The organism is Alteromonas antoniana, assembly GCF_019249295.1.
Lineage (GTDB): Bacteria > Pseudomonadota > Gammaproteobacteria > Enterobacterales > Alteromonadaceae > Alteromonas > Alteromonas antoniana.
This window is the reverse complement of record NZ_JAESDH010000003.1, coordinates 226,239-282,005: the sequence shown is the minus strand read 5'-3', so window position 1 is coordinate 282,005 and position 55,767 is coordinate 226,239. Positions and strand designations below refer to the sequence as shown.

The following is a 55,767-nucleotide window of genomic DNA, read 5'->3' as shown; positions in this document are numbered from 1 at the left end:
CCAAATCCTGTTTGTGGTTAACATGCTGCTTTTGTATTAAGGAATAAATAAGCTTTTCTGCTGCCGCACGCCCAAGATTAACAACCGGTTGACGAATAGTACTCAATGGTGGCCATATATTTCGCGAATTAGGGGTTCTAGGGATTTTCCCCTCTAAAGTAACATAGAACGCTACAGGTATTATATTATATGGTCTGTGGCGGTGGGTTACCTTCCAATATTCTGCCATCTTATATAAACACCATCAATCATATTGGCGTTTATTCATCATGGCAATTAGTAATGAACTCTCGATTCTGACTCAGGCAGAACAACGAGACTTGTATTCAGCACCTCAGTTTTCTATTGAGGAACAACGTTTGTATTTTTCGCTAAACGATGTAGAACAGGCCGAATGCCGTACTATCAGGCTTACTAAACATCGTTGTTATTTCGTGGCGCTTCTGGGCTATTTTAAATCTAAGCCAGTGATCATTGCTCCGAGTTTCCGTGATATCAGTATCGACATGCAGTTTATTGCCTCCCAAATTCAAAGAGGTAAAGGGATCAGGCCTTTCAGTGTCAGTAAAATGCAGCGTGACCGTATTTACTCAAGGATACTGCGTCTACTTAATTACAATAAGTGGAATGAAAAACAGCACCTCAATGCTCTGTGCCACCACCTGGTTTACATTGGTCATGCCTGGCTGGAGCCTCGACACCTCTTTGATGCGGCCATTGAATACCTTGCCAGCCATAACATTGCCATTCCTAAGTACTCCGTGCTTCAAAGACTGATAAGCCGCACAATGCAACAGGTCAGAAAAGACCTGACGCTCCAACTGAATCAACTTACCAGTAATGAACTTAACGTCTTTCTGGACAACATAATCACTACTAAAGACGACGGGCTGAGTCTGAGCCATCTCAGGGGTGGTGCCAAAAGTCTGACCGTGCCTGAGCTTAAAAAAGAGCTCGCCATTTACCACCGGTTAGCACCATGGCACACGCAAATAAATGACGTTGTGGACAGGCTCAATCTGTCGCTAAAAAATCGACAACACTTCAGCGGCCTTATTGATTACTACGGCAGTAAAGTGCGGCGCTTCAAACGCTCACAGCAGCACCTGTGGTTACTGTGTCATCTGACAGAGCGCATGCAACTTGCACTGGAGCGCCTGACGGATGGGTTTGTTTACCATATCCGAAAACAACAGGAAGCCGCCAACGCCTTTGCACAACAAGCAGTGTTCCTGTCCTGGCAGTCAGCTGCGGACAATGTCACGAAAGCGGCAGAGCTACTTCACCTGTTTGTTGACGAGAATATTGATGACAATCAGCCCTTCTCAGTAGTCAGACAACAGGCATTGAAGGTCATGAATGACAGGGATATCCAGACCCTCTGCCTTTACCTGAAAAAACAGAAACGGACCGTGGAAGAGTACCAGTGGCAATATTATGACGAACAACGAAACCTTCTGGAACAGTTGTTAAGACCAGTGTTCCTGTGCCTTGAATGTGAGGCCGGTAAAGGCTCAGAAGCCGTCGTCGCCCAACTTCAAAAGATGCAAACGGAAATTGTATCCGGTGAATCACTGATGACAATGGATACGTCGCTTATCCCCAAAAAGCACCTCCCATGGCTGGTGAAACAGGATAACGTTAATCCGCAACGTTATGAATGGCTGCTCTACCGGCAGTTAACTTCACGACTGAACGGACGTATTTATCTGTCAAATGTCACCAAATACCGGGCACTGGAAGACGACCTGATCCCCCAAACATCGCAGGATGCACTGCTGGAGTCATCAACGCTGGACAGACTAAAACAACCTGTTGACGCATTGTTACAGGAGAAACAACATCGACTGGAAAGCGCGCTCAAAGACGTGGCGTGCCATATTGATGAGGGAGATAATCGCAATGTAATCATGAAAAATCGCTCGGGCACCCGCTGGCACCTGCCAACAAAAGGCGCTACATCTCTGGTCAACAATCCCTTCTTTAAGCGAATGCAGCCAGTCGGTATCGCGGATGTCCTGCGGTATGTTGAGCGCGAAACCGGGTTTATGCGATGCCTGACACATGTGCTGCCAATACAAAAACAGGGAACTACTCATCAGGATGATTTACTGGCCATTCTGATTGCTAACGCCACTCACCGTGGTGTGTATGGTATGGCGCAGATCTCCGACCGCAGTTATGAACACCTGAGTACAGTACAGGCTAACTATATCCGACCTGAAACGCTGCATGATGCCAGCGACGTGATCAATAATGCGGTGGCTTCATTACCCATCTTCCGCCACTACCATATTCAGGAGGACCAGTTGCACGCCAGTGCGGATGGTCAGAAATTCGAAACGCATCTGGAAACGTTTAAAACCCGGTATTCCTCGAAGTACTTCGGTACCAATAAAGGGATCACGGCCATGACCCTGGTCGCCAATCACAGCGCGCTGAATGCACGGATAATCGGCTCCAACGAGCATGAATCACACTATATCTATGATCTGTTGCAATCCAACAGCAGCGATATCAAACCTGACGTACTCTCGACAGATACACACGGTGTCAATCACGTCAACTTCGCTTTATTGGATCTATGCGGCTACAGCTTTGCACCGCGATACGCGCAATTTAACAGCGTCATCAACGATCTGTTTGAGGTGACTGAAAATGAACAATGTAACACCATACTGGCGCTAAAGAAGCCTATCAGAACGAATGTTATTACAACGGGATGGCAAGATATCAGGCGTATTGTTCTGTCACTTCAGACAAAGCGGACGACACAAGCAATGCTGGTAAGAAAGTTGTCTGGTTACCCTTCTGGACACCCAATATTACAGGCTCTGACGGAGTATAATCGACTGGTTAAAGCGCAATATTTACTTGACTACATCGACGATGCCAGTTTGCGGCAGTATGTGCAACGTGCCCTGAACCGGGGAGAAGCATGGCACTTCCTTAGACGAGCCATTGCGTCGGTGAATGGTGATCAGTTCCGTGGCAAAAACGAGTCTGAAATCGCTATCTGGAATGAATGCGCAAGATTGCTTGCCAACGCGATCATCTACTTCAACTCCGCGATACTGAGTCATCTTCTGGGACACTTTGAAGCGACAGGTGATGAAGAAAAAGCGGCTATCACTCGTGCTGTTTCGCCCGTTGCATGGCAAAATATCAACTTAAGCGGGACGTATAACTTCACCAATACCGGAAAATTGCCTGATATTAGTGAAATTACGAAGCCAATCGTGGATGATTAAGCTTGGAAACGAAAGTAACCCACAGCTGGAGGCTATATAATACAAAGCCTGTAGCGTTCTATGTTACTTTAGAGGGGAAAATCCCTAGTACCCCAAAGCGGTGGCGATTACCTTCTGGCCCTAAAAGGCAATCAAAAGGAACTTCATGATGCCGTGCGCAATGAACTTTCGGGTGCCATAAACAAGGAAGTGATTTGCCTAGAAAAACATCATGGACGAGGCGAAGCGAGAGCGTACCATGTTATGGATGCGGCATCGTTAGTGAATAGGTTCCCTGAATGGAAAGGGCTGAAAACTATCTGGGCTGGTCTTTAGTTCTGCTTCCTCTAGTGCTGATACAAAGGTTCTGCCTAATTCGTTGGTACTAGAACCGTCAGCTAGTACAAATATCTTGTCAGACGGCCGACGATTAGGAAAACGCTCCATTAAGTTCATTAGGGGGAACACGAACTCATCTTTACACACGATGGTTCTCGTTCCCGTGTGTTTTGTAGTCTTACCCTTCCTTACTTTAATTTTGAAAATGACTTGATGCTCTTGCCTTGTCATTAGGATGTCAGACCAAGTCAGCTCTTCCATTTCAGTGCCAGGACGAATACCTGTATTGATGACTACGTCAGCATAATCAAGCAACAACTCTCTTATTTGTCTAGTCTTTTTCTTGCGGCTGTTGTCCCTCATGTTTTCTAAAGTTTCAACAACCTTCTCATATTCAACTTCACTGAAAGCAGCACGTCTAGCCCCCTGCTCTCCTTTGTTGCTTAATACTGGCACTTGAACTGATAACATCCATTGGTTTTCGACCGCAGCTTTAAACACCATTTGTAGCGCCGCGTTATGATTTACTAGAGTAGACTTTTTGAGAACCTTACCAGCCTTTTGTATTCGCCAAATGTCGAACTCTTTAAGCTTGTCTTGGTCATTAGAAGTGATATAAGTGCGGTCAAAAAAATGGAATGTGATATTTTTTCAAAGCTCCCATGTAGTCTTTGTAGCTAACTTTACCGCCGCCGTGCGCAAGCTCATGTTCCATAGCTAGAATACTCTTCGCAGCTACATCGCGAAAACGCTTGCTCGTTGTAAGAGTTCCTATTTCCGCTTTTATTTTCCACTCCATGCGTAGCAATCTAGCCGCTGCTACAGCTTCTTCTTTATCAACTTGTTTAGTTGATTTGCAGTGCCATTTCCCGAAAAGTTGAAAACGGGCGTACCACTTTTTGCTGTTATCTTGCTGGAAAAGGTAGAGCGTTTCGTCGATGTCGTGTCTTGCTAACTGCTTAGCCATAAATACTCATTTGCAAAGAAAAAATAATGCGCTTACTACGAGTATATATGGCTTATTGCCAATAGCTAACTTTTTTATATAGATATTTTTCGGTTATGTTAATACACATTAACAGTAATTAAATCTGCATAAGACGAATGGCGCATTGAATCAACGTAGTACAGGCATTTACATATACCACCTCTACAAAGTCACACTTGCATAACTTCATTTTAAAAAAAGCCAAGTTGGGGGTAAAGCCGGCTTCTTTATCATTTAAGACTCAACTTAAAAAGAGTCTTTTTCTGAGGTTGCTCTAAGCTGTCCAGATATCTTACAGGTAGCCTCATTACTAGCCTTTTTCACGGCTTGTACGTATATGCTTTTTGCATTTACCGGTGTTTCTTTGCTGTTGCCCAACAAGCTAATAACGGTGCTTACCGAACCGTCTAAACTAAAGATAGGCGCACTTACTACATTAATGTCGGGCAGAAAATCTTCTTTAAAACAGCACAAGTTGCTTTGTTTTATGTCTTCTAACAATTCGTAGAACACCGCTTTTTTTATAGGCTTGCCCATGTAGCGTGGCATAGGTGCGGGGGAATCGTAGTAGTGTTCAACTAACGCCTTACAGCGCAGTTTAGGTAGATGGGATAAGAAAATACGCCCAGCAGCAGAGGTAAATGGCGACAACTCTGAGCCCAAACGAATATTCACCGCCAAAAAGTGACTAGAGTCTAACCACTTTATCACTAACGGTACATCTCCATTCCAAATGGTTACAGTAATCGTTTTATCTAATTCTTGGTGTAGCTTGTCTGCATATTCAAAGGCCACTTGGACGGGGTTTGAATGTTTTAGTGCCGACATGCCCAAGCGAATACTGCTGTTTGAAAGCATGTATTTGGCATTGTCTAATTGCGACACATAGCCAAGCTTAGTCAAGCTAACCAAGTATTTGTGAAGCCGACTGGGGCTCATTTCTGCCAGCTCAGATAACTTGGTTAGCGAGATAGGGCCGCTGTGCTCAGAGATTAACTCTAATACCTCAAGCCCTAGTTCAAGAGAGCCAATGCCTTTTCGGGTTGCAATTGCTTTGTCGTCATCCATTTTGTTGCTGCCTCTTCATCCAAGTGGGCGTCATGCTACCCCAGCTTCTCACCGTATTACAGCGCAATTAAACCGCAAGGCTGGTTTCAATAAATGCGCGATTTTCCTCAAGGGCTTGCGAGTCACCGTTAAATTGCACTTTCCCTTTCACAATAAGAATGTGCTGGTCGCACAGCGTCTGCAATACCTTAATGTTTTTATCCACAATAATGGTCGACACACCGGTTTCTTTAATTTTGCGAATAACATCCCAAATCTCTTTGCGAATGAGCGGTGCTAAGCCTTCTGTGGCTTCATCGAGTATCAGCAAATCAGGGTTGGTCAAAAGGGCTCTACCTATAGCTAGCATCTGCTGTTCACCGCCAGAGAGTTGAGTACCTTTATTGGTTAAGCGTTCTTTTAAACGAGGGAATACCTCAAGCACCTTGGCATAAGTCCAGTGCGCTTCACCTCGCGAATTTTTGCGCGCAGCCATTTGTAAGTGCTCTTTCACTGTTAAGTTGTGAAACATGCCCCGCCCTTCTGGCACATAAGCAATGTCGTTACGCATGCGTTTCCACGTGGGCAGAGCATCAATTTCTTTGCCCTTGTACAACACAGCGCCACTACGCGGCTTTACAATACCCAAAATAGATTTCAACGTTGTGGACTTGCCCATGCCGTTGCGGCCCATAATACTTACGGTCTGCCCTTTTTTAATGGCAAAAGATACCCCGTGCAGAATATGGCTTTCCCCGTATAAGGTATGAATGCCTTTTACCTCTAGAATGTTGTCTGTCACGTTAAAATACCTCGTCATCGTTGCCCAGATAGGCTTCTTGAACTAAAGGGTTTGCTCGAATGTTATCTACCACATCGGTGATCAAATGCTGCCCGTCCACCATCACGGTCATTAGGTCAGATAGCTCAAAAACGGCATCCATGTCGTGCTCTACCAGCACAATGCAGTAGCGCTTTTTCAGCGACTTAAGTAGGTCAATAATGATCAGCGACTCTTCATGGCCCATGCCCGCCATTGGCTCATCAAGCAAAAGCACTTGGGGGTCGGTCGCCAATACCATGGCAATTTCTAGTTGACGCTGCTCACCATAACTAATGGCGCTGGCTTTGGTATTGGCTTGCTTCAATAACCCAACCTGTTCAAGGGCATCTTCGGCAATCGCAGTTACATGCTTACTTGAATGCTTCGACTTAAACATATTGAAGCTGCTACCCACCCGTTGTTGGGCGGCAATGCAGCAGTTTTCCAGGCATGTGGCATCTTTGAAAATATTGGTTTTCTGAAAGCTTCGCCCTATGCCTTTGCGGCAGAACTGATGACTTTTAAGCCCCGTAATATTTTCACCGCGATACAAAATTACCCCCTTAGTTGCCGGATATGTACCGCACAATATATTCAGCATGGTGCTTTTGCCCGCGCCATTAGGGCCCACAATGCTATGTAGTGACTTGTCGTAGAACTTAATATTAAATTCGTTGAGCGCCTTTAACCCGCCCCAGTGTTTTGAAAGGTTTTCAGCTTGTAAGATACATTCACTCATTTGCGTTTCCCTCCAACCAACTGCTCAATTAGCCCAGCAATACCACTTTTTAGTAGCAGCACCATTAAGATGATGAGCGAGCCCATCCAGAACATCCAATACTGTGTCATGTGTTCAATGCCGTAGTGCAAGCTCTCGTAAACGAATACACCTAGAATTGCCCCAAAAATAGTGCCCAGGCCACCTAAAATAGCCATGACTAATGCAGAAGCAGAGACTTCCCAACTCATCATGGTTGGATTAACAAAACCGTATTGAAGCGAGAACAAGTAGCCTGCGTAAGCAGCAAGTGACGAAGACAATACATACGACACTAAACGGAAGTGGAAGATGTTGTAGCCAAGTGCAGTGGCACGCTCAGGGTTTTCTTTTATTGCGTCAATCACCCGCCCAAACCGAGAATGCAAACTAACTTTACAAAACACGTAGCAGTTAAATAGCGATAGCAAGCACAGGTAATAGAAGTGGTTCTCGTTATCTAAATCTAAGAAATTCAAACCAAAAATGCTGGTCTCGGGTTTTAGATAAATAAATAGCCCGTCTAAGCCGCCGTATTCCGTTGAGTCGGCAAAGAAATAAAAGGTCATTTGCGCCAATGCCAGCGTGATCATGATCATATAAATACCGCTGGTTCTTAGCACAATAAAGCCAACAATAAGTGCGATAACACCGCTAGCGGCCATGACATAAAAGGTATACAACCAAAAGTTAACCACTTCGTATTCGGGGATCATAATGGCAAATAAGTATCCGCCTAATCCGTAGAACATGGCGTGACCAAGGGTGATAAGGCCAGTTCTTCCCACCAAGTAGTCCAAAGACATAACAAAAATAGACAAAATCAGCATGGTGGAGATTTTGTTTACGTAAAACGTGTTCTCATTGAAAAATAAGGGAATACCCAAGGCAATAAAGAAAAACGCAAAAATAAATACTTTTTCAGCTTTGCTAGAAAATACAGACATCGTACAACCTTAACTTTTGAAAAGCCCTTGTGGTTTAAAAATAAGGATAAGTGCCATTAGCAAGTAAATTGTCATACTCGACATGCCGGGCAACAGCACAGATGCGAACGTGTCAACAATGCCTACTAGCAAGGCCGCCACAAAAGCCCCTTTTATTGAGCCCATTCCCCCAATAACCACTACAACAAAGCATGAAATGAGTACGCGCTCTCCCATACCAGGTACTAAACTCACCACAGGCGCAGAAACAATACCGGCCAAGGCAGATAAGGTAACGCCAACGGCGAAAACGACAGTAAATAATGTGCCGATATTCACGCCCAAGTTCTCAACCATTTCACGGTTAGACTCACCGGCGCGGATCATCATGCCAAGCTTGGTATTGTTGATGACGTAATACATGCCTATGGCAATACCCACACACAATACCGACAGGAACAAGCGATAAACCGGATATTCAACAATATCGGTAATTTGAATTGACGATGACAGCAGCTCAGGTACATCAACCCCCAGAGGGTCGTTACCCCAAATGAAGCTTTGTGCCGCGTTAAAAATAAAGATTAAACCAACCGTTAGCAGCACCTGATCAAGGTGGTCGCGCTTGTATAAATGCACTATAAGAAAGCGCTCAATAATTACGCCTATGACCATAGCAATACTGCAAGCAATGACCACAGCTAACCAAAAGCTGTCTGTCATGGCGGCAAAGTAATACACCAAATAGGCGCCAATCATATACATAGAGCCATGAGCAAGGTTCAAGATACCCATAACGCCAAAAACTAATGTGAGACCTGATGCAACCAAAAACAGTAACAGCCCATACTGAATACCGTTTAGTAATTGCACGAGGAAAAGCGACATTTCCATTTTTATACCTCTATGGGGAAGCCCATGGGCTTCCCTACTTGCAATAACTTATAAACGACAACCACGTGCTGGGTCATTCAGGTTCGCTGCAGCGGTTTTAACCACCACGTTTTCTCCGTTCTCAACCTTTCTTAAATAGATGTTTTGAATTGGATTGTGCGCCTTAGAGAAATGGAAGCTGCCGCGCGGGCTATCAATTTCAACACCTTCCATTGCCTTTATCAGAGCTTTTTTGTCAGCGGTATTACCCTTGGTTGCTTCCACGGCTTGAATGATCAGTTGGCCTGCGTCATACCCTTGCACGGCGTATAGGTCAGCAGGCTTGTTGTACAATGACAAATACTCGGCTCTGAACGCTTTGTTCTTAGGGTTATCCAAAGTATCGGCGTAGTGTAGTGTGGTGAATAGGCCGTCAGCGGCTTCACCTTGCGCTTCAATGGTGCCTTCTGTTAAGAAACCAGAACCAATAAGTGGAATTTTGCCTTTAAGCCCCATGGCGTCGTAGTCTTTAACAAACTTAACCGAGCCACCACCGGCAAAGAACACAAATACAGCATCTGGCTTTATTGAGGCAATTTCAGTTAGGTAAGACTGAAACTCTGTTTTTGGAAACGGTACGAAAATTTCCTTAACCACTTCGCCACCAGCAGCTTCAAATGATTCTGAAAACGCGGCAAGCGACTCTTTTCCAAACCCGTAGTTCCAACTTAGTGTCACCACCTTTTTATAGCCCATTTCAATGGCTTGATTACCCATTGGGTAAGCAGTTTGCCAAGACGAAAAAGATGTGCGGAACACATTCGGCTGACAGAATGCACCTGTTGCAGCGTTAGCACCTGCATTGGGAATGATCATGATAGAGTCTTTGTTTCTAACCGATTTAATCATGCCCATTGCTACCCCTGAGTGAACCGGGCCAATAATGAAATCGGCATTGTCTTTATCGGTCATTGCAGAGGTTAACTCTGGAGCGCGAGCAGGCTTTGCTTCAGTGTCGCTAATGATGAATTCAACAGGGCGACCGGCAATAGTATTGCCCTTTTCTTTTAGGGCTTGCTTCAGGCCGTTAGTAGCAGCCTCACCCAACCCAGCGTAAACACCACTGTATGGCAGCATTACGCCAATTTTTATGGGAGATTCGTCGGCATGTGCAGACATACCTGACAATACACTTGTCGCCATCACACTACTGGCCAAGACGACTTTTCTGAGCGTTTTATTTTTAAATATCATGGTAAGTTACTCGTATTGTGGTAGGTGAATGTTAAAAAGCGTATTTCGCCATTGCTTGAACGCGGCTCATATCGCCGTCGAAACCGTCAACAGTTTCACGCTTTGCGTAGGTATATTCCAAGCCAACCGATAGCGGCTTAGTAATGTTGTAGATGTAGTTAATACGCGTGCTGTAAACGTCATGTGTGCGCGAGCCCACCATGCCCTCGACGGTGTCTACATCTAATGAAGAGAAAATAAGATTGGTACGAGCGCTTTCGCTCCATAAGTGGCGGTAAGCTACAGTAACCGCGGTTGCATCAATGGCATCAAAGTTACCTTCATCGTCTAGGAAGGCACCATTGGCAGCATTTACGCCAACATAACGACCTAAGCCCGAACCACTAGCTACTTGAATGCGAATATCATCGCCATTGCTCAAGTTAATGCGCGATGAAAGCGATAGTGCAATACCCGTGTCTGAGTAATCTTCGCCTTGTGTTTCATAAGCAAGCTGACGCAAGATACCGCCCACTTTCACATGACCCCAGCTGGCTTTCATCGTATAAGTACCAATGAGATCAGGTACAGAATTGTCATCTGTCGTAATTTGCGCGGTAGTGGTAGTACCAACGGTTGTCTCAGGGTTTTCCAACGCCACTTCAAAACCGTTATTTGAATAACGAATTTGTGGTTGACGAGTAAAAGCCACACCGTCTGTCGTACCAATAAAATCTACTGATTCAACCAAAGCGCCTAGGTCCATGATAGTTGACCAAGTTTGACCAATAAGCCAGTTGTTGTATTTCAAGTAAGCATGTCGCATACGTGGCGTATAGGAGTTGCTCACTCGCTCATCACCACCAGATGTCAATAGAAAGTCAAATTCAAACACACCGGTAATGACGTCTTCACCGTCTACTGGCGTATTGGTAGTAAATCTGAAACGAGACTGTTTTGCGTGCGCATCAAATCGGCCACCTAGCCCATCGTCGGTGGCGCCCGTTTGTACCAAAGACGGTACGTAAATATCACGTCCAGGGCCAACACCTTCACCGTTTGAGTAGTCGCTATACATTGCGTCAACTTTGATATAACCAGAGAATTTCACCTCGGTGTCAGCTAGGTTCGCTGCCTCTGCGCCAGTAGCAAGCGCTAAACCAACCGATAGTGACGAGGCAAGTAGGGGCTTGATGAGTGTTTTTTGTTTTAAAGTATTCATTCAGTTCTCCGTTGTAAATGTGCCAAGCATGTGTGTGATAAACAGAAACAACTGACGTTAAGGCAACCCGCCTTTGTAAATTTTGTGTTATTCAATTGTTTCTAAGCAAGGAACTTACTGTGAAGATAAATCACAAACCAATACCAAATGAGTGACTCGCAATACTTAACGGGTATGGCTTTGCGGTATACAGGTTGAACAACAATGCATTGAAAAACATATAAACCATTGTTATTAATTGATAATTACAAACAGATTTGGAAGAACATTGAGAGCTCTTGTAGACAAAAATCACCCGCCACAATTTGTTCATTATTTGTAAATTAATTCACCAATAATTAAAAACAAACAAACCTAAAGGAAAAATACACGAATAAAAAACCCGCCATTTGGCGGGTCAAAATTGCTTGGGAGCGGTGTTGCTTTTGTTGCTGGTGTTACTTTTTAAGATAGCGCTGAACAACAATGATAGTGCCGCCAATGACTAGCCCCCAAAACGCGGAGGAAAGCCCTAATAACGACAAATCCGATGCGGTAATAAGAAAGGTACACAACGCCGCTTCTCGGTCTGCAGGTTGGCTTAATGCTGTAGAAAGTGACCCTTCCAGCGCCCCCAAAAGTGCAATGCCGGCCACCATTGCGATAAACGCTGCGGGAAACGCTTGGATCACACTCACTAACGCGGCGCTAAATAGCCCAAACATGATGTACCACAGCATGGCGACAGCTGGGCCAAAATAGCGTTTTTTAGGGTCGGGGTTGGCATCTGGGCCGGTGCAAATGGCAGCGGTTATTGCAGATAAATTCACCCCATGGCACGCCGTTGGAGCAAACAGAATACTCATAAGCCCACTACCTGCAACAATCTGATTTGACGGTGGTGAATACTTGTCTTGCCTTAGTATGGCGATACCAGTAATAAATTGGCCACTCACAGCAACTAACATAAGCGGTATTGAAATACTAAATAATGCAGTGAGTGAGAAACTAGGCATGTACCAATGCGGTGTTGATATTTGCCAGTCAACTTGTTGAAATGACAAATCATAGTTTAAGGCCAGTACCCCTACCCCAATAGCAACGGTAAGCATGATTGCGTAACGCGGTAGCAAGTGACGCAATAAAATATAGCCTGCGAACATCACCAGCCCCAGTAAAGGCGCTTGTGTCATCTTAGAAAAGAGATCGAGGGAAAAGTTAACCAATATTCCTGCCAACAGTGCCGCGGCTAAGGCCAAAGGCAATCGGTTCACTAGTCGCTCAAATGCCCCTGTTACTCCCAATAACAACAAAATGCCACCAGACATAATGTACGCGCCTATCACATCGCCCCACGGCATACCCGGCACTAAGGTGACGAGCAAGGCAGAACCCGGTGCATTCCATGCAAAAAGCAAGGGCATGCGATAGCGCAAGCTAAACCAACCACATAGTAAACCGCTAGCAATAGACATCCCCCAAATCCAAGAAGTCAGTACCTCACTGCTCAAATTCGCCGATTCGGCAACTTGAAACAAGATAACCAGTGGACCTGCATAGCCCATTGTTGATGCGAGGATCCCCGCTACTGCAGCAGACAACGACCAGTCTTTTAACGGTGGAAAAGAAATGAAAGTAGGCTGATTTTGCATAAGTCACTCCATTGGTTGCCGTGCTACCCGCAAGAAATCACCTGCGAATAGCACAGCTTGGGAACGCGGTATTCTATTTTTGTTACTTAACCACAATCTCCACCTGCAACAGGCAAAATAGTTCCTGTAATATAGCTGGCTTCATCTGAAGCTAAATACAAAATGGCAGATGCTTGTTCATCTAGGGTGCCGTAACGAGACATAAAACTGGTATCAATGGTCTGATCGACAATTTGCTGATACCAAATTTTTTCCTGCTCACTTTGTGTAGACTCGTTGCGCGGAATAATACGCTGAGGCGCGTCGGTTCCGCCTGGTGCCGTGGCATTCACACGAATATTGTGCTGCGCATACTCAAAGGCAAGTGACACTGTCAGTGCATTCACGCCCCCTTTTGCCGCGGCGTAAGGCGCGCGGTTTACACCACGAGTAGCAACAGAAGACACATTCACTATGGCGCCTTTTCCATTGTCTAACATGGCAGGTAATACTGCGCGACAACACCACAACGTGGGGAACAACGAACGACGAACTTCTTTTTCAATTTCGTCAGCTTGATAATGCTCGTAGGGTTTGGCCCAAATGGTCCCCCCCACATTATTGATAAGCTTATCGATTCGCCCAAAATGCGCCGATGCCGTATTCATAGCATTAAGCGCACCTTCGTAGGTTTCTAAGTCAGCCTCTACAGCAATAGCATCCGCGCCGTTTTCATTGAGTGACTGGGCAATCTGTTGAACATGCGCTGAGCGGTCCACCAATACCAACTTTGCTCCCTCAGTAGCAGCTCGTTGTGCAACGCGAAGGCCAATGCCTTGCGCTGCGCCGGTAACTACAATGACCTGCCCGTCGAAGCGCAAGCTCATGCGGCTTCCTCTTTAGGCTGGCTGGGGTTGAATTTTTCGTAGTGGAACGAATATGGGTTTGTGCCCGCATCTTTAAAGTATTGACGCACGGCATCAACCATTGGCGGAGGTCCACATAAATATGCATCGGCGTCAGCCAGTGCAAATGGAACACTTTCCATATGATCAGTAACAAAACCCAACTTCTCATGTGCGCTATCTGGGTTAACGACGACTGTAGCGTAGCTAAAGTTGTCCAATGCATCGGCATATTCTTGTAAGGCTTCAAGCTTCACCAAGTCATCCACATTGGTCACACCGTAGAGTAAATACACAGGTTGACTGGTTGGGTTCTGCACAAGCGACGCCAGCATAGAAAGAATAGGTGCAAGCCCTGTTCCGCCTGCTAGCATAAGTACTGGGCGCTCTACTGCGCGCAAGTAAAAACTACCGAGTGGACCGGTTACCGGAAGCACGTCGCCAGCATTGGCGTTTTTGCTTAAGTAAATACTCATCAAGCCATTAGGCACATTGCGAATAAGGAAGCTTGCGTCTTTGCTTCCCGGACAAGAGCTAAATGAATACGCACGGGTCTCATCAGAGTTTGGCAGCCCCAAATTAATGTACTGACCGGGCAAGAAATCAAGTGGCTCAGACAAAGCGACATTTAATTCAATGGTGGTGTCCGACAACGCATTTACACTGGTAATAGTGCTTGTAATGCTTTGCGGGCCTGATGCACACAGCGAAGAGGCCGCTGGAATAGAAACCACCACGTCTGATTGAGGCAACATCTGACAGGTAAGAATTAACCCATCAGCAGCTTCATCGTCGGTTAACGCTTCATCGATGTATTCATCACCTAAGTCGTAAGTACCTTGCTTGCAGCTACCTTTGCAGGTTCCACAAACACCATCAGAGCAGTCCATTGGCAGTTTCACTTGATGGCGATAGGCAGCGTCGAGCACTGTTTCACCATCATTACATTCGATAACGCGCGTTACGCCGTCTTCGAAATTAAGAGCTACTTTGAAAGACATAATAATTCTCCGTCTTTACAGGTGATATACATCAATAACTTGGTTGATATAATCGTTGTTCAACACCACTTTTTTACGCGTAATCACTGGTGTTTCACCACTGATATCCAATGAACAAAACACGGTTCCGAAGAAGTGTGATGTCTCGCGATAGCGATGGCTAAGCGTGTTGAAGTTGTAGCGGATTTCCGCTGTTGTCTCGTCTTGGCTCAGCACTTCTAAATTACTGCACTGATGCGTGGTTCTCGGCTCTGGCATACTCGCCCCCGAACGCTCAGTCTTTATGCGGTAAACCCTGTCTTCCAAACCATTGCGATTGGGGTAATAAATGAGCGAGATTTCTTTTTGAGGATCGTTAGTTAACTGATCATCATCATCCCATGCTGGCATCCAGTATTCACATTTTGGGTGATAGCACGTTAGCCACTCATCCCATTGACGGTCGTCAAGTAAACGCGCTTCGCGAAATACAAACGCCTGAATTTCCTGATAAGTCATCACGGCCACCTCTTAATCTTTTTGCACAACAGGAATATGACTGGCTCTTTCTAGCTCAATCGCATTTAGCATTTCTTCTACCCAATGCTTGTGGTGATGAACGTATAGGCCTTCATCTTCTGGTTTGATACCTGACGCAACTGTGTCCATACCTACACCTTTGGCATAATCGTCTGGGCCTTCCATCCAGTGCGCTGCACCTCGGCTCATATCGTTCCAACGCATATCACGCGCTTCGTAGCCTTGCTGACAACCTCTGAATTCTTCTAGGTCGTCCGGTGTTCCCATGCCAGATACGTTAAAGAAATCTTCGTACTGACGAAGGCGCTTTTGACGATTTTCAGCAGACTCGCTCTTAGGTGCAAAGCAGTAAATAGACACTTCCGTCTTATTCACAGAAATAGGGCGAAGTACGCGAATTTGTGTTGAGAATTGGTCCATCACGTATACGTTAGGGTACAAACACAAGTTACGCGTTTGATTTACAATGGTGTCAGCGCGCGCTTCACCCACTTCCTGTTGAAGGCGTTCTAGTTGACTATAAATAGGGCGTGCAGTTGGATTTGTTAAACGCGTCCACAACATCATGTGACCATTTTCAAACGAATAGAAACCACCCTCACCCGACCAGCTTTTCGCATCAACTGCTTCTGTACCGCCTTCTTCATAATTGCGGTGACTCATCGTTGATAAGTAGTTCCAGTGAACAGTTCCAACGTGATAGCCATCAGCACCGTTTTCAGCAGTAAGCTTCCAGTTACCTTCGTAGGTGTACGTTGAAGTACCACGAATAACTTCGATACCTTCTGGATCTTGATCCACAATATTGTCGATAACCTTCGTGGTTTCACCTAGATATTGCTCTAGCGGTAATACATCGGCATTCAAACTACCGAACAAAAAGCCGCGATACGATTCAAAACGTGCAATATGCTTAAGGTCATGAGAGCCATCAACATTGAACGACTCAGGGTAACCACCTTTCTTCTGATCACGCGCTTTTAAAAGTTTGCCTGAGTTGTTAAACGTCCAACCGTGGAAGGGGCAAGTAAAAGACGTTTTGTTACCGCGCTTACGACGACACAATGTTGCACCGCGGTGCGAGCACGTATTTAAAATGGCATTTAGGTCGCCGCCTTTGTTACGTGTAATAACAACCGGCTGGCGACCAATTGTAGTAGTGTAATAGTCACCGATTTCGGGAATTTGGCTTTCATGTGCCAAAAATACCCAGTTGCCTTCAAAGATGTGTTTAATTTCTAAATCAAATAAGTCTTTGTCGGTAAAGATCCCACGGTCACAGCGATAATGCCCCGTCTCTTCGTCGGCCTCAACGGCACCACGGATCTTCTGTTCTAGTTGATTCAATGTTGCTGACATAATTTATCTCCCGAAGGTAGCAGGCTTACGCCTGCTCCACAGTTGCACGGGCACGAGCATGCTTGTCTTGCTTCTCGTCGTTCTTCGTTGCCATTAATGTGATGTTGAATTCCACATCAAGGTAGTTGTCTTTAAAGCCCATGGCTTTAATTTGCTCTGGCTCAGATACACTTTTTGCTTCAACAACCAATTCGTCACGCGTTGCGAAAGCGAAATCGTCATAGGTGTATTCATCACCGGCTAAGTTAATTTGCGTAGTAAGGTGCTTAAAGCCGTCTTTCGCTACAAAGTAGTGAATGTGCGCAGGGCGATTACCATGACGGCCAAGGCTTTCTAGCACTTTCATCGTTGAACCACCTGGAGGGCAACCGTAGCCGCTAGGTACAATACTGCGTGCGCGATAGCAGCCTTGCTCATCAGCAATGATGCGGCGACGTAAATTAAACGGAGTTTGAGATGGGTCAAAATGCGAGTAAGCACCTTTCACGTCGGCATGCCAGATATCAACAACTGCGCCTGCAATTGGGTTGCCTTCTTCATCAACAACCTGACCATGTAGCCACATTTCTTGGCCAGGTGACTGACCATCATCCATTCTTGCTTCGCCTTCACTTGTCGGCGCGCCTTCAACATACAACGGACCTTCAATAGTACGTGGTGTACCGCCTAGCTCACCAATGGCAGCGTCTTTAGCGTCTTCACGAACATCAAGAAAATGATCAAAACCTAAACCTGGAGCAAGCAGCACGGCTTCGCCATTCGCACCTAATTCATTTAGGTAGTTAACGCCTTGCCAAAACTCTTCTTGTGTAATGTCGAGGTCTTCAATCATCTTGAACACGTCAGTTAGCAAGCGGTGCATAATTTCTTTAGTGCGAGGATTGCCTTTGTCGTTGTCTAGGCCAGCGGCACGCTTAAGTAACGTTTGAACATGTTCAGTTTGTAAAGTATTGATAGTAGTCATAGTCTTAGTCTCCGCGCTGCAATGCAGCGAGTTTTTGCCTGTTAGTTTTTTATTTGATTGATGAAGGGTGCTGACACAAAGGCGTCACACTCATCGTCATAAAGGGGTACAGCGGTAAGCCCATTAGTACGTCGTGTAAATGCTGGTTATCCTTCACCTCGAATATGCTCACATTGGCGTATTGACCAGCCACTCGCCAAAGGTGTACCCAAATGCCTTCTTCCTGCAGTCCTTCGGCATAGTTTTTTTCTTTCAACTTAATTGCATTAAATTCTTCTTCGCTCAGATGTGCTGGCGGTATCACAGTCATTTCAACTTTGAATAACATATTTGCTCCTTACTTCGCCTTGCGGGTGTATTGACGTAATTTGTCCTCATCGATTTCGAGCCCTAGCCCAGCTGTCGTAGGAACTTCAACGCCAAAGTTGTGATAATTTAGAGGGGATTTAACGATGTCATCGCACTGCAGCAGTGGGCCGAACATCTCTGTGCCAAATTCAATAACAGGTAGGGTCGACCATGCATGTAACGCGGCTGTGGTACCCACAGTGCCTTCAAGCAGCGTACCGCCATATAGTCCAATACCTGCCGCGTTACACACAGCAGCCACATCAAGTGCACCAAACAGTCCACCTGCTTTGCCTATCTTAAGTGCCACTGAGCCGGTGAAACCTTGCTGAGCCAACAAAAGGGTATCTGTACTATCAGCAATAGATTCATCAGCCAAAATGCAGATGTTAAATTTCTTAGAAAGACGCACTAGGCTGGCAAAATCTTTTGCAGGGGTCGGTTGCTCGACTAAATCAATACCGGCTTCTTGTAGTGCAGCCATACCATAAGTAGATTGAGACTCGCTCCACGCTTGATTAACATCAACGCGAATACTTACGTCATCGCCTAACGCTGCTTTGATCTTGCCCACATGCGCTACATCGTCACGTACCGAACGAGAGCCAATTTTTAGTTTGAAAATGTTATGGCGCTTTTCGGCTACTAGGCCTTTCGCTTCTTCAATGTCTTTTTCAGTATTGCCTGAAGCCAATACCCAAAGACAAGACAAATGATTATTGCAAGCACCACCGAGTAAGGTTGAAACTGGCACACCAAGTTGTTTACCAAGTAAATCAAGCAGGGCCGTTTGCACCGCAGACTTGGCAATAGGGTTGCCTTTAAAAGCAAGGTGTAACTTGTTAATTAATGCTTTAGGGCTGGCAACTGACTGTCCAATCAAATAAGGTGCTAAATACGTATCAATGTTGGTTTTGATACTTTCTGGGCTCTCAGCGCCGTACGCGAGACCACCAATTGTTGTACCTTCGCCAATACCTTCAAGGCCGTTGTCGTCGGTAATTCTTACGATAACCATCGACTGAACCGCCATAGATGTCATGGACAATTTGTGTGGTCGTATCGTAGGAATATCGACAATGTAAGTTTGAATTTGTGATATCATGTAAATGTTAATTTTGTGTTGCCAGTAAATGTCTGCGTGTAACCTACAAATATTTTTTGTTAACAACCAATATTGATTTAGTTAGTATCGATACCTAGGAGGTATGGTGGAGTTAAGGCATTTACGCTACTTTTGTGCGGTAGCGGAAGAAAAGAACATGACCAGAGCGGCCGAAAAGATATTCATGGCCCAGCCACCTTTAACAAGACAAATCAAACAGTTAGAGGAAGAGGTTGGTGTTCAACTCATTCAGCGAGAAGCCCGTGGCATTACCCTAACCCCCGCTGGCGAATACTTTTGGAAACAGGCCCAACTCATACTTGAAAAGTTAGCTTCATGTGTTGAAGAAAGTCGGCGAATTGATGCAAGAAAAAAGCGAATTTTCAGAATTGGCTTTGTTCCATCCATTTTTTACGGGCAACTTCCTCAGCTTGTTAGGCGCTTAAGACAGCAGCACAAAGTGGATGTTGAACTGCTCGAAATGAAAACCGGTGAACAAATTGAAGCCCTCAAGTCAGGTAAAATTGATATGGGTTTTGGTCGGGTTGTGATGCCATCACTAGAAGCCGATGTGACTCAGAAGTTGTTGTTCAGCGAGCCTATCCTTGCCGCTCTACCTATCCATCATCCACTTGCTAATGACGATGTTGATATGGCAGAGCTCGCTACACTGCCGTTAATTACTTACCCAGGTGGTAAGCCTCCAACCTTTGCTAACATCTGCTTGGATCTGTTTGCCAGTCGCGGGTTGAGAGTAAGAGTGGCCCAGCAAGTTAATGACATAGGCACTGCACTGGGTCTCGTTGCCTCAGATATGGGCTTCACCCTTGTGCCTGAACAAGTGATGCGCATGAACAGAGATGGTGTGGCGTTTGTTCGGCTTAAAGACGACGGCATAAACAGCTCGGTGTTTCTCAGTAAACGCGAGGAAGCCGAAGATGACATTATGGCTGCGGCCATGGTGATATTAGATGAGCTGGTGCAAAACCGAATAGAAGGTCGCTACCCCTAAAAGGGGTTAGCGCAGATCTTGTCTTATTTGCTCAGCAGCATGTTTAAGTACAGGAATACAATGCTCGGTGATGGTTTCTAAGCTCACCCTTAATGCATTGGTACTTAAGTTCATCGCCCCCAGCAATTCGCCTTTGCCACTAAATACAGGTAAAGCAACCGAGCGTAACCCCGCTTCAAGCTCTTGATCAACAATACTAAAACCTTGTTGCTTAACCTTAATTAGTTCCTGTTCTAACGCCTGTGCAGTGGTAATACTCTTCTCAGTATGTGGGTGTAACTGTGCTTCATTCACCCATGCTGTTAATTCTGAAGCGTCAAGATGTGCTGCAAGTACTCGTCCCATTGACGTATACGGTGCAGGCAGTCGAGTGCCCGTTGTTATGTTAATCGACATAAGACGATGTGATGCCGGAGAACGCGCCACGTACACCACCGACTGTCCATCTAACTTCCCAAGAGAAGCCGACTCCCCTAATTCTGCGGTAATCGATTTAAGGTAATGCTCGACCACTGCTATATAACCATTGCTGCTGGTATAAGCTTGCCCTAACGACAGCACTTTAGGTGCCAAGGCGAAGAGTCGCCCCTCACGACGGATATAGCCAAGAGAATGCAATGTAAGCAAAAACCGACGGGCTTTGGCCCTATCAATTCCCATTTTTTCAGCTACTTGCGATAAGGTCATTTCTTTGTTTTGACCATCAAACGCCCCTAACACCTCTAGTCCGGTAGCAAGCGCGCTTATGTAATCGCGATGGGTTGACGGTATTTTTTCTTCACTCATGCACTGTGTCTCTTGTTGGATCTTGCGAATTATTTCTTATTGTTTAACGAAGTGCCAGTTCTCTTATGAATTCAGCAACATAAATTGCTTTGACTGATCGTCCTAGCAATTTTTTAACATTTATTACTTGACCTAAACAATCAAAATTATTAATTTGTTCGCATTATGAATCAACATTCGTATTGCGAACTTTTATTATGACACTATTTACAACACTTTCAAAAGCTATTGAAGATGGCGTTAAGGACGGCGACACAGTTGCATTAGAGGGATTTACTCACCTTATTCCTTTCGCCGCAGGGCATGAAATTATTCGCCAAGGACGTCGCAACCTCACATTGGTAAGAATGACCCCTGATCTTATTTACGATCAGCTAGTCGGTGCCGGGTGTGTGAGCAAACTTGTGTTTTCATGGGGAGGAAACCCAGGTGTAGGTTCTTTACACCGCGTACGTGACGCCATTGAGCACGGCTACCCCGCTCCGCTCGAAATTGAAGAGCACAGTCACGCGGCAATGGCAAATGCTTATGAAGCGGGTGCATCAGGCTTACCCATGGCGGTATTCAGGGGTTATGTAGGTAGTGATCTACAGCACGTGAACCCCAACATCAAAACCGTTACTTGCCCGTTTACGGGTGAAGCGCTTGCCGCAGTGCCATCGATTAAACCCGATGTGGGCATAGTTCATGCGCAAAAAGCAGACCGCGCAGGAAACGTACTCATTGAAGGTATTTTAGGGGTTCAAAAGGAAGTTGTGCTTTCTTCTCGCTATAGCATCGTCACCGTCGAAGAAATTGTGGACGACTTAGAAGCAGGTCCAAATAGTTGTGTACTTCCCGCTTGGACAATCAACGCCATTGCCACCGTACCGTTTGGCGCTAAACCGTCTTATACACATGGTTACTACCCGCGCGACAACAGTTACTACAAGAAGTGGGACAGCATAAGCCGAGAGCGCGAGCCATTTTTAAAGTGGTTAGATGAAGAAGTATTTCAAGCAGGAGAATAATCATGACCGAACAATATACTTCAGACGAAATGATGACGATTACCGCTGCCCGTGCTCTGAATAACAATTCGACTTGTTTTGTGGGCATTGGCTTACCAAGTGCTGCAGCGAACTTAGCACGCCTTACTCATGCCCCTGACATAACACTTATTTACGAGTCAGGTACCATAGAAACCAAGCCGCAGGTTTTGCCTTTATCTATTGGGGATGGTGAACTTTGTGAGTCGGCGCTTACCACCGTTTCGGTTCCCGAAATGTTCCGTTACTGGCTGCAAGGCGGTCATATTGATGTGGGTTTCCTTGGCACCGCACAAGTAGACCGATACGGCAACATTAACACCACAGTTATCGCTGCATCGCACAAAGACAGTGGCCCTGATGGCGCTCACAGTTATGCCAACCCTAAAGTTCGCCTTCCTGGCGGTGGCGGTGCACCAGAAATTTCAACCAATGCCAAAGAAGTGATCATCACCGTAAGGCATTCAAAGCGCACTTTTGTTAAAGATGTCGACTTCATTACCACATTGGGTTTTGGTCGAGACGGCCAAGGCCGCAAAGGCAAATCTACGCTGGGTAAAGGCCCCACTTTGGTGATTTCTGACCTTTGTATATTAAAGCCAGAAGATGAAACCAATGAACTTATTGTGGTGAGTTTGCACCCAGGCGTTACAAAGCAACAGGTAATCGATGCCACTGGCTGGGACATTCGCTTTGCTGACACACTTCAAACCACTGATGAACCCACCAGCAGCGAAATCGAAGTATTAAGAGAACTAAAGCGCGTTACTGAAGCGGCGCACAGCCAAACGGAGACTGCGTAATGAACGTTTATTTATGTAACCCCAACCGCTCTTCCATTGGTCGTTATGCAGGTGGGCTAGCCAACATTCGCCCAGATGATTTGCTTGCACAAGTTATTCGCGCAGTTCTGGCGCAGTGCCCTCAACTACCAGCAGAAAGCATTGATGATGCGTTTTTCGGCTGTGCCAACCAAGCCGGTGAAGACAACCGCAACGTGGCTAGAATGGCCACTTTGCTTGCAGGCGTGCCATTTTCGGTACCAGCCACCACAATTAATCGTTTGTGTGGTTCAGGTATGGATGCCATTGGCCTTGCTTACCGTTCAATTGCATCAGGTGAAGCAGACCTTATTCTTGCTGGCGGCGTTGAGTCTATGTCGCGAGCTCCATTTGTGATGGGCAAAGCACAAAACGGATTTGACCGCTCACAGATACTTGAAGATACCACCATGGGGTGGCGCTTTATTAACCCTGCGTTAAAGCAGCAATATGGCACAGAAACCATGCCTGAGACTGCAGAAAATGTAGCAGCGAAATTCTCTATTAGCCGAGAAGCACAAGACAACTTTGCGTATCAGTCTCAGCAAAAAGCGGCAGCAGCTCAAGCGTCTGGCCGCTTTGCTAAAGAAATAACACCTGTGACCTTTCAGCCCAGAAAAGGCGATGCCATCGTCATCGACAAAGATGAACATATACGCCCTCAAACTACATTAGAAGCATTAGCAAAACTAAAAGCACCGTTTCGTGAAAACGGCTCGGTTACCGCGGGTAATGCATCGGGCATTAACGATGGCGCATCTGCCATGCTTGTAGCAAGTGAAGCCGCCGTTGAACGCTATAACTTAACGCCTGTTGCTCAAATTAAAGGGATGGCTACCGCTGGCGTTGAACCCACTATTATGGGTATAGGCCCAGTACCAGCGGTTAATAAATTGCTTGCAAAACAAAAGTTGAGCCTAGACGATATTGGCACAATTGAACTTAATGAAGCGTTTGCAGCACAAGCATTGGCCTGTATGCAGGAACTTGGACTCAGTTCCGATGACTCAAGAGTGAACCCCAATGGCGGTGCCATTGCACTTGGCCATCCACTTGGTATGTCGGGGGCACGCCTACTGCATACTGCCGCATTACAATTTGAACAAACCTCGGCCGATTACGCACTATGCAGTATGTGTATTGGTGTAGGCCAAGGTATAGCGACACTGCTAAAACGCATTTAGGAACTCAACATGGCGACAATATCAGAGCAAGGTATTCACTACCAGTTCATTGAGACTAAGCACAAACCTGTTGTAGTGCTCGCTCACCCGTTGGGTATGAATATGCGTGTTTGGGACTACCTCGTACCAGACTTAATGGTGAACTTCAGCATTTTGCGTTATGACCTACCTGGACACGGTGACAGCGTAGCGTTCCCCGCAAACACGAAAAGCCTTGATGGATCACAGTTAGTTGACGACTTATTAACCCTGTGTAACTCACTAGGTATCGATAAGTTTCACTTCGTGGGTACGTCAATTGGCGGTATGTTAGGTCAACAACTGTTAATTTCCCACCCAGAACGCTTGTTAAGCACAGTGTTAACTAATACTGGGATGAAAATAGGTACCACTGAAGCATGGCTGGAGCGCCAGAAAAACGTGACTCAGCAAGGGCTTGAAACACTCGCAGCTAGCTTGGTTCCAAGGTGGTTTAGCCCAGTGAGTACCAAACGTTTCCCCACGTTACTGTCACAATGGGAAGGTTTGCTAGCGAACGTTGATGATCACTCTTACGGATTATTGTGTGCGTGGCTTGGCGACAGAGACACACATACACAGCTTAAACCTAATGGTGCACCTATTTTGCTTATTGCTGGTGAAGATGATGTCGCTACACCCACCTCATCATTGCAAGCATTGGGAGAAACCCTAAGCGCACCTGTGACTGAATTAAAACAAACTGGGCATGTGCCCTCGGTTGAAGCAAGTCGCGAGTTCACGTCATTGATAAGAGAACACTTAGGAATGATTAAATAACTTGTTATTAATACTAAAATCGCTTTAGTAGTAAACAACACGGGATGATATTCTTTATCAAAGACAAGTGAAAGTTCAAAATAAAGGCATGTTACCTTGCGTAAACTAATTATAGGTCGATGTATACGTACCTATTCACCCCGCGTGTTGAGTTTTTTACTTAATTTAAAAAGCAAATGAATATGACTTAAAACCTTAGGGAAGATGCGAATAAGTGCCCGATGTGAGATCATAGCTGCATAGTAAATCACAGCCATTACCGCCCATGAGCCAACAGTTAACTTTTGCCGATAGTGAGTTTTCCAGCAAGCGCCGTCAGACCCGTAAAGAGATATTCTTATCCCGGATGGACAACTTGTTGCCGTGGACTCAACTGCTGGAAGTGATTGAACCCTTTTATCCTAAAGTTGGCAACGGCCGCCGCCCGTATCCACTGGAAACCATGTTCCGCATTCATTGTATGCAGCAATGGTATAGCCTCGGTGATGAAGCCATGGAAGACGCGCTGTACGAGATTGCTTCAATGCGTCAGTTTGCGCAACTGTCACTGGATAAAGCCATTCCTGACCGCACTACCATTATGAACTTCCGGCACTTGCTGGAAAAGCACAAGCTGACTCGCCAATTATTCAAAACGGTCAACCAATGGCTGTCGGAGTGCGGTGTGATGATGACGCAGGGTACACTGGTGGATGCGACGATTATTGAAGCACCCAGCTCCACCAAGAATAAAAAGAATGAGCGTGACCCGGATATGCACCAGACTAAAAAAGGTAATGAATGGCACTTCGGCATGAAAGCCCATATAGGAGTGGATGCCAAGAGTGGCCTGACGCATACGCTGGTGACCACTGCCGCCAACGAACATGACCTGAATCAGATGAAGAACCTGTTGCATGGCGATGAGGAATTCATCTCTGGCGATGCTGGATATCAAGGCGCAGAGAAGCGTGAAGAACTTAAAGAAAAGGATGTGGAATGGCTGATTGCTGAGCGTCCCGGAAAGGTGCGGGCACTGAAAAAGTATCCCTGCAAAAACAAAACTGTCATCAACATCGAATATTTAAAAGCCAGCATCCGAGCAAAAGTTGAACACCCGTTTCGCATCATCAAATGCCAATTTGGTTTTATCAAAGCTCGCTATAAGGGATTGATAAAAAATGACTCACAGTTAGCCATGCTATTCACCTTGGCAAACCTGTTTAAAGTAGACCAGATGCTACGACGACAGCCAAGATCTGTCTGAAATCCGGGAATAACCCGGAATAAGGTCGAAATCCGACCTAAAACAGCGGTATATTGGCCTAAACTGCAAAATTAGAGTTTAAAAATTAGGCCGGTGATGCTGCAACTTAATTGAGCGCTAAATTGCGGGACTTATTCGCAGTTTCCTTAGCTTTCAGAACTAAAGAAATCTCGCATTTGAAATGAGCTCAAAGCTTCCAATCACCGAAATCTTCGAAAAACTAAACACGGCACATTTAAGCTCACTAATGGTCGCATCAGGCGATCCAATGGTACATATACGCAAATGGCTTATTTCAAACCGGGCATCCATGAGTCCAGAGTGCGCCAATTTTTTCAGTGATCTCGGCGTTAAACAAAAGGGCTTTCTTAAAAATTTGCGAAAGTGGATGTCTCAATACAAGCAAAGACAAGAGTTCATAAACAAGATGGAAAACCGCGGCGATGAGGAATGGATTTCTTGTGCATGCGAAGCCTGGGAAGCGCTTGGCGGTGTTTACGTGAGAACTGTCGACGGACCAGGCGTTTTAGCAAAAGATGATGAACGAGCCGCGTTTTCGGTGGGCGTTGTCACCCATTATCCTGCTAACAGCTCAGAGCACTACAGCCACGTTATCGAAGCATCTTTGCCGTCACAGAAACAAATGAGCGTTTTCATCAGATTGCTTGATAGCTGTGCAATTCCAGTTGTTGGTACCAGAAAACCTAAAACAAACGAGGTCGCTACTATTTTCGCAATATCCAGTCCGTCCACAGACCCTCTGAACCGAAAAGTAAAGGATCTACGCCTTCCAACCCTGGCCAACGCCTTACTCTGAAAACCTCTTCAACGAAAAGTACATCCACCGCTGTCGTTCTCTCTGAATTAGGGTTAGTTTCTACCAATCTATAAACCTAATAATTGACGCGGAATGTACATTTAGTATATATTTTGTGCATGATTATTGGGACACTTAACTATGGCCATCAAGGATATTATTGAGCGGTTGCTAGCCAGAAGCCGAGAGCTTAAAGATATGCTCAACGACCGAGATGTTGTATCAGCATATTGCGCCCCGTTACCAGATGTGGACAGGAATAAACAGCGCCGTGAAAATAACGGTGATTATGAGCCTTCCGGGCATCACTACAAGGCCACTGGCTTAGATATAGCCAGGCGCGACATTGTTAGTTACTTCGCAGCTCCAGGAACAAACACATTTCATCCGAAGTTGACCCCGGGCGCTATTCAATTGAAGCACGCTCGAATGGTGGAAGCTGAGAAACTCGTGACGCATATCAATGCTATCAAAACAGAGTTTGATGCTGACATTGCCAAGTACAATGATAAAGAAAAAAAGCATGCGTATATTCATGACGCATACGAAATGCTAATGACGAAACAGGTAAGCAGGAAAATTCAATATATTCCTGCTGCACGCTCTCTGCTTTCAGTAAGCTTTTCCTATTCAGGTACAACAGACACTAAAGAGGTATCTTACGCAGAGGCGGAAGACTTACTAAAAGGGGACACGGTAGCACTTGAAAGACTGGAAGCCTTTTCGCGCTATCCGATAAGAAAGCGCCGACAGAAAACCAAGCGCATTTATACAACTGCCCTTATAGAAGTACCAGGTGCTATAAGGAATGAGTCAAAGCAACTTCAGGGCGGGATCCCGCTAATCGGGTCTAATCACGCAGATGAACCTATAAGGATCACGCCTTACAAACCCAATAAGCGTCCTCAAAAAGCCAAAATACAGGCGTTTCACTGGGAGCTTATTTGCCCTCATAAGAATTTATACGCAAAAATCGAAAAGTAATTTACGGAGTACACATGAACAAATCTGCATTTATTGAGAAATATTCTCGCGACAACAACATTAGTAAAAAGGCTGCAGGGGAAACCTTTGATTCAGTGATGGCCACCCTAAAACAGGGCCTGGCTGAAGACGGGGTTCTGGCGCTCCCTGATTTCGGTAACTTCAAGGTTGTCACTACTCCCGAGCGGCAAGGCCGAAACCCTCAAACGGGCGAGCCAATGACAATAAAGTCCGGGAAAAAAGTGAACTTTAAAGCTTCAAGTGTACTGAAGAATAGTTTGGTGTAAGAAGCAATTTACGGGATTGTCGGGTGCACGATTTACTTAGACACCATCCCTGGTTAAGGGGCCATGCCCCTTCCAAACTTTGCATCCACGTTTTCCACCAACTGCTCAAATGTAATGTCAGCTTGTTTGACATCATCTGAAGGCTCCGAGTGACATAAAGAAAAATCAGATATCTCCATAAAGCAGTGATCAGGTCCAGCATAAAGGTCAGCTGGGCTGTCTCCTGCAGCGATGTTTGGAAGCCCATAGTCCGCTGCTAAAATATCTTCTTGCGGCATTTCGTTTTTCAGAAATTCCATTACCTCATTATCGTTTAAGGTACCCTCCACGCTCAACGCCACCTCTTGCGTTGTCTTGAAGTTGTCCTCGTCGCGATACATTAATTCCAAGATTACAAATTTTCTTGCGGCCATAACCACTACCTCTGCTTAAAATAGTACTTTTGTGCAATATAGACGTTTCACGGTGCCAATTCAAAGGGAATTAAGAAGGAATACTAAATTGCTTTAAGTAAGCCTGTTAAACGTAGTGAGTATTTCTGTGGTGAGGTTTCTAGCAATGGGGCCTATGGAGAATAGCTAGTGCATGCGCTTCAGGAGGCTAGATCATCCCTACCCAGGAGCCACTGAATAGCCTTGGCGCTTGAGTCAACACCGGTTGTAACCGGTCCTTCCGGTGTCCAGTGTTTCACTATTACTATCCTTCCATATTCGTCAAACCTACCGATTTCTTCGTCTGCTTTTAACAACACGAAAATGGGGTGACCTTTTAGTTTACGTAGGTCAAACTTGGGCCTGCATTTCAATTGATACTGTACACCCGGAGCCATGTTCGAGACAGGCTCCAGTTCGGCTACATCGTGATGCATGGTAAAGTCATCTGAAAACATAGGGGTTGTATTTTATGCGTTATTACGTCTGTGCGCGGTGATAAGTTTGACTACCTGGTAGGATAATGCTGCAAACGTTACTATTACGGGGAGCATCTCTATCATAAATTTATGCGAACCTCATTTGTGGCAGCACGACACTTTGGTCAGAAATTGGGTTTACTTTTTTTTGAAAAGACATTTCAGGAGTGTCTATAGCGGCGTACAAACGGCCAAGCGCATTTTTTAACTTATCATCTGAGACTAAAGACATGATGTTTCCTGATAGTCCTTTAACCAGAGATTTCGCCTCTGTCACTGTTAAACCTCCACCAGCGCTCACCTTATTCAAATGATCGAAACTCATGTACTGTGTCAAAGCATCATTCTGAAATTTGGTTACTTGTGCACTGTTTTGCCCGGGTTGATTAGCCGAGTTTTCGACCAGATACATAAACATGTCAATGGACAGTGAACGTAACCCCATATCTGGCAACTCTTTGGGGAATGTGAGCGTGGTTATTCGTGACGAGAACACCGACACAACACTGTCTGTGATCTCATGGCCCAGCTCCGTTCTATTCATGTAGATGGATTCCAATCCAAGACAAAAGTTTTTGAGGTCAAGTGGTGACCCGGAAAAACGGCTACTTCCCATAGCATGCCCAATAGCTAAATGATGCGCAAAGGATATATTTTTTGCACAGCCATGGCAAGTGTATTGAGCAAGACTTTTTGGTACGTGTTGTCTGTTATAATTAGGAAAAAGAAGACCTTTCTAAATGAGCGATATCATTAAAAGCAGTATCAAGTCATCCACAGTGCTTTGCGCGTTAGCCATGGCATCTTTTTGCTTTCTCATATCGACAGTGATTGACCCTCAACCACTGCCCTACTCTATATTTCTTGTTTCAATAGTATTTTCATTAATGGCTGGTTCCTTCAGTTACTTCTTAAACACCAGGATGTCCTTAGGATTAACGTTTGGCGCCTTTTTAGGGCTTTGTACTTATGCGTACGGTGGTTATCTCTATGCCGATAGCAGCGAAGACAAAGATATCAAATATAACCATGTGACTGAGGTAGAGAATAAAGATGAATTGGAGAGATTTGTGGACCGTTCTGCACACCTCCTACCTATGAAGATAGACCAGATGACAACACTCCAGTCTGTTGACTACAGCGTTGAGTCTGATAACTATGTGATGAGCATCAAACTTTTCGATATTGAAGTACAACATATCAATACAAAAGCTTTTTCTGAACAAACACGCGATAGCGTTTTATCTATGACCTGCCCTAGCGATACATTTCAGTTCCTCCTTGAGCAAGGCATCACCGTTGTATATCGATATTTTGATTTAAACGGTGAGTATGTCGCAGATGTCACTGTCTCTCTCAAGCACTGTCAGCAGATAGATAGAAATACAGAGATCGAAAGCAAAACAACGCAAGCAATTTAGGCGACTAAACGCCTGCGCCATTCATAGTGTTTATTTGTTTTTAAAATCCCTGTTCGTGTCGTCGACGGCTTTTTTGGTAGCTGGACTCCCATCGGACACGCTTTTATTCGCTTCTGCCGTCGTATCTGCAGACATATTTTGCTTGTCGATCTTATCCGAATTTTTCTTAATATTGCCTGCGGTTTGTGTTACCGACGTACTTGCTGCGCCAGCTGCGGTAAGTGCCGCGTTCTTAGCGTGATCTTCACCGAAGTTGTTAGAGTGATTTGAACCCGTCCACTTCGATAGCTCATTAGAAATTTCAAAAATCAAACCAAAACACTTCCAGATCAAGATAGTGTAGACTGTGCCATACACCACAAAGACCCCCGCTAACTGTGTAAGCCCAAATCCCGAAATTGAGCCGGCATCATGAACGCCACCTATGCTGTCGAAAAAACTAATAGATACCAACCATCCAAAGGATTTCATCAACACCATTCCTGTAAAATAACCGATGATCATGAAAGCCGGCATCAGCAGAAGGTTAACTGCCATGCTATAGCCACTACCAGCCCTTCCCATCAGACCGTCTCCCTTTGGCATGGCCCCCATGGCATACCAAAACGGAGCGTGATAGAGCGCCGTCGCCCAGTAGATGAAAAATGAAAACACCGCGACATAACCAAATATAATTGGGATGGCCGGAATGATATAAGCATACGTGAAACCGAGTCCAAATAGTGGTATCAGGCCTACCCATAGTTTCGCAATCATTGACCCTACATAAGACTTTATACCTTCAAATATTCCATCAATTACTGGGATCCGTGATGCTGCTACTGCGGCTCCATCTGCCGAAGCCTTGATAGTATTCGTGAGAGCAAACATACCCTCGGTAATAGTTATCATCCAGTCACCAAGTGTTTTCACTTCCAAAATCGGATCTGGGTTCGTTTGTCTTGGGAGTTCCGTCAGTGTTTGGGTAAAAGAAATGATAATATTGTTGAGCCAGCCGTCTGAAAACTCTCTATCATCCACCATGGCGCCCAATGCATTCGAGTACAGGATGTTTGTCTCCCGATATAAGTCTTTGAATACCCGATTAACAGCACTTTCAGCTTCAGCGACTTTTTCAGAGCGGTCGCAAAACCAGTCTATCCAGGCATCTTCACAAAACTTTATGTCCCATGGAACAACGACCTCATTACCGAGCACGTCTGCTACGGCTGCAGATGTTTTCTCCTGCATTCCGGTGAGGTCATAGTAAAAACGGAAAAAGAATGCGAAACCGTAACGGCTCGCCCTGTCAATGAAGTCGCTATTGAGAGCGGTTATCTGAGTTTTTACAGCATCACTATTGATAACCCCCGTGATACTCAAATAGAAAGCCTCTCTCGCAGCTTCCAAGCTGTTGGCTTCTGCCTGAGTAAGGATCTCTAAATTTTCTGTGGGTGACGGGTTTAATTGCTCATCCACAATTCTATGGATAAAGCTATTTTCTGCAGTGCCAATTCCAACAATGGTATTGTAGAAATCCGCTATCGCGCCGTCAGTAATAAGGTGCGCGTAAAGAGCGCTCTTTATAACGTCTTCATGAGTTTCTGCAGTTTCCACCGTTTCATAATCTAAAAGAAAGCTTCCACACGCTCTGCGACCAACTATAACTTCTACCCCCTGAGGTATTTCCACCTCAGTAGCCCCCGGGCCCGCGCCCCCGGATAGTCTTACGACATGATCGCGGACTTCAATACCGGGTGTTGGATATGTGCCGCTCTCCTGTGCGTTAAGCACTTGGCCATATGCATCACAGAATGAAGCTTCCATTAGGCCTTCAGATAGGGCTATCACATCCCTGTTTTGATATATAACAAGTTGTTCACCAGAAGCGAGGAAATTAACACCTGACTTGAAGACGGTTGAGCCGATTCCCAGCCCCAGCAGACCAGCGAACAAGACGACGACCTGTATCCCACACAGTCCACCAAATCCCGGCCATGGCACCAGAAACGCAGTATGCCAGCTGGCCCTCAATGGAAATAGCTTATGGTCCCAGTCTTTACCTAACAACTGGCCATCTTTACCTGTGTAAATAATTCCACCAGCTAAGGCAGCGAAAAGCAGAATTGAAGTAAAAAACAGCGCCAGGCTCGTTGTTATAGTTGCCAGATGAGTGATGAGCGTAATATCACCACTATTGGTATTTGCGTTAATCCCACCGAATCGGGCGTCCATTATCTCTCTGACCGGATCACCGAATGTCATCAGTGCCAGGTTGGCAGCGACATCGTCAGGTCCCGGTCCAGCCATAAGTTCAGCACCACTTATGGCGTAGGAGCTTGAATCGATGTCACTTGCCTGAAAATTTTGGTCCTGAAGGTACTCTAAGAGCTCTTCATTAGACTCCGGGATCCCTCTTTGCCCATTTGATTCACTCTCCTGCGCGATTGATGCCCCGCTACATACCAACGAAGCTGCGACCAACAATAAGCTGGTGAGGCCGCACTTCCCGGTTAATTTACCAATTAAGGACATATCGACAAGCCTTTTGTATAGGTGCTATGATTAAGCACATTATATATCTTTTAAGCATCACAGCAAGCGCATGATAACCGACACCGATATTGATGATTTTATCAATTCCTTATCTAGCCACCTGCAGGTTTTAATAGCTCGTGTCTCCTCTAAAGAGACATGGAGTTCTGATGATGACGCTGAAATCAAAGGTTTGATTAATGAGCTTTCGTCACTGTTAGAGAAAACATCGGATACGACGCTATCAAGAGCCTCGCATCTTCTTCTAACAAACGGAGCGTACTTTTCACTACCGCGATTCTTGCGTTTCATAAGCAGCCTCGCAGAGCGAAATCCACGATTAATCAATCAGATGTTGAGTCCTTTTACGGCTGACAAAATTCCTGATGGAAAAGTGTATCTGTCGACTGTTATTAACCGTTTGCGATATATGGTCCAGTCTATTTTGGTGGGTGAAATTTTCGATCCAGAGACCATGAAGCGAATTCAGGTGGCCGTTCTTGATCATGAGCGTGAAAGTCTCACTGCTAAGCCGCACTCTCCTGCAGAAAGCTTTATCGATTTGTCGGGTGACGAACCGTTTAGTTCTCAGGATTCAACTCCGACCTCAGAAAGCGTTATCCCTGAAAATAAATTAAACGACGTCATAAGGCGGCGGATCAACGAAGCCAAATCGACGCAAGAGTCACGTGCGGATGCACCTCATAATGAACCCGCTGAGGCAGTCCCTCGCCCTATTGGGTATCAAATTAAAACTGCAGAAGTCCATGAAATCCTCCAATCCCTAACAAACCCAGAAGCGGAGTCCGGCAACGATGAATAATTCGAAAGTAATATGTAACCCTTCTATGAAAATCACCACTTTCGGTCTTCTTTGGCTGGTGGCTGCCTCTAACTCGTATGCAACCCCTGTTGGGGATCACCTGACTGAGGAAGAAAAAAGGGCTATCGCTGAGCGAAGGCAGGCATATAGAGACGAAGCTATGAAGCATTGGCCGGGTGGCGGCGATGGCGGCGCTCAGTCTTGTGATGTGGGACAAGTTCACGAGCAGCTTATGGACCGGTTTAAATTACCAGAGATCCCCTCCTCGCTGGAGGACTGTGGGATTGGGGGATTTCTTAATTTTGATTTCTCTTTTGGTATCGGCGATATAGATCTGAGCTCACTGTTTTGTGACTTTGCCCAGGACGCCATAGGCTCGTTTAAGGAAAGCATGAAAGTTGACTTCAAGCTGGACCAAAACGGGGTCAGCATTAATTCGCCGATTTACTCAATGAATACGAAGGGCGTAGACGATATGGCCGAAGAACTGCTGTATGGTTCAACTGGCGTTGATAAGAACGGCCAAGGCTTACTCGGTGATGTTGAGGACGCCTACCGGGATACAACGAAAAGCATCAAAAGAACCTTCAGTGATGACTCTCGACAATCAACAGGGGGCTGGAGAAGCGGGTCTGGTAAATCTGCACAAGAGCAATTCCAAGACGCTGTTCGGGGAAACAGTAGCGTTGATATTGATAAGATGCAGCAAAACCTGGAAAACATCAAAAACGTCGAAACTCGTGGCAAGGTTAACACCACGCCTGGCAACACTACCATAAGAGACATGGACGGAAACCAACAGAGTATTGGCGGCAGCATAGGGGATGTAGAACTTACCGACGCCCAGTTAGATAAACTGTCACGGATCCCAGAGGACATGTTAAAGAGAATGTCAGAAGAGAATCTGGCGGGTTACCTGAATTTAACTGAGATGCAGGTCCGGTCGCTCCGAGCGGATATACCAACACCAACACGACCAAAAGTCGGTGGTGGCCAAGGCGGTACAATTGGAGGAGGTCATGGTGGTACCAAACACAATGATTTGCCTGTGCAGCCCAGATATTCCACTTCTTCGGCACGATCTAACCTGACGCCATCATTTACTGAATCTCTTACCAGCCAGCAGAAGCAACGCCTCGAAATGCTTTCGGACGATAAAGTGGAAAGTATGACAATTGCCGATATGTCTGACTACTTAAGACTAAATCGGAAACAACGTGATGCTCTCAAGTCTGGTGGGACCGGCAGGCAGGGAATTAGCCCGGTAAAGCCTAAAGTCGATACAAGCGGCGATGAGGACCCGGTGAAAAATCTCCAAGAATTGCTGTTCAATCGCGAAAGGTAAACCGCTGTGCGTAATCCATCATTAAAAGCTAGTGCTAAATCTCACGTAAAGACAGATCTCGGCCTCTGGGATCAGTTCGGGAAAGCTTTTACTAAGCGGAAAGTTGGGACAGCAATGGTTGCTGCGGGTATTGGCATTGGGGTGATGGAGATGCACTTCGGTATCAAAGTAGGAGCTGGGATGTGGGCATTTATTGGCTCTGTCCCGTTCTATCTATATCACAGGAAAAAGCGTCTCTCTCTTACTATTCATTTACCCCTATCGTCCGGCATTAAACATGATCCGAACAATAGGCAGCCGAAGCATAAAGGCAATCCTATGGGAATAGGTAAAGCCGAAGGCGTTGTTTATTACGGCAATGATATTGATACAAACGAAGAAGTATGGGTATCGGATAGCGTGAACCGTCAGCACCAGATTTTTCTTGGGACGACGGGCTCGGGAAAAACTGTAGGACAAAGCACGATAAGCACGAGCTACCTTATTATGGGGTCAGGATATAGCATTACTGACGGTAAGGCCGATCTCAAATTGCCTATCGAGCATATGAGCAAAGCATGGCGCATGAACCTGATAGATAACGTCCAGGTCATCAACTACATCAGGGGGGAGCAAGATTCTTGGAACAAAGATCCGCACGGAATGAAGGATTCCAACTCATACCACCCTTATATGAGTTCCTCTTCCGACACGCTGAGTGAAATTACTAAAGCGCTTCTTGATGGCGACGGAGACATCTGGGCTAAGCGGGCAGAGTCCTACGTGCCGGCCATGATTAAGCCTAACGTTTTTCGCCGCGATAAACAGAACCTACTCCTGACCATCGATGTGCTTTCTGACATGCTCATTCTTGAGGAAGCAGGAAAGGTTTTGGGTGACGAGACAATTCCTGACCAGGCAAAGTCACAGCTACTGAAGTTCATAAAAACACTCCCGGGAATGAACGAGAAGGCTTTAAAAACTATTATGGAGGGGCAATCTCCCTCTGGTCGTGAAGCTGCAACCATACTGGACCAGTTTGGTTACGTCGTGATGCAGATAATTCCTATCATGAATATGTTGGCTGGTGACTACGGCTTTATTTTCAATAGTGCTGACTGCCCTACAGGGAACATCGATATGGAAGATGTCGTGCTAAATCGACGCCTTCTTTTGATCCTGCTACCTGCACTTGAAACTTCACCAAGCTCACTTGCTTCACTGGGCCGGATTACCCTCGCTGCTCAAAAGTCCATGATGGCCAAGTCTCTTGGTGACAAACTCGCTGGGGAAGCTTCCAAGAATACCGAAGCCCGCCCCACCACAAGCCCCACAGCATTCTTAAGTGACAATGATGAAGTGGGTTACTACCTTACAGAGGGAACGGCTGTTGCTGCAGCGCAGGCTAGAAGTATCGGATTTGCCCTTCAGTATTGTGCGCAGGATTTGTCCGCAATGCGACGGTTGTCGGATCAAGTAGCTAAAGAGGTCGACAGTATATGGGGAAACACTAACCTCAAAATGTTCGGTCGCGTTCTTGATAATGCCACGACTGATGAGATCATAAAGTATGTAGGCGAGGATTATTTTGCGCGTATCGATAGATACGACATAAATGAAGCTGGGATGTCCAGGTCACTGAAGGCCGCTGGCTATTCCGTTTCGAAAGAAAATATTTTGGACGTCAAAGACCTTCAAAACTTGGTAGAAGGTGAGGTGTACTTCCACTATAACGGGAAGCTAGCTTTAGTCCGCATTCCAATGTTGAGTACCCAGGAGCTGGAATATGTGAGGTTGAATGACTATTTCAGCCTATCTAACACAAGTAGTGGTGAACCGGTCTCAATGGATGACTACAACCGTTTCATGAAACACGCCGCTCGATTTATCAAGGATGAGGAAATCGAGTTCACTGAAACAAATCACAGCCTTCCGAATTCACTCCAACAGTCTGCTCATCTCGTTGAAAAATTCGCTGGTGACATACGTATGGGGACTTCGTATATCGCCGGCACGCAAATGAAACTCGACCTGGATTTGCTTCACTATCATCATGAAGATGCAACTTCTGATTTTGATGAAGACTTCGAGCATGAGTTCGATGACGTCTCACCAGGCCAAGATCCACAGGAAACGACAGGGCCTGAGCAGCTATCGACCGAAGAGTATGGCTTCGATACTGATGAAGACGGCATGCCATTCGCTAACGTCGCATTCGAAGAAAAGGCGGATTCTTCTAAGCCCGGTGAGGATATCACCGGTGATGATCTTGCCTTTACAGACTCCATCTCAGTTGAATCTGAATCCAACTCTGATGAGAGTACTGGCCATGTCATTGCAGAGGAAGTTGCTTCACAAACTCAGAATATTTTCGATACCGTTTTCGGTGTTCAGGGTCGAGATATTGTAGAAAGCAGTATGGCAGAGCTTTCTGATGTCATTACAGGTGATAGTGACGGCAGCCAGGTTGCTAAAGACGTGGTGGAAAACGTTAGTCGCACAGTGACGCACCCTAACCCTCCTACGCTTGCAAAAAACCCTCGTAAGACTAAGGAACAGCTTAGAGCTTTGATTAATGTTTATTCTTCAGAAATCGCAGAAGATGATATTTGATAGCACCCTGCTCCCCGTCCAATTTGGTTAAGCAGGTTCAAGTGGTGGTGCGGGAGTAAGGTCAGATAACTTCCACACTTCCCACTTATCGACACCGATGTCTGGAGTGTAAAAATAGTCACCAACACAATGCCCCAACATTAGTAGTTGACCACTCGATGTTTGCATCAACACTTGTTGATTTCTATCAACACCAAGCGGCCAATTCTGATTACGTTTTAACGCTGCCATTTCTGCCTCTTACCTGCGACTTTTGCTTGATTCAACGGCTTTGAGCGCTGTTCTATAGTCAACGGACTGGCCATTTTTCTTTGCGTCATCCATGACTTTTGCAGCGGGGTATTTCATATAATACAAACCGCCATCCTCTAACCATTTTAATATTCTCATAGCAACTGCAGCTACTATAACGAACGCAACTAAAAACATAGCTACCAACTCAATCATCTAACACCCTTCATTTGTATTAATCTGTTAATTTTTTTGACTTAAAAAAATCTCTCATCCCTATCGGCTTACTTGCTCTTGGTGGGATACAAGGTTCGTGTTCTTGTAAGGTAATCAGACGTTCTGAGATAGGGTTTTTCTTATACTCTTCTTCATTCACATAGCGGTCCAATTCCTCCTGAGTGCTAAAGCGCTCAAAATCACAATTGTCACAACGTACAAAATGATCGTCGATGTGCAAAATACCAGCTTCTCTGCAATTGGGGCACTCGCCACCTATTCTTGAAGACATCTAATTTCCCATCCCTACCTAAACGTTGACCCCAGACAGATATCCGAAGCCACGAGGCTGCTTGCAGCGACCTTTTTCTTGCCTCAGTCTCATAATCCAGAAGGTTCTATATGTTCCAAGTAGTTCACAGGCTTTTTGCAAGCGGGTTGAGGCTTTCATCGTTTTTCCTACCATCTGGTTTTACATTTAGGGCAACACAAACCGACTTCTAAAAAATCTTCTTTTTCAGTGTCAATCCACTCTTCGCATTTGCCGCAATATTTTTCGAAAGCAGTAGTTGACTGGCCTGTAAGTTCTGTTTTTTGCTCTCGAACCCATCGGCCATTTCTTTTCTCGCCATGCCTTGGTGCCATTATGTTTCCCATCACCCTTATTTGTCGAATGGAATGTCCATTAATTCTGGTTTACTTGGATATAGAGCTTCAGCAACCTTTTCAGGCAAAGAGTGTTTAGCAAGCTTTTCCAGGTCACGGCGCACTTCACCAAATTTAGTAGCATCACTGCCTGTCATCTCACCTTCATTGACCCCACGCAATAGTTCCAATGCGGTATTAAGCAGGACTTGGTTCGACACTATCCGGTATTTTTTCAATTCCATGATTTTTCCCATTACCCATTTTTATAAATATCGAGTGCCGAGCCATCTAGTTTTTGACCTGCCTCGCCGGTTGTTGAATCACTAATTAGCAGATCCTGAATTGCACCTTTTACGCCATGCAATGCAGCAAGAGCCTTTGAATAATTAGCTCCAATTCCAGAACCATAAGACTCAGAGAGTGGAATGTACGAACTCCACACATGCCAATTAGGTTCATCTTTGTCATTTACATTCATTGAGTCATGAACGGATTGCGCAGAAGTGGGATATAGTGAAATTGCCCACTCCCAATTCGACAGCGACTCACATAGGTGCTTTTCCACCTTCTCAGGTAAATCGGTACGAATGTAAAAGACGACACTGGTACTCATTTCTATTTCCTACATTCTATTTTTTGCGTTTTCAGCAGCAGAACGAACGTGTGGATGCTCATCTGTCAGTAAGTATTTTCTAGCTTCAGAAGCGCATTTAGAAAACATGGATTGGGCGACAGTAAACCTACCGACACGATCTAGGTCTTGGATATCTTCGATGTTAATTGACTCTTGTTTTTCAAGATTACTTATCATCTCACCACGCAAAGCTGTCATACTGGTGATTATCGATTTATCGCCAGTTCTATAGTTATCGTTTGCAATCTGCCTTAAGGTTTCCATGATGTCTCCTACATGCCCATTTGGGCATTTTCAAACTGCTCCACACGCGCAATTTCATCTTCATTTGAGACAGCGGTAACATTACACCCGCCGACCTGTATTCCTTTGTGCATTGCTTCTGTTAACTGCGAAGGTAACTCAGCATTTTCATCGAACCTGAGTACAACCGTCATTACTTTTTCAGCCATATTGTTTCCTCTATGCCCACTTTCTTGCTTTAGGCATGTTTTTACCTTTGAATTCAAGGCAATGAGGGCATACCCAATTGCCATTTACTCGCTTCCAGCCGCTTGCGGTTGCGGTCTGGCAAATGTCTTTATAATTGTCTATGACAGACTTCTGACTTGCACTACCTGATGTCTCACCACAACCGCTGTTAATGTGACTCCAACACTCAGAAGTTTCATCGAGTCCATGCGCATCTTTTCTGCCCGTGTAAAGCCTTTCAGCGTGATCTTCGCTTGCTTGCTCACACCTAAGTTCCATCCAAACAGACATCGTGTTTCCTTTATGCTGATTCGGAAGGAAATGGAGCGGCATCTAGCAACAGTGGGGAGCATCGCTTACATGCAAACACCGTCGATAGCTCAAAATCTTCATCATCTTCTGTAGATGCTAATCCACTCTTCCAGCCGTCAGTCCCAGGTGCATTTTCATCATCGGGGAACTCAATTCCACAGTTAAAACACTGGCATCCCAAAGCTAAAATTACGCTCATCTGCTGATTCCTATTGCGTCAATTCTTCGAAAAAAGCGTCCCTTAAAGAGATTTCATCAGCGCTCATTTCGTCTATCAGGGAATGAATTTTAGAAATGTATCCGGCAAAGGATTCGTCGTCCGATGGACGTACTTTTTCCAACTGTTCCCTGATATTCCCCAGCGCAGCAAGGTTAATGTTGCAGCGCTCCAAATCTAATACCTGCTGTTTAGTCGCGGCCATCGTGTTTCCCATCATTGGTTTTGGTCTGTATCAACCAACTTAAAAGTCTTTCTGCGCTCTTCAGCCACTTCACTACTTGTCATTCTGGCTTGAGCAATTTTTCCAACCAGTTGATTATCTCTATCGGTGATCAAGTAACCGGCAGCAGAGAGCAGATCCATCGCTTCACAAAGCTCACGATTGTCGCGCTTACCGATGCTAGGCAAATAAAGATGTGCCTTTAAACCATGCGTATAAAGCACATCCAAAGCATTTTCTCTGGCTTTATCTCCGAGCATCGAGCCTTCGGCTCTGGCTTTCATATAAGCTTTGATGTACTTGAACATCTGTATTACCTACCTGATAAATTCTTCGAAGTTTGAGTTCTTGACATATGCGCCTGAACCAACCTGCCTATATACCGTCTCGACTTTAGTTACATACGACCCATCATTTCGTTTAAGTCTGTAATGATCACTTTTGTGCTCGACTGAAAGCGTTTCATGTTTCATTTCCTCGGTATCTTCCATGACGAAAATAGCAGTAACAGACTTTGTTTCAGGGGTGATTTTAAGGCAAGACGTTTTTTTAGTTAAAACGCAAACATTCAATCCCAAGACAAAAGCCGTGCCTTCAGCAAGGTTCGCTTTTTTACCCGAAGGGATGTAGATGTTTGACAACTCTACCGCAAAACATTTATTGATAAATAATACAACCATAAATAACACACTAAACGTCTTTTTCATCGTGTTTCCTATTGGTTGTGGAGCTTCTCTAATACTTGCCTGCGCTCTTTTTCAACCGTTGGCAGATCAATCCCAAAATGCTCATGGATAACACTTTCTAATTCAAGGTTTGCCGGATAGAATTTATCACCATCCCACCGACCAAACTCAAAGCCCTTTTCGCTCATTTCTTCCAAAAACGAACGAATCTGAGTGATGTCACTGTTGAAGGCTGCAAGCTTATCCAGCTCTGGGAAGAGACGTGAGTTCATAGTCATGCTTCCCATTAGTTTGATTTTAGTTTGGCGGCTATAGCCATTTCTAATATCTGTTCTAATTGACCACCAACCCGAGGAATTGCATAAGCGCCATCAGTTTGCTTAAACCACTGCTCAGCACGGGTAGCCAGCTCATTTAAAAGGTGTTCCTTGGAACAATCAAATTCCGCCCCGTTGAAATACTCTTTATTGCGAACAGTAGGCTTATTTAGCTCTTGTAGTTCACGCTGTTCCTCGTGACAGTCTTCACACAAGTCAGAATTTCCAGTAGCGAAACCGCCGCAATTTTTGTGGTAAAGACATTCTATGTACTTCTCTGAAGCGTCCATTAGAGTTCTCATGTTCGATTGGTGTATTGAGTATAATCATAATCTCATTTTGAGACTATGCAAGTCTTTTCTGTATCAATTTGAGACTTTCTTTTTGTGCAAGTAGGTCAATTGCTTCAGCCCCATAAGCTACAGCTTTACTAACTGGTCGTGAGCCATTAGCATACTTGAAGCCATTCGCCCGAGATGTTCCTAAAACCTTGGCAGCTTGTTCAATGCTAAGATTGTACTTATCTGCCCAAGCGTTAAACTCTTCACTTGTCATATTTTCTTCTATTTCAATGAATCATTATTTGGATTTTACTTTTCACTGCATTCAGCGAAAAATACATAATGGCTACCCACTTTTCTTATTTCCACCGCGAAACAGGTGCCATCTAAATCAATAAATAGAGGCCACAGTGCAGGGTTACCCGTTACAGTCCAGACTTCGCACTTTTCTTCCTCAACTATCGGATTTTTCATCTCTCCATAGTCACGAGAAAGAAGATAAACCAAAGATGTGTCCAGTTCCGTGCATAAATCTTCGACAGTATTTGGAGTCTGAATACTGTGAAACTTTACTGCGCAAGGGGGGAGTAAATCCTGATGTAAAACATCAATGGAGTGTAAATTATTGCTTTCGGGGATTAGTTCTACTAACGGTGATGTGTTTGATTCATTCAAACATCGGTTAATGGCTAGAATAAGTTCGTCTCGCTGGAAAAGTAACGTTTGAATTATTTGTTTACTTTCGCGCCCTGCGGTAATCATCAAATCCCAGTTCGCATCATCATCGTTGTACTCAATTGCACTATCTGCTTCATGTTCAATCAAAGAGGTACATCTTAATGCGTAGCAGCATTGCTGAAGGGTATTAACTGTTTCTATGAGTGTTCTCATGATGCATCGTTATTCCAATTAATCTTTAACCACCAATAGTTCAGTGATTTTTTTATCCCAATGTGAACCGAAATCCCCGTGCTCTCTTAGTTCAGAGAGGAGGCTATTGGCTTTATCTAGTTGCTCTTCTAACTGCTCTATTGCTGGCTCCATAAAGGACTCAGCCATACGCTCAAAATGTTTAACATCCTTTTCTGTTGGTTCCACCCTCTTACTCCGCATGAAATTAATGAACAGCTCTCTACTCATGATTATTTCCTATCACTTGTTTTTGATTCTGAACGTTAAACTTATGAACTGGTAAGAGGAAAAAGCACCGGCCAAAATAACCACCCAAGCTAGAGAGTCCCGAAGTCCGAAAATATCAGGTTCATTGTCTAATAACCCTGATAATCCTACCCATTAGCTCAATACAGTCAGTATTAGAAACACCCATGAATAACTACTTTTAAAAACCATCATGTTTCCTACCTCACCAATTTGACTATTTGCGGTTCAAATGAGCGTTTATAGACAGTCGGTTTACCGTGTTGAATATCTAGGTATCCGAAAAGCTTCAAGTGAGGATAGTATTCACGAATAGTAGAGCGCTCATAACCTAGGATATCGGCAACCTCTCTTTCAGGGGCTAACCGCTCACCAACAGAGAAATTACTATCTATGTAAGCAATTAACTCTTTTAAAACTTGGTGCTTATTGATCTGACTTTGCAATTCTTCAAAGATATTTACTCCTAAAACGGATGCGCTCAGGAGCTCTGGCTTATCTTTGAAGGCAACCTCAATTTCCTGCTTGGAGTTACCAGAATATTTTGATAGTAGTTCTAACTGTTCATCCATAATTGTTTCCCATCAAGGCAATAATGTTGAAATCATAGTTGTAAGTTGCGTAGCGGCCACACTCCCTGCAATGCCTTCTATGACACTTCGTGCAGACTTAAGAGATTCGTTTACAATGATAGAATTTGGCTGACTGGACTTGGTTTGAGCTTCAAGTGTTTCAACACTTACATCCAGCTGTTCGCTATCTTCTTCTGAAAGAGGCCAATCAGGTTTGGCTCTTCGAATTTCACAAATTATCTCTACTAATTTATCCGAGCTATCACTGTAAGAATTTGTTTGCGTAGATTGCGTCGTCCCTTGTTGAATAGGAGAGTTACTAACACTTCCAAAATGATTGTTTATGTAGTTGTTGGTTATGGAGCTATCTTTAGCAATATCTTTTTCTCTGTCACTAAACTGCATACCTTCTCCTAACACCCCATTTTCCTCTAAATTCAGCGCCCAATTTAGCACTTCATTTCTAACCGTAGAGAGCACACGAATGATTTCGGTAACAGAAATATTCAGTCTTGCGTTAGTTGAAAAACCTATTCCCCTACAGATTCTTTTTAACGCTTCGCCACTGAATGGACTCCCGAGACTATTATCATGTTTGTGGCCTTCAACCAATGCATCTAACTCACTTACAGATTGCTTAATTGTTCTCTTGGAGAATATTTCTGCTTCTCGGGTAGATTCGAAAATTATAGGTTGCCATCCGTTGTAAGGGTTGAAATAAAACGGCTGCCCAGTAAGTTCTCGATAAGCTGGAATTTCGTCATTCTCACTATACCCGTCTAGCTCCCTTTTCATCCAATCTCTCATTTCGAGAATTTGAAGACGACTGGAGGCCACAATAGCGGCGTTTTTCAAGGTAGTTGTCGCCTGAGCTGTTAAGCTGCTTCTTTTTTATTCTCCGGATTTAGCTCTACGCTTCCGATCTTATCCCAGTTTCTGGTTTCACCAGACCAACGACTTGGATTTCTCACTTTTGCCTCGGCATATAACTCAGTGCGCTTTGCCAGTATCTGTTGGTCTTCACCTTTGTGTCGCTGCTCTGGGGTAACGAATCTTATGCGGCTATGGCGATGTTCGGTGTTATACCAGCGGACAAAATCTCGCACCCAGGCTCGCGCTTCCTCCAGCGACTTAAAGCCTTCACTCGGCCATCTATGGCAGTATTTGACTGTGCGGAACAGAGATTCTGAGTAAGGGTTGTCATTACTGACACCGGGTCGGCTACGTGAGCCGATAACGCCCATTTCAATCATCTTAGCTTGCATGGTCAGGCTCTTCATCGGACTGCCATTATCAGAATGTAAGATTATCTCTTCATTCACGCATTTCTCAGACCATAGCGTGCGTTCTAATAGGTTAGCGGCATGCTCACCAGACTCGCAATCATACACTTCCCATCCCACAACTTTACGGCTAAAAATATCCATTATCATGTACAGATAAAAGAACCGACCAATAACTGTAGAGGGGCAGTACGATATATCCCAGGTCCACACTTCACAGGGTCCCGTAGCCGTAAATCCATCAGGTTTTGCCAGTGTACCTTTGGGTTTTGCTTTGCCTCTGTGGCTAAGCTGATTATTGGCTTTCAATATACGGTAAAAGCTGGATTCCGAACCCAGATAAACTCCCTCATCGGCCAACATGGGCACAATCTGACTGGGCGGTAAACTGGCAAACCGCTCTTCATTGCAGATATCCAAAATGGCTTGTTGTTCTACCTCAGTTAGTTTATTAGCAGGTGTCGGCCTGACCGCCTCCGGGCGTTTATCTGCTCGAATCCCATCCGCATCACGCCAGCGTTGTAACGTGCGCAGGGATAAGCCGATGATGTCACAGGCTTTGTGTTTTCTGGCACCCGAGCTAACGGCTTCGTCAACCAGTGAAACATAGTATTGCCTATCTGAGAACGTGGTTAATTGTCCTCGTCTTCCCCCCAGTAGGCATTTAACTTTTTTCTGAGCACCAGTAGCGCAGCAGTTTCGGCTAAAGCTGCGTCTTTGCGTTTTAGCTCTTTTTCCAGCTCTTTAATGCGCTTCTTATCCGCTTTGCGTTCCTGGGCCTGCTGTTTACGTTTATCCGCCTCGGATTGATTACCGGAGATGCAACTTTGTTTCCATTGCTGGATTTGCTCCGGGAAAAGGCCCTTTTTCCGGCAGTATTCACTTACCTCAACTTCCGACATGGCAGCAGTCTCTATCACCGCAGAAAACTTCTGCTCTGCGGTCCAATTCTCTGGCGTATTACTTTTCGTCAAACTGAAATCGGCCTCTGTATACTTGTCCCGCCAACCATACAACGTAGACAGGCTAATACCTTCTCTTTGCGCAAACTGGCGTAATGATAAACCGCTTTCAATCAACTTACTAACCACTGCCTTTTTATGTTCTTCTGGATAATGTCTCACTCATGCCTAACTTCCGCACCCTGTCTAATACTATGAAAAACTGAGGCGACAACTATCCTGACACAGGGGGATAGCTTTCCGCAATAATGCAGAAACCTCAAAGTTAGAATCTGAAGCATGTTCGATAATTTCAGATATCAGCCCTGTCATTGTAATTCCAATATCGTTAATTAAGGTCAAAACGGGCTTTTCAGCCAGTCAGTGACAACGTTCATCTGCTTTTCATCCAAGTGAGCGGCAGCGTCGGTGAAGTCAAAATTAAATTGATTATTGCCGCACCATACCCACGCAGCAAATTTTACCATTATTTGCTCACCACTTGATGCAACAGAACAGAATTTCTAGACACTTCCAGAAATAATCTCTGCTTTATTAAAGTCAAATAGAGGCCATAGATAAGGTATCTGTTCTTCAATCCAAGTTGCGAACTTAGCTTGGCTGGATGATAAAGAAGTATTAATTTCCATCTTTTTTCAATGACTGTTATTTAATAATTGTTTAAAAGCTATCAGTTACCGCGAAAAAAAAGGATCTTCAGCATAAGATATTTTAGCTAACCTCTTAGCCCTCATCCGTTCTGCCATCTTCTTATCAGATTTAAGCTTTTCAACTAAGGCATTTGCCTCTTCAAGTGAATACCCAGTGACAACAATTAGATTATCAAGGCTTACCGAATACTCGCCGTCAACCTTTGGTGAAGCAATCGCTTTTATTTCCAAAACGTATGATTCCTTTATGAATAATTTAGACCATCGCACTCGAGCGCTGGGTATCAGAAACCATCTGAACATCCATAGTAAGTTGCTCATTTTCATAATGGGGTTTGAAGCGAAATCCTATTTTGTATAGGCAGGTCATCAACTTATCGATAGAAAATTTCTCTATCCGGCCATTTACAAGGTCGCTTACTCTTGGCTGAGTGATACCCATTGCCGCCGCAGCTTGCTTCTGATCCCACCCCTTAGCATTCACTATGTCTCGAATGGCAATCATGAGGTCAGAGCGAGTTTGTAACTCTGACGCTTCTGCAGCATCTTCCGTGATGGCGTCAAAAATATTGCTGTATTCTAATGCCATGATTAGACCTCTTTGGTTAACTACCAACAGTTTATATCAACACTGATATTTATACAAGTATTGATATATTAACTCTTAATTTCTCTCATCATCAGTTTGTAACGTTTTTTGGCAGTATCCATAGCCTTCCGGTCAACGCCGTTGGTAGTCTTGGTGAATGAGTGAAGTATGAACACTGTATCAGCGAACTTAGCAACGTAAACAGTTCGGTAAGCTGGCCTGCCATTTTCAATCAGCTCCACAGCACCAATCCCTACGCTGTCTTTCAAATGCTTAAATTTACTGAACGGCTCTTTATCCTGACAAATAGCATTTAGATCGTTCGCAAAGCGCTTTTGAATGACATCCGGCAACGCAAGAAATTCTTTCTTTGACTGGTTATTGATGAATTTAAACTTCTTCGTCATAACATAAATTTTCTTCTTTTTTTAAAGCTATCAAGTCGCTTTTGCTTGCGATCTGCTCGCTGTTCAAACCAATCATAGATTGGACTTAGCTGCATATAGTCCATTGTCAGGATTTGCTTTATCGACTCTTCACTAAAGCCCGTAATGATCATTATATCAGTCGTACTTGCCCCATTGCGGTACATTTCAATAACGCATGTTCGCACAAGTGAAATTCGTCTTACCCCCTTATTCCAAAGCCCAGCATCGCTAATTAATGAATCAAGTTTCTTGTTCAGGGCAAAGGGGCTAATTGCACTCCCCCGGCTTTGAGTTGTGAACGGCTTAAAGTTATCAGCAATAAGTAATGCTGCATTAGGGTCTAAGCCATAGTAATGTTTATGCGGATAGCTATTTATTTTGTGCTGTATAAGCCATTCAAAATAGCACTCAAAAGCCCTTTTAAGTTCGGGGTGACTTAGGACAATGGGACGTTCGTAGCCGTCTCGGGTAATCGACTCAGGCAAAACAACAACTTCGTTTAACTGCCCCTCTGGCGTGATGAAGAGCCGGTTCGTGATCAACGTCAGTTCAATTTCTCTTAAACCAGTTAAGGTAGCTAAGAGAATGAGTAATTTGTTTCTGTGCCTAAGCTCACTCTGCCTGCCGCAATTTCTAGGAATTAGCTGCTCCCAGAGTTCAGCATTTGTAATAGGTCTACCTTCCATTGAAACGCATTTTTATAGGTAATATTGCGTTTATTGTGCCGTTCTATTTAGCAGATAGCAATTATTAGGGTTTGAAGACCTTGAATGAACACGATTAGACAGTGATGAATGGGAAACGTTCTGACAATAAAAAAACCCCTGGAGCGGGGTTTAGTTTCACTCGTTAATCATAATTTCCAAACGTTCTCTGCAAGCCTTTGCTAACGCTTCACTGGTAGAAAGTATCTTTTCAAGGTTTGGCTTATTAGCCATGAAATGGAGGTCTTCGCCCGATTCAATAATAGATCCGTTAATTGAATAAAGCCTCAGAACCTTAACTAATTCGTCAAACTCATGGATAGATATAGCACTTTCCATACTTTCATCCTTGTTACATGATTTACTATTCATAGTGGTTTCCTCTCTTATAAAAAAAGGGCAAACCACCGCCCCGCCAGGACAATAGTGTTGCCCTTTTGGGTTCGTGTTGTCGGCAGCTCGAAAGCGCCGGTTTTCTTCAGTCGTGCGATAGCGCCAGGGCTTCGCATTTCATAGTCACGTTCACTATACCAAAACCGGCAGCATAGGAAACGTTTGGGCAAAAGAAAAGCCTCTTCAAGGAGGCTTTTGGCATGTATTAGCTTGAATGGGCCCCGGATAAAACGGGGCCCATTCAAGCTAATGAAACTCTTAATCTAAAGTTTCTGTATTTAAGATCAAGTTTCACGGGCAAACTCCATGGTCGATACGTGGTGAGGATAAATTTTTCAATACGTCGAAATTTTATATAACCTCCATATTATTAGTGCAACGCAATTAAAAATAGTTCCAATAGGAAGCGTTCACGCAGAAACAACCGCCAATACTACTCTTCAGATTTGAATAAGCAGACGGTGATCCACCAACTTGCTTTTAAGTAAGCACTTCACCTTCTAAGCGGCACATTTGCAGCCAGAGCTGCATCTTCATGCAGATCAAGAAGTACACTATAGTCTGTGAGAAGGTCTTGAGTGTGCACTCTGTTACCTTGAGACTGATTCTTTATAAATGCATCCGTTATTCTAAGAAGTGATCTAGCACTGAAGTCTGCAGTGAGGAGAGGCTTGCTTTTAAGGGACGTACAATAGCGTGCAGCTTCCTCATCAGTATATGCACGGCCAGAAACGTCTTGCTTGTGTTTGCGAATGAGTTGTGCATTGAAGTCGTCATTTGGAAACTGCAAATATGTCATATGATGGCCATTGGACATGGGGTCGATGAAGTGCTCGTTTTCTTTTGCTTGGTTAATCCACGCCACATATGTTTCAAAGCGGTGATGCATATGAGCATTAGTATGAAGGAAGTTCGCTCTGCTAAAGATTTTCAGCCTTTCCTCATCAGGCAACCATGGTCGGTTCTTCACATAATCCATTAGAATCTGTGGCTGAGTTTCCTGCTCGAAAGCACCTTGCGCGACAAGGAAGATAAACCCTCTAAGATAGACGGCGTCATCGTCATTGAGTATCAGTTCATCCATGTAATTAGGAGAGGTAATCAAGTGATTTACATCGTATTCCCCAGCATAAACCTGGTTGAAGTATCTGCTCGCGACATCAAGATGATGCTCGAACGTAAATTGCAGCTCACTTGCATCAGCGCCATTTGAGCCGGCATTGCTTTCAATATGCTGGATACGCTTTAAACACTCACTCAATCTTGGTTTAGGACGACTGACCAACTCTTCAATTTCTGCTTTAAGGTTTGAGATGTGACTTTTAAGTTGTTGAGCAGTCTGTTCAAATCCCGCCGTAGTGTTTGCTTCACTTTCTTTGGACTTTCTGATGGCAGAAAACAGATCACGTTGATAGTCTTCAAGGTACTCGATGTAGCCTTCGATATATGAAACGTGCTTTTCCTTCAGATCACCTGAAGAGTGGTACCGTAGTTTCTCAAAACCCAGCTCTTCACAGAGACTGTTAAAGCGTTCTGCCATACTCATCTGGTTAACTCCCTCACATGATTTCTCTCCAAGGAGCTCAACACTTCCTGAGAGATATTCATAACAGCTTCTACCTGTCCGGAGAGCGATCCATCGAACTCTGGCTTTATACCTAACGTTGAATTCAGTCCAAACGGGCTAGTCGCATAGGAACTGTGCATTGCACCGGTTCCTCTTTGCAGATATATCGCAGACTTTAAAGTAAAGTCTGGGATGTTTGTAATCAATTGCTCTGGTGTAGCAGATTTCATCCCCGTAATTCTCAAATTACCATCGCGTTTCTCTGTTCTCATGATCGAGTCGAGAATTGTTATCGAGCGCTCTCTGCGCCACAATTCCAAATCATTACCATCAATAGCCTTGGAAAGGTGCTCTGTAAGAGACTGGACTAAGCCGGGATCCTCTGGGGTTCGGACCAGATAATCAAGAATCAGGTAAGGTTCCTGGTATTTTCGAAGGAAAGCGTCATTCGTGCTTAGTAGCCGTGCATATAAGACAGCGTTATTTCTGTCTGAAACAATGGCGTCGTACCATTCATCAAGATTGAAACTGAACGCTTCCACACCGACAGAGAGACCTAAGTTTCTACCATGTCGCATAGATTCCGAAAACTTCTCGATGTGCTTTAAGAACTCATGCATCGCTGCTGCGTTGATTTCTGCCGTTGCGTTCTGGTAGAAGCTATTCTCGGTATAGTTCTCTGGCTCTGCAGTTGTGTCTAACAACTCCGACAGTCGCTGTTGCTTCTTCGAATTAAATGAAGTGTGACGGTGGAAGGCGACTTCTTTAGTGCTATTTGCAACTTCCTCTCGAAGGCGGTCCAGTTCCCTGTCCTGCCTTCGCTTTTCTTCATTCATCCGAACTGCATTCTCAAGAGACGGGCACTCTGCGTAAATTTGATCTCTTAGAAGAATTGCATCCCGTATTTTATTGTTCTTACGTTGCTGGTATTCAAACTCACTCATCCGCAATCCTGCAAAAATGATATTATTTATGCATCATATCAGCGAGCTTGGCTTTCCGCAACTGACTAAAGTCCTCTCGGTGGAGGCTTGGCCAGACGACTTTTCTTCATGGGATATTTAAGCATGATTTCAGCTATTTTTTGTCGTGAAAGAGTCGACTCAGCAACTAACCTCACTCTACTGTTTCGCTTCTCGGCCTCACCAGGTGTAAGGTTCAATTTGTTACCCCCCATCAAAACTCCGACAGTGATTCAAAACGTTTTTCTAAGAAGTTGTCGATATCATCGAATAATAAGCTGTAAGCCGGCTCTGGAACCGCTCTGCATTCAATGCGCTCACACGTATAGTGTCTAACTGCTAATGCCACTTCCATATTGGTACCAGGAGAGTTTTCTTTTTTTGCAAATTCCGGACTATTGCCCGGAACGCCAGTGCTGTGTAATACAAACCAAAGATTGCGATCAAGCATTTTTAACCAGGTGTAATAACCAGGTTGGAAAGTTCCCTTTCTTTTGACGTCTATCAGCATTCCACGAAGAAACGTAGAGGTATATGCATGCCGCTTAAGTAGCCTGTGGACATAGGGACAATCCCAGCAGAGGCTAATAATTTCGTTTACCTGGTTAAGATAAACACTCTTGTCCATCTCACCGTTCAGGTAATATGAAACGTCTCCGGACAATCCTCTAATCGCATAGTCACGCGTCATCTTCTCTGGAATGTACTTACCTTTTACTGGTGCGCCTTTCGCGCTTTCAGAACCAATATTTCCTCTCTCCGGATAAACGACAGAGAGAAATATTGCCAGCATTATTCGCTCCGTCTCACTAAAGCTTTCTATCCCCGTAATGAGGGAACCCAAATGCGGTTTAAATACTTTTTTTGCCGCCTCACGCTTAATTTTTTCGGGTGCCCCCTCTGTCTTACTAAGTAAGTGTCTATTTTCCAAATACTCATAGGGAAGCTCTGCCTGTCTGAATTTCCCTTTCCTTACATCTTTTGAGTCTTTGAACGGGTCGTTATTGATTAAGTATCGATTGAACCGCCAATAGGTTGTTTCCTGCTCCAAGAGCGATTCAAATGTGTGCGCTTGAGTATACTTTTTCTTGTCAGAAAATAGGTGCAGCCCCATTCCAACAAGAAAAAGTACAAAAATCCAAGAGCCGTAATAGTAAAGACGGTCCTCTATCTTCGCTAGTGAGGTGACTGGCACGTCGGCGTAAGAAGTCTGTGATAGATACCTGTTTACGTAACTAAGATTAGGCGTATCGGCACCAAAAATATTACCTATCCCGTCAAGCGACCATACATAAGCATGTTTTGCGGCCGCCCATGGCGCGGTAACAAGGACTGGATGTTGATAGAAAATGAAGCCTAACATCACTAATACAAATAAGATGGTGAACGCTAGAGCTGATTGTTGACTCACTTCAATACCTCACTACGTGTTGGTAGCCACCGGCCAGAACGGATATAAAGCATGAACGGGAATCTTTGCTTCAGTCTAATCATTTTCGCCATGTAATAGTGCCAAAACATAATCAGAAGCAATACTCCTGACGTAGGTACCATAGTAATCAAGACGGGATAAGAAAATGTCGGCAAAAATAAGCTTACCAGGGGGACACGGATACCAAAATCTCTAAACAAACCAATGATAGGGAGAGAAACCAAAGCCAGTCCAAATAACAGCATCAAAGTCCCTCGTACAACGTGCTGGTGGTATCTGGCTCTTTGTTGCGTCGTAGATATATTCAAGCGCTCAATCTCTGCCTTATAAAGACCTTTTGCGCGCTTTAGTGTCACATTTTCAAATTTTACGCCTTCCTCTTCCTCCCTAGCCGACCTTAGGCTCTCCTTATCCTTTTTGTGGCGCTGGAGCAAATCTGTCCAGGCCCCTATTGGATTAATTTCAGTTGGCGACTTATGAAAGAAACCTGGTGTTGCTAGATATTTGAAAACCTTCGCGATCATTAAGAAGGCCTCATTGACGGTCTCAATCCGTTCAGCAATCCATCAATGAATTCCTGAAACGACTCCATTATGGCACCAAATTTTTCAGAGAGCTTTTCCATGGACTCTTTGGTTGTACTATCGCCTGATAGGGTTTCTGCTGCAGTTTCAACACTTCTTTCCAAAGCTGCTTTGGACTCCCTTCCGATCATATTGGTATCCTGCAACTCTTTAAGCGCAAGTTGATTCTCTGGCTTCGCCAATTGCGTATACAGGTCTGCTTGTGCTGCTTCCGCCATTTTCATTGACTCTTTAAACTTAGAATCTGATTCAGCTTTACGTTTTATTTCATCGCTATTCGATGGCGAAATGCCGGCTTTCTGCAACTGAGCAGAGAAATGTGCATCTGCATATTTAAATCGCTGTGTTGCATTGTTGAGCGCATTGGCGAACATAACGGCTTTGACGTTATTACCGTGGACTTTGCTCAAGTTTGTCATGGCCATTCCCTTTTTCGATGAGAATATTTTTCCCAATGATGCAGAGAGAATATTGGTATGCGTTGAATTTCGGTCCTGCATTTGTTGATTTGTACGAATTTCGTTATTAAGTGAAGCTCGGACACTTTCATCTTCTGGCATATCGCAACTTAAAGGATCCAGTTCCGGCGCCTTCTCATCTTTAAACGGCCCTCCGCGGAGTGTATCAATTTTCCTTAAAGCCGCCTGGTCAACATCCAATTGGACGAACGAGGATAGAGAAGCTTGCTCTACACTAAGCACAGAACGAGCCTGGCTAGCACTGGCATTTTCAATTGATATGTCGGGTGTTGTTCCTGTCGTCATTACGCTAACCTCTCATTTCGTTCTATAGCTTCGATTAATTGCGATGCAGCAAGTTTATTTCCGTGTTTTGTCTCCTGCAGCGTCTCAAACAATAAGCTGTTGGTAGACCCTGTCATTAGCAACATATCTTTCAAAAGTGGAGTCGGATCCCCTTTCCCTATAACTTCGTCATACCACTCAGAACCACCGCCATGTGTTCTCGCAATCTCCAACTTCTTCGCCTCATATCTGCTGGCAGTGCCTGCAAATTCTGGAGATCTCTCTTCAATATCTTTAACAAATGTCTGCCTGGCCAAAATTAAACGGTTGTGCTGACCAATTTTATGGAGGGCCTTTGTTGCAGCGCTTCCTTGAGCTTTCAGATTTGGTTCCCCTATACGGTCTGCGAGAGGAGCTATCATGGCATCCACACTATTCATAGCAGCACTTTTGGCCGAAGGAGATAAAGTGTCTGATGACTCTGTGACGATGGGACTAGCTTTCAACATAGTTTCCACTTTCTTCTCGTCAGAGATGTTGCCTGTGAGATCACTTAACCCCTCTCTTACTGAGTTGAACACAAGCTTTGAATACTGGCCACTTCCCCATGACGTTGCTTGTTTTACATAGTTCGCGACGGCTCGCGACGCTCGCTTTTGTTCACCAAGTTCTACTTTCTTTCTGAATTTCACTTCGGTAATGCTATGGCACATGTGCGGCGGCGTTTCTGTCGCACGAGCTATTTTAGAGGTTTCGACGGTTGTTGTTACCTCGTTAATTGCATCAGTTGAGCGGCCTTGTGCTTTTGCCCCCTCTTGGGTACCGAACATGTTCGATAAGCCAAATCCTTCCATTAAGTTGCCAAAGATACTTTTCAGTGGCTCAAGAACAGCTGCGCCAGCCTTTTCAGTAATACCATTTACAATGTCGTCCACCCAAGCATGAGCAGGTCTCGGCACAGTTAGTGCTACGCCCGCTAAAGCGATAGCAGAAGCAGAAACTATACTACTTGCCTCACCGTTTTTGCCTTGCTTCTTCTCCGTGTCGCTTTCTTCAGTGTTGCTGGCTGCGCATTCTTTAGTGTTACGATCTAAGCTCGGACTCGCTTGAGTTTCTTCACCTTTGTTCTCCTTAGACTTTTCTTTGGATACAATGCTTTCAGGAGTAGATTCGACTTCTGCAACATGGCGAGCACGAGTAAACAAGGAACGGAAAAAACGTCTACGATTAGGTTTGTCAATTTTGCTCATTATGCTTGCTCCGAGTGTTCTACTTCGAGAAGCGCATCTACCGCTGCCAAGGCAAGTCGGCGCTCTTCTTCGAAAATCATTTCTATATAAAGCTGATTGGTTGTCATTTGGTTCGCAACCAGCTCCTTCAGTATGGGAGTTTCATCTCCAGTGCCGGCATTCATTTCTTGCATGAGTGGGCCACCTTCTGACAGTGATTCGATTTGCGCCTTTATCAACCCCATTCGACTTTCTACTGATCCTTTATGAAAACGAGACGCAACATCATCCGCTAAAATCGCTTTCACAAGTTGGATTCTTGCGTGTTTCACCAACTTTCTACTTTGATCTGATACCAACGTTGATGTTGGAGAGCGAGGTAAACCTGCCTCGCAGGCTCTCGTTTCGTCACCAACCTTGCCAAAGCACAGGGACGGATCGTATTGCGTGCCTAATGT

At 44.8% G+C, this 55,767-nt stretch carries 70 protein-coding genes (1 of these 70 cut by a window edge); 14 read left to right on the top strand and 56 right to left on the bottom strand.

Features of this window, described 5'->3' with window-relative positions; translation table 11 throughout:
- Positions 1-269 precede the first annotated feature (269 nt).
- Positions 270-3,251: a Tn3 family transposase gene (locus JKP77_RS04065; RefSeq protein ID WP_218309927.1), complete on the top strand. Its 2,982-nt coding sequence runs from the start codon at positions 270-272 to the stop codon at positions 3,249-3,251.
- A gap of 258 nt (positions 3,252-3,509) precedes the next feature.
- Here the strand turns inward: JKP77_RS04065 and JKP77_RS22240 are convergent, their stop codons facing one another.
- The 17 genes from JKP77_RS22240 to JKP77_RS03985 all read right to left on the bottom strand — a co-directional run bounded on the left by JKP77_RS22240 (position 3,510) and on the right by JKP77_RS03985 (position 19,249).
- Positions 3,510-4,073 carry a hypothetical protein gene (locus JKP77_RS22240; protein WP_232380370.1) on the bottom strand — a complete coding sequence of 188 codons (564 nt, stop codon included), beginning with the start codon at positions 4,071-4,073 and terminating at the stop codon, positions 3,510-3,512.
- A 121-nt stretch (positions 4,074-4,194) separates the two neighbouring features.
- On the bottom strand, positions 4,195-4,536 hold the full coding sequence (locus JKP77_RS22235; protein ID WP_232380371.1) for a hypothetical protein: 342 nt from the start codon (positions 4,534-4,536) through the stop codon (positions 4,195-4,197).
- A gap of 267 nt (positions 4,537-4,803) precedes the next feature.
- Positions 4,804-5,625, bottom strand: coding sequence for an IclR family transcriptional regulator (locus JKP77_RS04055; protein WP_202942906.1), 822 nt, complete (start codon positions 5,623-5,625; stop codon positions 4,804-4,806).
- 67 nt (positions 5,626-5,692) lie between these two features.
- Positions 5,693-6,406: an ABC transporter ATP-binding protein gene (locus JKP77_RS04050; protein ID WP_202942907.1), complete on the bottom strand. Its 714-nt coding sequence runs from the start codon at positions 6,404-6,406 to the stop codon at positions 5,693-5,695.
- 1 nt (position 6,407) lies between these two features.
- Entirely contained in the window at positions 6,408-7,166 is a 759-nt protein-coding gene (locus JKP77_RS04045; RefSeq protein ID WP_069944864.1) for an ABC transporter ATP-binding protein, read from the bottom strand.
- Positions 7,163-8,131, bottom strand: coding sequence for a branched-chain amino acid ABC transporter permease (locus JKP77_RS04040; RefSeq protein ID WP_202942908.1), 969 nt, complete (start codon positions 8,129-8,131; stop codon positions 7,163-7,165). Before JKP77_RS04040 ends, JKP77_RS04045 begins: the two co-directional genes overlap by 4 nt.
- 9 nt (positions 8,132-8,140) lie before the next feature.
- Positions 8,141-9,004, bottom strand: coding sequence for a branched-chain amino acid ABC transporter permease (locus JKP77_RS04035; RefSeq protein ID WP_014977307.1), 864 nt, complete (start codon positions 9,002-9,004; stop codon positions 8,141-8,143).
- Between the two features lie 48 nt (positions 9,005-9,052).
- The gene (locus JKP77_RS04030) at positions 9,053-10,186 is read right to left on the bottom strand and encodes an ABC transporter substrate-binding protein (RefSeq protein WP_246601069.1); all 1,134 of its coding nucleotides are present in this window, start codon (positions 10,184-10,186) and stop codon (positions 9,053-9,055) included.
- 82 nt (positions 10,187-10,268) lie between these two features.
- Positions 10,269-11,438 carry a DcaP family trimeric outer membrane transporter gene (locus JKP77_RS04025; protein ID WP_069944868.1) on the bottom strand — a complete coding sequence of 390 codons (1,170 nt, stop codon included), beginning with the start codon at positions 11,436-11,438 and terminating at the stop codon, positions 10,269-10,271.
- A 437-nt stretch (positions 11,439-11,875) separates the two neighbouring features.
- Positions 11,876-13,069: a benzoate/H(+) symporter BenE family transporter gene (locus tag JKP77_RS04020; protein ID WP_069944869.1), complete on the bottom strand. Its 1,194-nt coding sequence runs from the start codon at positions 13,067-13,069 to the stop codon at positions 11,876-11,878.
- An 86-nt stretch (positions 13,070-13,155) separates the two neighbouring features.
- Positions 13,156-13,935, bottom strand: a complete 780-nt coding sequence (locus JKP77_RS04015; RefSeq protein WP_069944870.1) for a 1,6-dihydroxycyclohexa-2,4-diene-1-carboxylate dehydrogenase — start codon at positions 13,933-13,935, stop codon at positions 13,156-13,158.
- Positions 13,932-14,954, bottom strand: a complete 1,023-nt coding sequence (benC, locus tag JKP77_RS04010) for a benzoate 1,2-dioxygenase electron transfer component BenC (protein WP_069944871.1) — start codon at positions 14,952-14,954, stop codon at positions 13,932-13,934. The genes JKP77_RS04015 and benC overlap by 4 nt, the downstream gene beginning before the upstream one ends.
- Positions 14,955-14,969: 15 nt before the next feature.
- Positions 14,970-15,452 carry a benzoate 1,2-dioxygenase small subunit gene (gene benB / locus JKP77_RS04005; protein WP_202943168.1) on the bottom strand — a complete coding sequence of 161 codons (483 nt, stop codon included), beginning with the start codon at positions 15,450-15,452 and terminating at the stop codon, positions 14,970-14,972.
- 12 nt (positions 15,453-15,464) lie between these two features.
- Complete coding sequence (locus JKP77_RS04000; protein WP_202942910.1) at positions 15,465-16,832, bottom strand: SRPBCC family protein; 1,368 nt, start codon at positions 16,830-16,832, stop codon at positions 15,465-15,467.
- 25 nt (positions 16,833-16,857) lie between these two features.
- Entirely contained in the window at positions 16,858-17,796 is a 939-nt protein-coding gene (gene catA, locus JKP77_RS03995) for a catechol 1,2-dioxygenase (protein WP_069944874.1), read from the bottom strand.
- A gap of 49 nt (positions 17,797-17,845) precedes the next feature.
- Positions 17,846-18,124 carry a muconolactone Delta-isomerase family protein gene (locus JKP77_RS03990; protein ID WP_014977317.1) on the bottom strand — a complete coding sequence of 93 codons (279 nt, stop codon included), beginning with the start codon at positions 18,122-18,124 and terminating at the stop codon, positions 17,846-17,848.
- Between the two features lie 9 nt (positions 18,125-18,133).
- Positions 18,134-19,249, bottom strand: coding sequence for a muconate/chloromuconate family cycloisomerase (locus tag JKP77_RS03985; RefSeq protein WP_202942911.1), 1,116 nt, complete (start codon positions 19,247-19,249; stop codon positions 18,134-18,136).
- Between the two features lie 103 nt (positions 19,250-19,352).
- Between JKP77_RS03985 and JKP77_RS03980 the strand changes: the two genes are divergently transcribed.
- Positions 19,353-20,261 (top strand): LysR family transcriptional regulator, encoded by a 909-nt coding sequence (locus JKP77_RS03980; protein WP_218309926.1) that lies wholly within the window; start codon positions 19,353-19,355, stop codon positions 20,259-20,261.
- Between the two features lie 6 nt (positions 20,262-20,267).
- Here JKP77_RS03980 and JKP77_RS03975 read toward each other — a convergent pair whose 3' ends face one another.
- Positions 20,268-21,047, bottom strand: coding sequence for an IclR family transcriptional regulator domain-containing protein (locus tag JKP77_RS03975; protein WP_069944877.1), 780 nt, complete (start codon positions 21,045-21,047; stop codon positions 20,268-20,270).
- Between the two features lie 197 nt (positions 21,048-21,244).
- Here JKP77_RS03975 and JKP77_RS03970 point away from each other — a divergent pair, with 197 nt between their 5' ends.
- From JKP77_RS03970 to JKP77_RS03935, 8 genes are all read left to right on the top strand, one after another.
- Complete coding sequence (locus tag JKP77_RS03970; RefSeq protein WP_187447496.1) at positions 21,245-22,057, top strand: CoA transferase subunit A; 813 nt, start codon at positions 21,245-21,247, stop codon at positions 22,055-22,057.
- Between the two features lie 2 nt (positions 22,058-22,059).
- Positions 22,060-22,878 carry a CoA-transferase subunit beta gene (locus JKP77_RS03965; protein WP_069944879.1) on the top strand — a complete coding sequence of 273 codons (819 nt, stop codon included), beginning with the start codon at positions 22,060-22,062 and terminating at the stop codon, positions 22,876-22,878.
- Positions 22,878-24,080, top strand: coding sequence for a 3-oxoadipyl-CoA thiolase (gene pcaF, locus JKP77_RS03960; protein WP_202942912.1), 1,203 nt, complete (start codon positions 22,878-22,880; stop codon positions 24,078-24,080). Before JKP77_RS03965 ends, pcaF begins: the two co-directional genes overlap by 1 nt.
- Positions 24,081-24,089: 9 nt before the next feature.
- Positions 24,090-24,878 carry an alpha/beta fold hydrolase gene (locus tag JKP77_RS03955; RefSeq protein ID WP_202942913.1) on the top strand — a complete coding sequence of 263 codons (789 nt, stop codon included), beginning with the start codon at positions 24,090-24,092 and terminating at the stop codon, positions 24,876-24,878.
- 265 nt (positions 24,879-25,143) lie between these two features.
- A complete protein-coding gene (locus tag JKP77_RS03950) occupies positions 25,144-26,124 on the top strand; it encodes an IS5 family transposase (protein ID WP_202942914.1) in 981 nt (326 codons plus the stop codon).
- A 181-nt stretch (positions 26,125-26,305) separates the two neighbouring features.
- Complete coding sequence (locus JKP77_RS03945; RefSeq protein WP_218309925.1) at positions 26,306-26,941, top strand: hypothetical protein; 636 nt, start codon at positions 26,306-26,308, stop codon at positions 26,939-26,941.
- A 141-nt stretch (positions 26,942-27,082) separates the two neighbouring features.
- A complete protein-coding gene (locus tag JKP77_RS03940; RefSeq protein WP_218309924.1) occupies positions 27,083-27,925 on the top strand; it encodes a DNA replication terminus site-binding protein in 843 nt (280 codons plus the stop codon).
- 14 nt (positions 27,926-27,939) lie between these two features.
- Positions 27,940-28,212: an HU family DNA-binding protein gene (locus JKP77_RS03935; protein WP_218309923.1), complete on the top strand. Its 273-nt coding sequence runs from the start codon at positions 27,940-27,942 to the stop codon at positions 28,210-28,212.
- Positions 28,213-28,265: 53 nt separating this feature from the next.
- Here the strand turns inward: JKP77_RS03935 and JKP77_RS03930 are convergent, their stop codons facing one another.
- The 3 genes from JKP77_RS03930 to JKP77_RS03920 form a co-directional block, all read right to left on the bottom strand.
- Positions 28,266-28,625: a hypothetical protein gene (locus JKP77_RS03930; protein ID WP_218309922.1), complete on the bottom strand. Its 360-nt coding sequence runs from the start codon at positions 28,623-28,625 to the stop codon at positions 28,266-28,268.
- Between the two features lie 179 nt (positions 28,626-28,804).
- Positions 28,805-29,080 carry a hypothetical protein gene (locus JKP77_RS03925; RefSeq protein WP_218309921.1) on the bottom strand — a complete coding sequence of 92 codons (276 nt, stop codon included), beginning with the start codon at positions 29,078-29,080 and terminating at the stop codon, positions 28,805-28,807.
- 130 nt (positions 29,081-29,210) lie between these two features.
- On the bottom strand, positions 29,211-29,666 hold the full coding sequence (locus tag JKP77_RS03920; RefSeq protein WP_218309920.1) for a hypothetical protein: 456 nt from the start codon (positions 29,664-29,666) through the stop codon (positions 29,211-29,213).
- A 196-nt stretch (positions 29,667-29,862) separates the two neighbouring features.
- Here JKP77_RS03920 and JKP77_RS03915 point away from each other — a divergent pair, with 196 nt between their 5' ends.
- Positions 29,863-30,543 (top strand): hypothetical protein, encoded by a 681-nt coding sequence (locus JKP77_RS03915; protein ID WP_218309919.1) that lies wholly within the window; start codon positions 29,863-29,865, stop codon positions 30,541-30,543.
- 30 nt (positions 30,544-30,573) lie between these two features.
- On the opposite strand, the gene JKP77_RS03910 is transcribed toward JKP77_RS03915, so the two are convergent.
- On the bottom strand, positions 30,574-33,057 hold the full coding sequence (locus JKP77_RS03910) for a DotA/TraY family protein (protein WP_218309918.1): 2,484 nt from the start codon (positions 33,055-33,057) through the stop codon (positions 30,574-30,576).
- Between the two features lie 70 nt (positions 33,058-33,127).
- On the opposite strand from JKP77_RS03910, the gene JKP77_RS03905 reads away from it, so the two are divergent.
- The 3 genes from JKP77_RS03905 to JKP77_RS22650 are packed head-to-tail and all read left to right on the top strand — an operon-like array spanning position 33,128 to position 37,817.
- Positions 33,128-33,880 (top strand): type IVB secretion system protein IcmW, encoded by a 753-nt coding sequence (locus JKP77_RS03905; RefSeq protein WP_218309917.1) that lies wholly within the window; start codon positions 33,128-33,130, stop codon positions 33,878-33,880.
- Between the two features lie 25 nt (positions 33,881-33,905).
- The gene (locus tag JKP77_RS03900) at positions 33,906-35,225 is read left to right on the top strand and encodes a hypothetical protein (RefSeq protein WP_218309916.1); all 1,320 of its coding nucleotides are present in this window, start codon (positions 33,906-33,908) and stop codon (positions 35,223-35,225) included.
- A gap of 6 nt (positions 35,226-35,231) precedes the next feature.
- Positions 35,232-37,817: a TraM recognition domain-containing protein gene (locus JKP77_RS22650; RefSeq protein ID WP_218309915.1), complete on the top strand. Its 2,586-nt coding sequence runs from the start codon at positions 35,232-35,234 to the stop codon at positions 37,815-37,817.
- A gap of 27 nt (positions 37,818-37,844) precedes the next feature.
- On the opposite strand, the gene JKP77_RS03890 is transcribed toward JKP77_RS22650, so the two are convergent.
- The 34 genes from JKP77_RS03890 to JKP77_RS03730 all read right to left on the bottom strand — a co-directional run.
- On the bottom strand, positions 37,845-38,048 hold the full coding sequence (locus JKP77_RS03890) for a hypothetical protein (protein WP_218309914.1): 204 nt from the start codon (positions 38,046-38,048) through the stop codon (positions 37,845-37,847).
- Positions 38,049-38,057: 9 nt separating this feature from the next.
- On the bottom strand, positions 38,058-38,264 hold the full coding sequence (locus JKP77_RS03885; protein WP_218309913.1) for a hypothetical protein: 207 nt from the start codon (positions 38,262-38,264) through the stop codon (positions 38,058-38,060).
- Positions 38,265-38,283: 19 nt separating this feature from the next.
- Positions 38,284-38,556 carry a hypothetical protein gene (locus JKP77_RS03880; RefSeq protein WP_218309912.1) on the bottom strand — a complete coding sequence of 91 codons (273 nt, stop codon included), beginning with the start codon at positions 38,554-38,556 and terminating at the stop codon, positions 38,284-38,286.
- Between the two features lie 208 nt (positions 38,557-38,764).
- On the bottom strand, positions 38,765-38,896 hold the full coding sequence (locus JKP77_RS22520; RefSeq protein WP_274608619.1) for a hypothetical protein: 132 nt from the start codon (positions 38,894-38,896) through the stop codon (positions 38,765-38,767).
- Between the two features lie 30 nt (positions 38,897-38,926).
- Positions 38,927-39,154, bottom strand: a complete 228-nt coding sequence (locus JKP77_RS03875) for a hypothetical protein (RefSeq protein ID WP_218309911.1) — start codon at positions 39,152-39,154, stop codon at positions 38,927-38,929.
- Positions 39,155-39,165: 11 nt separating this feature from the next.
- Positions 39,166-39,525, bottom strand: a complete 360-nt coding sequence (locus tag JKP77_RS03870) for a hypothetical protein (protein ID WP_218309910.1) — start codon at positions 39,523-39,525, stop codon at positions 39,166-39,168.
- 9 nt (positions 39,526-39,534) lie between these two features.
- A complete protein-coding gene (locus JKP77_RS03865) occupies positions 39,535-39,810 on the bottom strand; it encodes a hypothetical protein (RefSeq protein WP_218309909.1) in 276 nt (91 codons plus the stop codon).
- 8 nt (positions 39,811-39,818) lie between these two features.
- Positions 39,819-39,998 (bottom strand): hypothetical protein, encoded by a 180-nt coding sequence (locus tag JKP77_RS03860; RefSeq protein WP_218309908.1) that lies wholly within the window; start codon positions 39,996-39,998, stop codon positions 39,819-39,821.
- 138 nt (positions 39,999-40,136) lie between these two features.
- Positions 40,137-40,283, bottom strand: coding sequence for a hypothetical protein (locus JKP77_RS03855; protein ID WP_218309907.1), 147 nt, complete (start codon positions 40,281-40,283; stop codon positions 40,137-40,139).
- Positions 40,284-40,318: 35 nt separating this feature from the next.
- On the bottom strand, positions 40,319-40,528 hold the full coding sequence (locus JKP77_RS03850; RefSeq protein WP_218309906.1) for a hypothetical protein: 210 nt from the start codon (positions 40,526-40,528) through the stop codon (positions 40,319-40,321).
- 10 nt (positions 40,529-40,538) lie between these two features.
- The gene (locus tag JKP77_RS03845) at positions 40,539-40,751 is read right to left on the bottom strand and encodes a hypothetical protein (protein WP_218309905.1); all 213 of its coding nucleotides are present in this window, start codon (positions 40,749-40,751) and stop codon (positions 40,539-40,541) included.
- Positions 40,752-40,762: 11 nt separating this feature from the next.
- On the bottom strand, positions 40,763-41,077 hold the full coding sequence (locus JKP77_RS03840; RefSeq protein WP_218309904.1) for a hypothetical protein: 315 nt from the start codon (positions 41,075-41,077) through the stop codon (positions 40,763-40,765).
- Positions 41,078-41,086: 9 nt separating this feature from the next.
- Positions 41,087-41,476, bottom strand: a complete 390-nt coding sequence (locus JKP77_RS03835; RefSeq protein ID WP_218309903.1) for a hypothetical protein — start codon at positions 41,474-41,476, stop codon at positions 41,087-41,089.
- An 8-nt stretch (positions 41,477-41,484) separates the two neighbouring features.
- Positions 41,485-41,727: a hypothetical protein gene (locus JKP77_RS03830; protein ID WP_218309902.1), complete on the bottom strand. Its 243-nt coding sequence runs from the start codon at positions 41,725-41,727 to the stop codon at positions 41,485-41,487.
- Positions 41,728-41,741: 14 nt separating this feature from the next.
- Positions 41,742-42,062, bottom strand: coding sequence for a hypothetical protein (locus JKP77_RS03825; protein ID WP_218309901.1), 321 nt, complete (start codon positions 42,060-42,062; stop codon positions 41,742-41,744).
- 55 nt (positions 42,063-42,117) lie between these two features.
- On the bottom strand, positions 42,118-42,327 hold the full coding sequence (locus JKP77_RS03820; protein ID WP_218309900.1) for a hypothetical protein: 210 nt from the start codon (positions 42,325-42,327) through the stop codon (positions 42,118-42,120).
- A 35-nt stretch (positions 42,328-42,362) separates the two neighbouring features.
- Entirely contained in the window at positions 42,363-42,944 is a 582-nt protein-coding gene (locus tag JKP77_RS03815; protein ID WP_218309899.1) for a hypothetical protein, read from the bottom strand.
- A gap of 18 nt (positions 42,945-42,962) precedes the next feature.
- A complete protein-coding gene (locus JKP77_RS03810) occupies positions 42,963-43,193 on the bottom strand; it encodes a hypothetical protein (protein ID WP_218309898.1) in 231 nt (76 codons plus the stop codon).
- Between the two features lie 218 nt (positions 43,194-43,411).
- On the bottom strand, positions 43,412-43,783 hold the full coding sequence (locus tag JKP77_RS03805; protein WP_218309897.1) for a GntR family transcriptional regulator: 372 nt from the start codon (positions 43,781-43,783) through the stop codon (positions 43,412-43,414).
- 12 nt (positions 43,784-43,795) lie between these two features.
- Positions 43,796-44,638, bottom strand: a complete 843-nt coding sequence (locus JKP77_RS03800) for an AbiTii domain-containing protein (protein WP_218309896.1) — start codon at positions 44,636-44,638, stop codon at positions 43,796-43,798.
- Between the two features lie 20 nt (positions 44,639-44,658).
- Positions 44,659-46,190 (bottom strand): IS3 family transposase gene (locus JKP77_RS03795; RefSeq protein WP_415859615.1). Its coding sequence is split into 2 segments (ribosomal slippage): positions 44,659-45,728 and positions 45,728-46,190, totalling 1,533 coding nucleotides; the frame shifts between segments, so codons are not numbered across the junction.
- 176 nt (positions 46,191-46,366) lie between these two features.
- A complete protein-coding gene (locus tag JKP77_RS22515) occupies positions 46,367-46,495 on the bottom strand; it encodes a hypothetical protein (protein WP_274608618.1) in 129 nt (42 codons plus the stop codon).
- 207 nt (positions 46,496-46,702) lie between these two features.
- Positions 46,703-46,909, bottom strand: a complete 207-nt coding sequence (locus JKP77_RS03785) for a hypothetical protein (protein ID WP_218309895.1) — start codon at positions 46,907-46,909, stop codon at positions 46,703-46,705.
- Positions 46,910-46,934: 25 nt separating this feature from the next.
- Entirely contained in the window at positions 46,935-47,267 is a 333-nt protein-coding gene (locus JKP77_RS03780; RefSeq protein ID WP_218309894.1) for a helix-turn-helix domain-containing protein, read from the bottom strand.
- Positions 47,268-47,335: 68 nt separating this feature from the next.
- Complete coding sequence (locus JKP77_RS03775; RefSeq protein ID WP_218309893.1) at positions 47,336-47,674, bottom strand: type II toxin-antitoxin system RelE/ParE family toxin; 339 nt, start codon at positions 47,672-47,674, stop codon at positions 47,336-47,338.
- Positions 47,671-48,381: a site-specific integrase gene (locus tag JKP77_RS03770; RefSeq protein ID WP_218309892.1), complete on the bottom strand. Its 711-nt coding sequence runs from the start codon at positions 48,379-48,381 to the stop codon at positions 47,671-47,673. Before JKP77_RS03770 ends, JKP77_RS03775 begins: the two co-directional genes overlap by 4 nt.
- A 156-nt stretch (positions 48,382-48,537) precedes the next feature.
- Positions 48,538-48,771 carry a hypothetical protein gene (locus tag JKP77_RS03765; protein ID WP_218309891.1) on the bottom strand — a complete coding sequence of 78 codons (234 nt, stop codon included), beginning with the start codon at positions 48,769-48,771 and terminating at the stop codon, positions 48,538-48,540.
- A 514-nt stretch (positions 48,772-49,285) separates the two neighbouring features.
- On the bottom strand, positions 49,286-50,338 hold the full coding sequence (locus JKP77_RS03760) for a hypothetical protein (protein ID WP_218309890.1): 1,053 nt from the start codon (positions 50,336-50,338) through the stop codon (positions 49,286-49,288).
- On the bottom strand, positions 50,335-51,303 hold the full coding sequence (locus tag JKP77_RS03755) for a hypothetical protein (RefSeq protein WP_218309889.1): 969 nt from the start codon (positions 51,301-51,303) through the stop codon (positions 50,335-50,337). Before JKP77_RS03755 ends, JKP77_RS03760 begins: the two co-directional genes overlap by 4 nt.
- Positions 51,304-51,535: 232 nt before the next feature.
- Positions 51,536-52,732, bottom strand: a complete 1,197-nt coding sequence (locus tag JKP77_RS03750; protein ID WP_218309888.1) for a secretion/conjugation apparatus DotM-related subunit — start codon at positions 52,730-52,732, stop codon at positions 51,536-51,538.
- Positions 52,729-53,277 (bottom strand): hypothetical protein, encoded by a 549-nt coding sequence (locus tag JKP77_RS03745; protein WP_218309887.1) that lies wholly within the window; start codon positions 53,275-53,277, stop codon positions 52,729-52,731. Before JKP77_RS03745 ends, JKP77_RS03750 begins: the two co-directional genes overlap by 4 nt.
- Positions 53,277-54,101, bottom strand: coding sequence for a hypothetical protein (locus JKP77_RS03740; protein ID WP_218309886.1), 825 nt, complete (start codon positions 54,099-54,101; stop codon positions 53,277-53,279). The genes JKP77_RS03745 and JKP77_RS03740 overlap by 1 nt, the downstream gene beginning before the upstream one ends.
- Positions 54,101-55,330 carry a hypothetical protein gene (locus JKP77_RS03735; RefSeq protein WP_218309885.1) on the bottom strand — a complete coding sequence of 410 codons (1,230 nt, stop codon included), beginning with the start codon at positions 55,328-55,330 and terminating at the stop codon, positions 54,101-54,103. The genes JKP77_RS03740 and JKP77_RS03735 overlap by 1 nt, the downstream gene beginning before the upstream one ends.
- Positions 55,330-55,767, bottom strand: the 3' portion of a protein-coding gene (locus JKP77_RS03730; RefSeq protein WP_218309884.1) for a hypothetical protein. Its footprint extends 447 nt past the window's final position; 438 of the gene's 885 nt are visible here — the last part of the coding sequence; the start codon falls outside the window, past its right edge — the gene reads right to left on this strand; the stop codon is at positions 55,330-55,332. Before JKP77_RS03730 ends, JKP77_RS03735 begins: the two co-directional genes overlap by 1 nt.

Coding starts and splice junctions, on each gene's coding strand:
- JKP77_RS04065 (WP_218309927.1), top strand. CDS start 270: ATGGCAATTAGTAATGAACTCTCGATTCTGACTCAGGCAGAACAACGA.
- JKP77_RS22240 (WP_232380370.1), bottom strand. CDS start 4,073: ATGGTGTTTAAAGCTGCGGTCGAAAACCAATGGATGTTATCAGTTCAA.
- JKP77_RS22235 (WP_232380371.1), bottom strand. CDS start 4,536: ATGGCTAAGCAGTTAGCAAGACACGACATCGACGAAACGCTCTACCTT.
- JKP77_RS04055 (WP_202942906.1), bottom strand. CDS start 5,625: ATGGATGACGACAAAGCAATTGCAACCCGAAAAGGCATTGGCTCTCTT.
- JKP77_RS04045 (WP_069944864.1), bottom strand. CDS start 7,166: ATGAGTGAATGTATCTTACAAGCTGAAAACCTTTCAAAACACTGGGGC.
- JKP77_RS04040 (WP_202942908.1), bottom strand. CDS start 8,131: ATGTCTGTATTTTCTAGCAAAGCTGAAAAAGTATTTATTTTTGCGTTT.
- JKP77_RS04035 (WP_014977307.1), bottom strand. CDS start 9,004: ATGGAAATGTCGCTTTTCCTCGTGCAATTACTAAACGGTATTCAGTAT.
- JKP77_RS04030 (WP_246601069.1), bottom strand. CDS start 10,186: ATGGCGACAAGTGTATTGTCAGGTATGTCTGCACATGCCGACGAATCT.
- JKP77_RS04025 (WP_069944868.1), bottom strand. CDS start 11,438: ATGAATACTTTAAAACAAAAAACACTCATCAAGCCCCTACTTGCCTCG.
- JKP77_RS04020 (WP_069944869.1), bottom strand. CDS start 13,069: ATGCAAAATCAGCCTACTTTCATTTCTTTTCCACCGTTAAAAGACTGG.
- JKP77_RS04015 (WP_069944870.1), bottom strand. CDS start 13,935: ATGAGCTTGCGCTTCGACGGGCAGGTCATTGTAGTTACCGGCGCAGCG.
- benC (WP_069944871.1), bottom strand. CDS start 14,954: ATGTCTTTCAAAGTAGCTCTTAATTTCGAAGACGGCGTAACGCGCGTT.
- benB (WP_202943168.1), bottom strand. CDS start 15,452: ATGACTTATCAGGAAATTCAGGCGTTTGTATTTCGCGAAGCGCGTTTA.
- JKP77_RS04000 (WP_202942910.1), bottom strand. CDS start 16,832: ATGTCAGCAACATTGAATCAACTAGAACAGAAGATCCGTGGTGCCGTT.
- catA (WP_069944874.1), bottom strand. CDS start 17,796: ATGACTACTATCAATACTTTACAAACTGAACATGTTCAAACGTTACTT.
- JKP77_RS03990 (WP_014977317.1), bottom strand. CDS start 18,124: ATGTTATTCAAAGTTGAAATGACTGTGATACCGCCAGCACATCTGAGC.
- JKP77_RS03985 (WP_202942911.1), bottom strand. CDS start 19,249: ATGATATCACAAATTCAAACTTACATTGTCGATATTCCTACGATACGA.
- JKP77_RS03980 (WP_218309926.1), top strand. CDS start 19,353: ATGGTGGAGTTAAGGCATTTACGCTACTTTTGTGCGGTAGCGGAAGAA.
- JKP77_RS03975 (WP_069944877.1), bottom strand. CDS start 21,047: ATGAGTGAAGAAAAAATACCGTCAACCCATCGCGATTACATAAGCGCG.
- JKP77_RS03970 (WP_187447496.1), top strand. CDS start 21,245: ATGACACTATTTACAACACTTTCAAAAGCTATTGAAGATGGCGTTAAG.
- JKP77_RS03965 (WP_069944879.1), top strand. CDS start 22,060: ATGACCGAACAATATACTTCAGACGAAATGATGACGATTACCGCTGCC.
- pcaF (WP_202942912.1), top strand. CDS start 22,878: ATGAACGTTTATTTATGTAACCCCAACCGCTCTTCCATTGGTCGTTAT.
- JKP77_RS03955 (WP_202942913.1), top strand. CDS start 24,090: ATGGCGACAATATCAGAGCAAGGTATTCACTACCAGTTCATTGAGACT.
- JKP77_RS03950 (WP_202942914.1), top strand. CDS start 25,144: ATGAGCCAACAGTTAACTTTTGCCGATAGTGAGTTTTCCAGCAAGCGC.
- JKP77_RS03945 (WP_218309925.1), top strand. CDS start 26,306: ATGAGCTCAAAGCTTCCAATCACCGAAATCTTCGAAAAACTAAACACG.
- JKP77_RS03940 (WP_218309924.1), top strand. CDS start 27,083: ATGGCCATCAAGGATATTATTGAGCGGTTGCTAGCCAGAAGCCGAGAG.
- JKP77_RS03935 (WP_218309923.1), top strand. CDS start 27,940: ATGAACAAATCTGCATTTATTGAGAAATATTCTCGCGACAACAACATT.
- JKP77_RS03930 (WP_218309922.1), bottom strand. CDS start 28,625: ATGGCCGCAAGAAAATTTGTAATCTTGGAATTAATGTATCGCGACGAG.
- JKP77_RS03925 (WP_218309921.1), bottom strand. CDS start 29,080: ATGCATCACGATGTAGCCGAACTGGAGCCTGTCTCGAACATGGCTCCG.
- JKP77_RS03920 (WP_218309920.1), bottom strand. CDS start 29,666: ATGAATAGAACGGAGCTGGGCCATGAGATCACAGACAGTGTTGTGTCG.
- JKP77_RS03915 (WP_218309919.1), top strand. CDS start 29,863: ATGAGCGATATCATTAAAAGCAGTATCAAGTCATCCACAGTGCTTTGC.
- JKP77_RS03910 (WP_218309918.1), bottom strand. CDS start 33,057: ATGTCCTTAATTGGTAAATTAACCGGGAAGTGCGGCCTCACCAGCTTA.
- JKP77_RS03905 (WP_218309917.1), top strand. CDS start 33,128: ATGATAACCGACACCGATATTGATGATTTTATCAATTCCTTATCTAGC.
- JKP77_RS03900 (WP_218309916.1), top strand. CDS start 33,906: ATGAAAATCACCACTTTCGGTCTTCTTTGGCTGGTGGCTGCCTCTAAC.
- JKP77_RS03890 (WP_218309914.1), bottom strand. CDS start 38,048: ATGGCAGCGTTAAAACGTAATCAGAATTGGCCGCTTGGTGTTGATAGA.
- JKP77_RS03885 (WP_218309913.1), bottom strand. CDS start 38,264: ATGATTGAGTTGGTAGCTATGTTTTTAGTTGCGTTCGTTATAGTAGCT.
- JKP77_RS03880 (WP_218309912.1), bottom strand. CDS start 38,556: ATGTCTTCAAGAATAGGTGGCGAGTGCCCCAATTGCAGAGAAGCTGGT.
- JKP77_RS22520 (WP_274608619.1), bottom strand. CDS start 38,896: ATGGCGAGAAAAGAAATGGCCGATGGGTTCGAGAGCAAAAAACAGAAC.
- JKP77_RS03875 (WP_218309911.1), bottom strand. CDS start 39,154: ATGGAATTGAAAAAATACCGGATAGTGTCGAACCAAGTCCTGCTTAAT.
- JKP77_RS03870 (WP_218309910.1), bottom strand. CDS start 39,525: ATGAGTACCAGTGTCGTCTTTTACATTCGTACCGATTTACCTGAGAAG.
- JKP77_RS03865 (WP_218309909.1), bottom strand. CDS start 39,810: ATGGAAACCTTAAGGCAGATTGCAAACGATAACTATAGAACTGGCGAT.
- JKP77_RS03860 (WP_218309908.1), bottom strand. CDS start 39,998: ATGGCTGAAAAAGTAATGACGGTTGTACTCAGGTTCGATGAAAATGCT.
- JKP77_RS03850 (WP_218309906.1), bottom strand. CDS start 40,528: ATGAGCGTAATTTTAGCTTTGGGATGCCAGTGTTTTAACTGTGGAATT.
- JKP77_RS03845 (WP_218309905.1), bottom strand. CDS start 40,751: ATGGCCGCGACTAAACAGCAGGTATTAGATTTGGAGCGCTGCAACATT.
- JKP77_RS03840 (WP_218309904.1), bottom strand. CDS start 41,077: ATGTTCAAGTACATCAAAGCTTATATGAAAGCCAGAGCCGAAGGCTCG.
- JKP77_RS03835 (WP_218309903.1), bottom strand. CDS start 41,476: ATGAAAAAGACGTTTAGTGTGTTATTTATGGTTGTATTATTTATCAAT.
- JKP77_RS03830 (WP_218309902.1), bottom strand. CDS start 41,727: ATGAACTCACGTCTCTTCCCAGAGCTGGATAAGCTTGCAGCCTTCAAC.
- JKP77_RS03825 (WP_218309901.1), bottom strand. CDS start 42,062: ATGGACGCTTCAGAGAAGTACATAGAATGTCTTTACCACAAAAATTGC.
- JKP77_RS03820 (WP_218309900.1), bottom strand. CDS start 42,327: ATGACAAGTGAAGAGTTTAACGCTTGGGCAGATAAGTACAATCTTAGC.
- JKP77_RS03815 (WP_218309899.1), bottom strand. CDS start 42,944: ATGAGAACACTCATAGAAACAGTTAATACCCTTCAGCAATGCTGCTAC.
- JKP77_RS03810 (WP_218309898.1), bottom strand. CDS start 43,193: ATGAGTAGAGAGCTGTTCATTAATTTCATGCGGAGTAAGAGGGTGGAA.
- JKP77_RS03805 (WP_218309897.1), bottom strand. CDS start 43,783: ATGGATGAACAGTTAGAACTACTATCAAAATATTCTGGTAACTCCAAG.
- JKP77_RS22515 (WP_274608618.1), bottom strand. CDS start 46,495: ATGGTAAAATTTGCTGCGTGGGTATGGTGCGGCAATAATCAATTTAAT.
- JKP77_RS03780 (WP_218309894.1), bottom strand. CDS start 47,267: ATGGCATTAGAATACAGCAATATTTTTGACGCCATCACGGAAGATGCT.
- JKP77_RS03775 (WP_218309893.1), bottom strand. CDS start 47,674: ATGACGAAGAAGTTTAAATTCATCAATAACCAGTCAAAGAAAGAATTT.
- JKP77_RS03770 (WP_218309892.1), bottom strand. CDS start 48,381: ATGGAAGGTAGACCTATTACAAATGCTGAACTCTGGGAGCAGCTAATT.
- JKP77_RS03765 (WP_218309891.1), bottom strand. CDS start 48,771: ATGAATAGTAAATCATGTAACAAGGATGAAAGTATGGAAAGTGCTATA.
- JKP77_RS03760 (WP_218309890.1), bottom strand. CDS start 50,338: ATGAGTATGGCAGAACGCTTTAACAGTCTCTGTGAAGAGCTGGGTTTT.
- JKP77_RS03755 (WP_218309889.1), bottom strand. CDS start 51,303: ATGAGTGAGTTTGAATACCAGCAACGTAAGAACAATAAAATACGGGAT.
- JKP77_RS03745 (WP_218309887.1), bottom strand. CDS start 53,277: ATGATCGCGAAGGTTTTCAAATATCTAGCAACACCAGGTTTCTTTCAT.
- JKP77_RS03740 (WP_218309886.1), bottom strand. CDS start 54,101: ATGACGACAGGAACAACACCCGACATATCAATTGAAAATGCCAGTGCT.
- JKP77_RS03735 (WP_218309885.1), bottom strand. CDS start 55,330: ATGAGCAAAATTGACAAACCTAATCGTAGACGTTTTTTCCGTTCCTTG.